This is a genomic window from Desulfovibrio inopinatus DSM 10711, assembly GCF_000429305.1.
In the GTDB taxonomy this organism is placed as follows: domain Bacteria; phylum Desulfobacterota; class Desulfovibrionia; order Desulfovibrionales; family Desulfovibrionaceae; genus Alteridesulfovibrio; species Alteridesulfovibrio inopinatus.
In genome coordinates this window covers 57,672-115,342 of sequence record NZ_AUBP01000025.1, presented here as the reverse complement: position 1 = coordinate 115,342, position 57,671 = coordinate 57,672, and the positions used below count along the sequence as shown (strand labels likewise).

Sequence of the window (57,671 nt, the reverse complement as noted above, 5' to 3'; positions counted from 1 at the left end):
GGAAAGGGCGTACATGGATTCACCCTGGACCCGGGTGTTGGTGAATTTTTACTGTCTCACCCTGATATTATGACACCTCCACGAGGGAATGTATATTCGGTCAACGAATCCTATTGGAATTATTGGGATGAGCCGACCCAGCAAGCTATTATGGCGATGAAAACACCACAACCGCACCGTCGTAAACCGTGCTCTGCGCGTTATGTCGGGTCGCTTGTCGCAGATTTTCACCGAAATCTTCTCACCGGTGGCGTTTTTTTCTATCCGAAAGATTCACTTGATCCGAAAAAGCCACATGGAAAGTTGCGATATTTGTGTGAAGCAGCTCCATTAGCCTTCATTTGTGAACAAGCCGGTGGCATGGCAACTGATGGTGAAAAACGCATTTTGGATATCGAACCACAAACCTTACATGAGCGTGTCCCGCTTTTTATTGGTTCCCGAGATGATATGCTCGACACCATGCACATCCTCAACCCAGAGGCGACAGATTGATTGTTCTTGGTTTCGAGTCTTCTTGCGATGAGACGGCCTGTGCGCTCGTTGAGGACGGCCGCCTCATCGCAGAGCATATCGCGTCACAGGCTGACCTCCATAGTTTGTTTGGTGGAGTTGTTCCCGAACTTGCTTCACGGGAACATCTTCGACTTATTCATCGTCTGCACCAACGTGTTTTGGATGATGCCGAGATAAGCCCTCAGGATATTGATGTGGTGGCTGCCGCTCGCGGTCCAGGACTTCTCGGAAGCTTATTGGTTGGACTTTCATACGCCAAAGGAGTTGCTTTAGCATGTGATGTCCCTTTGATAGGCATCAATCATCTCCAGGCGCATCTGCTTGTAGCTGAACTTGAGCAGCCCGTGACCTATCCGGCTTTGGGAGTTCTCGTTTCCGGAGGACATACTCAAACCGTACTTATGGAATCGGCTTTACAGTACCACGTGCTTGGAAAAACGTTGGATGATGCTGCCGGAGAGGCGTTTGACAAAGCAGCGAAAGCGCTTAACCTTCCATATCCGGGAGGGCGTCTCATCGATATCCTCGGACAAAACGTGCCGCCTGATAGAAGTTTATTTCCACGTCCCTATATTGATAACGACAATCTCGACTTCAGTTTCAGTGGATTGAAAACGGCTGTATCGACTTTTATAGACCAGCACCCCCACCTTCGATTGAAGTCTATGCCGGCATCGCCAGACGCCACCATGTTGGAATCGTTTCCGCATGAGCTCAAAGTGGTCTGCTCTTCGTTAATGTGGAGCATCGCCGATGCCTTGCGCATTAAAGTTGAACGTGCACTCAAGCGGACCCCGGAAGTACAGAGCATCATTGTCGCCGGTGGTGTCGCCGCCAATAGTCGTATTCGGCAGACCATGGGCGAATTGGCCCGTGAACATAACCTTGCTTTTCATGTGCCGAGACCGGCTTTTTGTATGGATAATGCCGCCATGATCGCCTATGCGGGATGGAAATGGCATGCCGCTGGATATCAGCATGCGTTAAATATTGACGCAATAGCTCGGGGAGGCAAGATTCCTGACGATATGATTCGGGTGAACACCGACACCGAAAAATGTCTTGCTGAACATTTTGCATGACCTTGTCGACTTTTTTACTTTTTTGATTACAATAGGGGAGTCTTTCCCAAATTGAACGTGCCGTACGCTTTGCTCACTGGAATGCAAACAAATTATTCTTTGCTTAACAGCAAGGAAGTATTGTAAGGGAACAAACTTGATGGGCGAATTTTCCAGGGACGCAAATACGGCGGTCTCCTGAAGAGATGACGCCTTGTGGCGAGGGTACCATACGGCGTACTGTTGAGGGAGCAGCCTACATGCTGCATATTTTGATTGAAGAAAACCTGATAAGGAGAGAAGTCATGGCCATTCAACTTACTGACTCCACTTTTGAAAGCGAAGTCCTCAAATGCGATATACCCGTTCTGGTCGACTTCTGGGCCCCCTGGTGTGGTCCGTGTCGTGCTATGGGACCAGTCATCGACGAGTTGACACAAGAATATACTGGGCAAGTCAAAATCGGCAAAATGAACGTCGATGAAAATCCCAGCACCCCGAGCAAATACGGTATTCGTGCTATTCCGACGATTATTTTGTTCAAGAATGGTGAAGTTGTTGAACAAATCACCGGAGCCGTTTCCAAAAGCAGCATTAAGGAAATGATCAGCCAAAAGGCGCTCTAGTCATCATGAATAGGTATGACGCCATCGTCATTGGGGGCGGCCCGGCCGGAATAACGGCCGCCCTTTATCTTTTGCGGTTTCAAGTGAAAGTTGCTGTCGTGGAGAAACTTGCTCCAGGAGGGCAAGTCCTTCGAACGCATCTTGTAGAAAACTATCCGGGGTTTCCCCAGCCGGTTGAAGGGTGGAAACTTGCTGATATTTTTGCCGAACATCTTAAGCCGTACCACTATGACACGTACAACGACGAAGTAAGTCGTATTGAAGTCGGCAAAGAGATGCACCGCCTCAAGATTGGCGATACGTGGGTGGAAGCAAGGACGATTATTGTTTGTACGGGAGCTGTGTATAAAGAACTCGGACTCCCTGGAGAAAAAGAGCTGTCGGGCAAAGGTGTATCCTATTGCGCCACGTGTGATGGGAATTTCTTTCGTGATCAGGTGGTTGCGGTTATTGGGGGTGGCAACACCGCGCTCGAAGAATCATTATACTTGGCTCGTCTCGTCAAAAAACTCTACCTCCTTCACCGGCGCGATGACTTCCGGGGACACAAGTGTTTTCAAAATCGATGTGAGGTAAATCCTGTCATCACTATTCGCCGAAGTACATTGGCCAAACGTATTTTGGGAGATGATAAAGTGACCGGCATTGAGATCGAAAACATCAAAACAGGTGAAAAAGAGCATCTGAGTGTCGACGGTGTTTTCGTTTTTGTCGGATACGATCCTCATGGAGATTTTTATCCTCCTGAAATACAGCTTGATGAACGTGGATTTATTATCACGGATGCTGAGATGCGTACTTCAGTCCCTGGGATTTTTGCTGCCGGAGACATCAGGTCAAAATTGTGTCGGCAGATTACGACAGCCGTGGGGGATGGCGCTACCGCTGCGAATGCAGCGCACGCCTATATGGAAGAAAAGGGGTTTATTTGATCGCTGTCAAACGACCGTGTCCAGGGCCACCCTCGGTGGTCCTTTTTTTTGGGGAGAAAAACAGCAGCATTTTCTATATATATAAACAGTCTGCTTGATTGGTTGTCTTTTCCTTGCTGTTTTTTGGTTTGTATGCTCAGCCTCAATCTGGTATCAGTTTCGACCGATGCGAGACTGTTTTTTACGAATATCTAACCCACTTGGACACCATGAATCTGTCAGTCATCCGTCTTATTGCGATATTCCTTCTGGTGACTCAACTCAATGGGTGCGGTTTTATTGATTATTTCTTTCTGCCGCCTCCCGAGGACACAGCCCAGGAATTGTACGAAGCTGGCCGGGACGCTATGAGTGAAAAGAAATACAGCAACGCCATCGAGTATTTCACCAAACTCAAAGATCGTTATCCTTTTAGTCCGTACACAACGCCAGCTCTCATTGCGTTGGGTGATGCGCTGTTCTTGGAAGAGGACTATGCGACAGCATCCGATGTGTATATGGAGTTTGAATCGCTACATCCACGTGATGAAGAAATTCCCTATGTTCTGTTTCAGATTGGGATGTCAAACTTCAAGCGTGCTGAATCCATTGATATGCCGCCAGATAATCTCCAAACGGCACTGCAGTATTTCTACTTGCTGGAAGAAACCTTCCCGCAAACCGAATACGGAAAGCTCGCCGGAGAGTACATCCTGAAATGCCGCAAACGAATGGCAGAGCATGAGCTGTTTGTCGCTGATTTTTATTGGCGTACGGATAATTACGGTCCTGCCTGGCGTCGTTATATGTATGTGGCCGACAACTTCAAAGACGTTCCTGAAGTCGTTGAATACTCCAAAGAACGGGCAGCCTTGTCATATCTCGAATACCAGAAGACGCTCACAGAAGATGAACGTCGAGAAATTGAGGGCGATTGGCGACAATGGCTGAAGGAGTGGCTCTAAGCCATCACAAGAACAAAACCGGCAGGCGGCTCGGATACATCTTACTTTGGTGCACGCATTGTTCGTGTCTATTGCGTGTTTCCTAAAGTGGAGGTCTGAGAGGCCTGTCGGATCTGAATACGAGCTTCCCAAATATGGTTGATCCCATAACACGCCTTGAGACGTTCTTATCTGGCCATTCGGTCATGGGAGAATCTGCTTGGCTCGAACAGCGGATTCTTTCTGAAGACGTTTTTGCTGTCAGTTATGATACGGTAGACGATATTGGCCGTGCACGGTTAAAGACCTGCATGGCTGGCCTGTTTGACGCGTACCCCCCAACACCTACTCCTGAAATTTGCATCGCAAAAACTTCCCCGAGCGGGCAGGGTACGTATTGTATCGAAAAGCCGCATGATGTGTGTGTGGTTGCCTTCAATGATCGTTTTCAATCTCCTGCTCGACTTTTAGCATGTCTGATTCCTGCCGTTACTGCCAGAATACCGCTTGTTCTTGTTGTCGGTATCGGAATGGAATATGCCAATTGGCCTCCGGCGCTAGTCGTCGCCATGGAGCTAGCCGGTATTGAGGCTGTGCTTTCCCTGGAGCAGGAAATGTGGGCAACGTTTCTTACTCATGTTGCTGGAGTCAGTGATGTGTGCATCATCACACCACAACATTCTTTTTTTGAAAGTCATGACTTGGCTTCTGCGTGTCGTTCTCTTCCGACATGGCAACCGACAATGCATCCAGGAGTGGGGATCATTGCGGAAGAACAACAAGTTGATGAAGAGACCCTGCGTTTTTGCCATGCTGGCGAAAGTATTCAACAGCTTCACGCAGAAATGTTTGGCCGAGCTTCAGGTTCCAGCTGTACGCAAAATGTATATGAAGACCTTCCTGGCCTTTTGGCAATAGCTTCGGAATATGATCCTACTTCATTCATGCATGCCTCATCACTTGTTGTGCAATCCGGACGAGAAAGCGATTTTATTTGGCCGGAATTGTCGTCATCTTTTTTTCGTTCCACGCGTCGATGCTTTCTTGCCAAGAGTATGGCTACACTTGCCATGCCGACGATGAAAACGTATTCAATCTCACCTGAATAGTTTTCCCGTTCCCACGTCTCAATTACCGGAGGCCCGAACCCCATGGCTACGAAAAAAGGACAAAGCCAGAACGCCTTGTCCATGATTCGCAATATCGGCATCATTGCGCATATCGATGCAGGAAAGACAACGCTTTCCGAACGTATCCTGTACTACAGTAAGCGTATCCATCGTATGGGAGAGGTCCACGAAGGAACGGCCACAATGGACTTTATGCCAGAAGAGCAAGAGCGTGGGATTACCATCGCTTCGGCTTGTACGGCATGTATTTGGGGCGACCATCGTATCAATATTATAGATACACCGGGCCATGTCGATTTCACGATAGAAGTCGAACGCGCTTTGCGGGTGCTGGATGGCGCTGTCGGCGTCTTTTGTGCAGTTTCCGGCGTCGAACCGCAATCCGAGACTGTCTGGCGGCAATCGCAAAAATACGGAGTCCCGAAACTCGCGTTTATTAACAAAATGGACCGTCTTGGGGCAGACTTTGAAAAAGCTGTTGCGGCGTTACGTGACAGACTGCATGCCAATCCGCTTGCCTTGCAGATTCCTGTCGGTCAGGGGCAAGATTTTGAAGGTATTATTGATCTTGTACATATGAAACGTTTGCGTTTCGATGCGGAGGATATGGGAGAAACTTATTCTCTTCACGATCTTGACGAAAATGAAGCTGCTTTGGCTCAACCCTGGCGTGATGCCTTGCTGGAAGCCATTGCCGAAAGTGATGACAGCTTGCTTGAGTTGTACGTTGCAGGAGAAGACATTTCGACAGCAACGATACAGTCGACAATTCGAGGGCTGACATTGTCGAATACCGTTGTTCCGGTTTTATGCGGTTCTGCACTGAAAAACATTGGCGTTCAACCCGTACTCGACGCCGTATGTGCCTATCTGCCCAGTCCTGCTGATAGAGAACATGTGACGGGGATTGATCCTAAAACACATGAAGAAATTACGATTCCTATCAGTGCAAAGGAGCCGCTGACCGCACTTGCCTTTAAAGTCACTTTGGAAACCGGACGCAAGTTGGTTCTTATGCGTATTTATTCCGGGAAACTCGAAGCTGGACAGGATGTTTACAACGTCACCCAAGAAAAAGTGGAGCGAGTTGCTCGATTGTTTCACCTGCACGCTGATCATAAAGAAAAACTCGATGTCGCGTATGCCGGTGACATCATTGCAGCAGCCGGAATGCGCTTTGCGAAAACCGGAGATACTCTGACTTATGTTGATCGGCCTGTCGTACTTGAAACGATTTCTGGCTATAAGCCAGTGATATCTCTCGCTATTGAGCCGCGGAATACGGATGAAGCCAACAAACTCTTGGCGGCGATGGAAAAGTATTTGCTTGAAGACCCGACGCTGACATTGGTGAACGACGAGGAAACTGGACAAATTGTTCTCTCAGGAATGGGAGAACTCCACCTTGAAGTGGTGCTGGACAGATTACGGCGTGAATATAAACTGGAACCACGCGCCGGAAATCCTCAAGTTGTCTATCAGGAAACAATACTCACTACAGGTCGTGGAAAGGGACTCTTTCACAGAGAGTTGGGCGAACAGTTGCACCATGGGCATGTGGTCGTGGAAGTGTCTCCACTGCCTCGAGATGGTGGGCAAGATATTGTTTTTGAAGTCGATATTGATCTTTGGCCGCCTAAATGGATTGATGCCGTGTCCGATGGTATTGATGATGCCTTGCAAAGTGGTCCCATTAAAGGATTTCCTGTTCAGGATGTTCGTGTTCGTGTTGTGGAGCTTGAGCGCCTTGAAGGGCAATCAACGGAAGTGGGGTTTCGTATGGCCGCGCACCTTGCCGTGAAAGACGGGCTTCAAAACGCAGGATTGCGCCTTATGGAACCCTTGATGGATGTGGAGATTTCTGTTCCCGAAGAGTTCGTTGGAGAAATTATCGGGCTACTCGGGACAAAGGGAGCCAAAATCGAAAATATGTTCGATCGTGGCGGAATCAAAATAGTGAAATCATTGACACCTTTACGCAGTCTCTTTGGGTTTTCCACGCAAATGCGTTCTGCAACCCAAGGACGAGCTGGTATGGTCATGAAGTTTTCTCGCTTTGATGTGTTGGACTGATACGTATTTGGACTATGCATGAGTACTCGTCGTCGTATTGATAGAGTGACGTCGCATCGTATCGACGTGCTCAAAATCGCTCTTGTCTTCTTCGTCATTATGATTCACGCGGAAAAGGGGCTTATCGTCTATGTGAAAGACTATCCGCCTGCAGTCTGGTTCACCGCGTCAATTTGGGGACATCATCTTTGCCGTGTGGCTGTTCCCTTATTTTTTATTATTTCCTCATATCTTTTCTTTTCGACGTGGACATTTACCAGGGATTCATATGTCAAGACAGTGATAAAAAAGACGAAAACCGTTCTTTTTCCCTATCTCTTGTTTAACACGCTCCTTGTTTTGAGCATTATGGCGTTTGGAAAAATTCCATATATTGGGAACCAGGCGTATTTGACAGATCGAGGGATTTGGGATCTTTTCCTCGGGATTCATGGGAAACCGATCAATTACACTTTATGGTTCTTGCGAGACCTGTATATCTTTTTTCTCGCCGCCCCTCTGTTTTTAGGCTTCTTTCGTGTGACCAAAGTATGGGGCATTATCCTTGTATTCATTTTTTGGACACAGCACCCAGCTCCTTATTTGACGCTTGATGCTTCAGGCGTATTTTTCTTTTATTGCGGGTGTGTTCTGGCCAAAAAAGACGTGGATCTCGATGGGCTTTCACAATATGGCACGTGGATTGTCGTAGGGTATATTCTGATGCTTAGTCTCGGTGTATGGCTAGAGGCAGACAGCATATCTCCCGAGTGGTATTATCCTCAACATTGTCTGGAACTCATTAGTGGAGTGGGGGCTTTGTGGGCGCTTTCTCGCTTGCCTTGGGTGTGCAATAATGCCATTTTGCTGCGGGCCGCTCCGTTTTCATTTTTTGTATATTTAATTCATGAGCCCATTTTGTCGCTTTTTATATATTATAGTCGCTTTATTTTTCTTCCATTCAATCCGCTTACGGACATTGTGTATTATTTTGGAATCAGTATCATAACTTTCTGTACAGCTCTCGGGACGGGGCGGCTTTTGGCACGCTACAGCCCAAACACATACGCACTGTTGACAGGACTCAGGCGTCCTTCGACACAGGCATAATCGATCCAATAACCAACTGAAGGCCCGAGTTTGAGGCCTGCTCTTGCTACTGCCAGTCGTCAGGAGAACACATGCGAATCATCAGCGGTCGTTTCAAAGGCCGACAACTGAAAACACTCGATATTGCCGGCGTACGACCGGCTATGGCTCGGGTTCGTGAGTCGATTTTTTCCATGCTCATTGCTCGTGGCCTGTGTTTTGAGGATAGTCTTGTCCTTGATCTTTTTGCGGGGACAGGGTCACTTGCTTTCGAGGCCGTGAGCCGTGGAGCAAAAAGTGCGACGGTTGTGGAACGCAATAAACGTCTTGCCGGACTGTTACGGGACAATGCCCGTACACTTGGCTTGCCCCCGCGCGAATTTTCCGTTGTTTGTGGTGATGTCACCACATTTGTTGATCGATGTCAGAACGGTTTTGACTTGATTTTCATTGATCCACCCTATGGCCGTGATGACTTACCCGGTGTTCTTGATCTGTGCGCAAAGCGAGGTTGTATTGCACCGAATGGAATCGTTGTCGCTGAGGTGGAACGAAATGTAAGAGTAGGCAGTTTCGAAGTTCCTGCCGGGCTCGAGTTAGAAACCGACCGTGAATACGGTCAAACAAGGATTCTCTTATGGCAAAACACGGTTGCGTAGCCGTCTATCCTGGATCATTTGATCCTTTGACGAATGGACACGTCAGTTTGGTGAAACGCGCCTTGAATATTTATGATTCCGTTATCGTCTCTGTAGCAAGAAATTCCCAAAAAAAACCGCTTTTTACTGTTCAAGAACGTGTTGAAATGGCAGCAGAAGTTTTTGCGGATGAGCCGGCGGTTATGGTTGAATCGTTTGAGGGGCTTTTAGTGGACTATGTCAAACGTCGGAAAACGAACGTTATCCTTCGTGGGCTTCGTGCTGTTTCTGACTTTGAATATGAGTTCCAGATGGCACTCATGAACAGAAAGCTTGAACGTACGGTTGAAACCGTTTTTCTTATGACGGATTTTCGTTGGCTTTACATTAGTTCTACCATCATTAAAGAAGCTGCCAGGCTGGGCGGGGATGTCACAGAACTTGTGCCTGCTCTTGTTGTGGAGCGTCTTCAAGAAAAATACGGGGTTGTCCCTTTGCCCAAAACATCATGACTTCTGGATCTATCCTTGTACTCGTCGGTGCTACGGGGACAGGAAAAACCGCGGCTTCACTCGCTTTGGCTGAAGACTTTCAGGGAGCTGTCGTCAATCTCGATTCTCGTCAGATTTATCGTGATCTTCCTCTTGTTACGGCTCAACCGAGCCCGCAAGAACAGGCCGTATGCCCGCATTTCCTGTATGGTCACATGGAGCTGGAAAGTAAAGTAACGGCTGGAATTTTTGTTGAAGAAGCCCGACGAGCCGTGGAATCGGTTTTTTCCATGGGACGGACCCCCATCCTTGTCGGTGGTACAGGGATGTATCTGCGTGCTCTGTTGAATGGGTTGGCACCGATTCCCCCAATTGGAACGGCGGCAAAAGAGCGTGTGATTGATTTATGGGAACATGCACGCTCCTTAATGCCGGAGACCCCAGGGCGAGTGCTTCATGAAAAACTTCATGAAATTGACCCTGCATTTGCCAACCGTATTCATTTTAATGATAAACAGAGATTGAGCCGTGCGTTTGAAGTGTTTTTTGAAACCGGTAAACCTCTCACCGAATGGCATCAACAGACCGCCCCGGAAGGACCACGCCTGAATGCCTTGATATTAGGTATCGATACAGATCTTGTTGAACTCAAGCCTCGCTTGGCAAGACGCATTGATCTGATGCTTGAAGCTGGAGCGTTGGATGAAATGCAACGAGCACTTCTCAAAGCAGGACGACGTGATGTGCCGGCTTTTACGGGAATTGGATGCCCTGAGCTTCTTGCATATTTGGATGGGGATATCGATTTGGACGAAGCCAAGCGGCGTTGGCTAAAAAATACCCGTGCTTATGCGAAACGCCAACTGACATGGTTCCGTATTCAAGAACATATCGATTGGTTTCCAAAAGACGATGTGGATGGATTGCGCCTTTGTGCTCGGGAGTGGATGTGTTCAGCTCAAGAAAAAAGATTATTCCATCCTCTGCAACCACTTGCAAAATAATAGCTTACAGCCATCTCTTGTCATCGCGTGCAACTGATGAGACAAGAACGATAGTACGAGGAACGTGCTCCTGTATGGTGTTGTTTCATGCGACCAGGAATCCAATATGATGAATTTGCGTCGTCGTCATCTTCTCGCCGTGTTGGCCACTGCTTTAGGAAGTGGGGTGATTTCGCCACGTCTTCTTTTTGCCGTCACAGGGAATATTCTTGGTTTCCAGTCTTCAAAAGAAGACAAAAAAAAGCACGATGCCAATGCCAAAAATATTGCGACTTTAAAGCAAGCTGTTGCTCAAAATCAGCGTGATTTTCGTGCATGGTCTTTATTAGGTCAAGCATATGTGGCTGCAGGTGATACGACACAAGCTCTCGTTGCATATCGGCAGGCACTTCGTCTCAATCCCAATGATGCTCGCGTGCGCATGATGGCGGAAATGCTGTCATTATATTCCGATGGGCAAAATACGACAACAGCGCCTGCTATCTCTACATTACAGCGCCAAGCTGAAGCCGAACGTCAAGCTGCGAAAGAGCGTTTGACGTCAAGAAGGTCTGATCAGCAAGCACGTCGGTATCGGATTGTTGTCGATCCTGGCCATGGTGGACCTGATACCGGGTGTGTTGGGAAGAAAGGGCTTCAGGAAAAGGATGTTTGCTTGGATATTGCGTTGCGTGTGGCGCGCGCGTTGTCTTCCACAACGTTTGATGTGTTCCTTACCCGTACAGCCGATTTCCACCTGACATTTTTCCAGCGTGCGCTTTTAGCCAGTTTGTACCAGGCGGACGTGTTTGTTTCTATTCATGCGTCGGCGATAGCAAATCCTCAGGGGCGTGGACTGTGGGCATTTTCCTACGACACGGCAGGACGCACGGAGATGGATCGCCAGACGGCAAAACAAGAAAACAAATCGTGGAAGTACGATCTTGGAAAGAAAATGGCGAAGCCGACATCATTGTCCGATATCGAGTCGTTTCTTCAGGCGCCTTTGACATGCCTGAGTGGCCGAATCGGAATGGGAACGACAACATTGAAAGAATCGTTTTTTGCTCATGTACCTCAAGGTTTACCTTTTGATGAGCAGGGGAGAGGAGCCGGTCCCTTTCAGATGTTGAAACCACTCCCGATGACGGCATTAGTCTTGGAGTGCGGTTTTGTCGGAAACAACAGCGATGAGCAAATTTTAATGAGAGCTGATAAACGTAACGCTGTGGCTGAAGGGGTTGCCGCAGGAATTGTTGGCGCGCTGACTGGAAAGAGGAAGAGCTAATCGTGGCGCCGCCTCCCTACGAGGGGATCTCGTAAGGAGGCGAATTCAACGATTTGGAATTAGCTGTCTTTGTTTTCGGCGTTATCCTTTTTGGGTGTAACATCAATTTCTTCGGGCTCATTGGTCGCCTTTTTGAAATTTTTAATGGCACGGCCCATGCCTTGCCCAATTTCGGGAAGCTTGTTGGCGCCGAAGATAATGAGCACAATAACTAAAATGACGATTAATTCAGGAAACCCGATTCCACCTATCATAGCGTTCCTCCAGTGCATGACTTGTTGCAGGCTATACACGCCTGCCAACTCATGGTCAAGAATAGGTCCCTTCGCTAAGAAATGCCACAGGGAGGAAGTATGACGGCTGAGTTCTTGCGAATGCCTGGAACAAACTGCATACACTATGCGAAAGGGCGTTGCCTGTTGACCGAACATCAAAATCCTGGCTTAGACCAGGAAATCCGTTGTCGAGAGTTACGTCGACTCGGGAAAGAATTTGATGATTTTCTTGTACATGCCGAACACTTCGATATAGGTGAAGATGTTGCAACACGCATTTTACAAGAGCGCATGCAAAAAAGTCTGCAACGACAAACTCATTGTCAGGCTTACCACCCCGGTGATACTGACAGCCTTCTTGGTTGCGCCCACGCGTTGGGCGACTTATGCGCCCAATCCCTGCCGCGTTGTCCGGGTCGTTGCCCGGCTTTTTCGGCCAAACCCGAAAACGATATCTGAATAGAAAAAGGACGCGCCTTATGCCTTCTTACGATTTCCCTTCTTTTCTGGTTCATGCTCCAGCGCTTTTGCCGGCTTTTGTATCTCCAGCAGTACAATCCTGTGCTCAATTCTTTGATCCTGGTCTTGAGACGACTGAACAAGAGAACATGTTTCGTCCTCTGGAACTCCCCATAGAGCCCAAGACGTTTCGCCAGATGGTGCGTGATTACGATACCCTTGCCAATCAAGTTTCAGATCCCGCACTCTTAGCTTCGATTTTTGGGGCACCGTCGAATACGTCCGAAGAGTCATCCCGCAATATCTTGGCTGCTCTTGAGGGACAAGCCTCTCCGGATAACGAAGAAACGAAACGACAAAACGAGCGTGTGGCCAAAGCTCAGCTTGTCTTGGGGCTCGGTGTGTTGCTTCAAAAGCGGCACCTTGAACTGGTTGAACTGGATTCTTCGTTTAATCAGGTCAAGTCGAAGTTTGAAAATAACCTTGGGATGGAGCAGGGCGATGCTCTGGGCGATGCTACCGTCATTCAGTCTGGTTTCGGTGAAGAGCACTTTGATATGCCGTGGGCGACTGTATTGTCGGCAATGTTGACATTGCTTCCCGAAGAAGCGGGCATTTTTGTTTCTGATCCTACGGTGATTGATGCATGGAAAGATTTTGGTGTCCAATTTGGCCCGCTCGATGATAATATTGCCATGCCTGCTAAATGTCGTGTTTCTGGATTACAAATTACTCGTGTTCCCGGTTATCATTTGCTTCTTCGAAAAAGACCCGTGGAAGATGTTACTTTGCTCAATGCTGAACGGGTCGTTGTCATTGCATCGTAAAGGAGGATTCCCATGTACGTGTGCAATCCCTTAGCGACACCTGATTTTCTCAAAAATCTCAAAGGCGTTATTTTTGATTGTGACGGTGTTTTGTTTAATTCTCTGGATGCCAATCGGCAATATTATAATCTTGTACGACAACGTTTGGGTTTTTTACCCATGACACCGGACGAAGAAGCATACGTTCATGTTCATACCGTCAAAGAATCTCTCGCGTATATATTACCTGCGGATAAGCTTGCTGAAGCTGATGAAGTCCGCCAAGATATCGATTATAGAGAGATTGTACCGTATATGCACATGGAGGAGGGCTTGCTTCCGGTTCTCAATCTATTGCGTGCCAAAAATATTAAAATGGCTATCAATACAAACCGGACAAACACCATGGAATTGCTCTTAACGATGTTTGATCTGGAAGGGTATTTTTTCCCCGTGATTACATCGATAAAAGTTTCTCGCTCCAAACCAAATCCAGAGGGAGTTCATCGCATTCTTGAAGCCTGGAAACTTGAACGTGACGAGGTCGGATATATCGGTGATTCGCATATTGATCAGGAGACAGCGCAAGCTGCTGGAGTCATGTTTTGGTCGTTCAAGAATCCTGAACTTTCGGCACAAATGCATATACCTGGTTTTATAAGCCTTAAACAGTGTTTACAACACGCATTGTCGTAACCCGATTTTCGAATAACAACAGGCTGTTCAGTATAAGCAGCGCCAAAAACCACTTGATTTGTCACTGTCGGTATGCCACATTTCGTCAAGGTTAATTGTTGTCCCTGAGAGTACTTCTCAAGGGTTTGCCAAGGAGATTGAATGGAGATCATCGGCAATTTTTTCGACGCTTTGGCTTACGTTATTAGCATCGTTCTTAATTTATATTTTTGGATTGTCATCATTTCGGCTCTGCTCTCCTGGGTACGTCCCGACCCGTACAATCCGATTGTTCGTTTTTTGTATGCTGTCACCGAACCGGTCTATAGGCGTATCCGGAGCCTTATGCCGTTTATCGTTATAAGCGGTTTTGACCTTTCTCCCATTGTGGTGATTATCGTCATCCAGTTTCTGCAGATTTTTCTTGTCAACACGCTACGTTCACTAGCTGTATAGAGTCAATGAACAAAGGGAACGCCGGAGTCACTATGCAGACGATGAAATTATACTTTCCGCTGTGTGTGCGTCGGTGTTCTGCGACAGTCTTGATAGGCAGATTGGGTGAAGATGAGTACATTAGACACAGAAAATACAACAGCGCGACCTTCCTTCGTCAGCAGAAATACTGACGGACGTGTTGTTCTGCGCGTTGTTGTCTCTCCCAATGCCAAAAAAAATGGGATTGTCGGTCTGCACCAAGATCGGCTTAAAATCCGACTCAATGCTCCTGCCGTAGACAATAAGGCGAATAAAGCGCTTGTCGCTTTTATCGCGAATCTTTTCCACGTTTCAAAGAATAAGGTGACTATTGTGCAAGGACAATTGTCACGACAAAAGACCTTGCACGTTGTTTCCAATACGGAACCGAATTGGGCCGATTTGGCCCCTTTCGCTAATTAACACAATCAACACAAGGAGACAGGACCATGGAACAACGCGATCTGGATCTTATCGCCAAAATCGTTGATGAGAACGCGGAACTCAAGGGCCTGTATGAAGAGCACATCCAGTTCGAAAAGATCCTTGAAAAGTACGAAAGCAAGCCTTTCCTCACTCCTGAAGAAGACCTTGAAGTCAAGGAACTGAAGAAAAAGAAACTTGCTGGCAAAACTGAAATGATGAGTCTTTTGGAACAATACCGCAAGGCGGAGGCGAACTAACATGGAATTGACCGGGGCCCAGATTCTCCTGGAAAGTCTGGTCCGGGAAGGTGTCGACGTTATGTTCGGCTATCCCGGTGGTGCGGTTATTGATATTTACCACCATCTCCCGCAGTATCCCTTGACGCATATTCTAACGCGTCATGAACAGGGCGCAATCCACGCTGCTGATGGATATGCCAGGGCCAAAGGGAAAGTTGGCGTATGTCTCGTCACCTCGGGCCCCGGTGCTACCAATACGGTTACGGGGATTGCAACGGCGTACATGGACTCGATTCCCGTCGTTATTTTTACTGGACAGGTGCCCACGCCGCTCATCGGTAACGATGCCTTTCAGGAAGTCGATATTGTCGGGATTTCACGACCGTGCACAAAGCACAATTATCTGGTCAAGGACATCAAAGAGATGGCTGCGACCATAAAAGAAGCATTTTATTTGGCCCGCTCGGGACGGCCGGGACCTGTTTTGGTCGACTTGCCGAAAGATATCCTTGCGTCAAAAACGACCTATCATTACCCAGAAACGGTTCATATGCGTAGCTATAATCCGACATATGAACCAAACAAGAAACAGGTTCGTCGGGTTGTCGATCTCATTCGAAAGGCAAAAAAACCGCTCATCTATGCAGGTGGCGGTGTCATTGCTTCCAATGCGCACGACGATTTGCAGTGGCTTGCGACTACCTGTCAAATTCCGGTGACGGCAACTTTGATGGGCCTTGGATGCATTCCGGGCGAGGATCCGTTATTTCTCGGCATGCTCGGTATGCACGGCACCTACACTGCTAACCACGCCGTCTCCGAAGCCGATCTTATTTTAGCCGTGGGCGCCCGATTCGATGACCGCGTCACGGGAAAAGTGACTACCTTTGCCAAGAAAGCGACGTTGGTTCACATTGATATCGACCCGACATCAATTCAGAAGAATGTTGCTGTCCATGTTCCCGTCGTTTCCGGTTGTCGTGAATTTTTAAGCGCTCTCCGGTCGGAAATCGAACCATGCTTGAAAGGCGATGACTGCTTGCCCCCACATAAGGAGTGGCTCGAACAGATTCATGAATGGGCAACGACCAAACCGTTGCACTACGAGTCCAAACCTGGAGTGATCAAGCCTCAAGCCGTTGTTGAATCTATTTACAAAATTACTCGCGGTGAGGCCATCATCACTACAGAAGTTGGCCAGAACCAAATGTGGGCCGCGCAGTTTTACAAGTTCAAGTACCCGCGAACGTTTATCAGTTCGGGCGGACTTGGCACTATGGGCTATGGTTTTCCCGCGGCTATCGGTGCTCAAATGGCTTTTCCCGACAAGCTCGTTATCGATATTGCCGGAGACGGCTCCATTCAGATGAATATCCAGGAAATGGCGACTGCGGTCTGCTACGGTTTACCCGTAAAAATTGTCATTTTGAATAATGGATATCTCGGCATGGTGCGACAGTGGCAAGAACTTTTTTACCAAGAAAACTACTGCTCGACTTGCCTTGATGTAGCCCCGGATTTCGTCAAATTGGCCGAAGCATACGGTGCTACCGGATTTCAGATCACCGATCCTGACGCTGTGGAAAGCACCTTGCGCGAAGCATTTGCACTGAAAAGCACGGTTATTGTCGACGTGTCTGTCGATCCGATGGAAAATGTTTCGCCCATGGTCCCGGCCGGCAAGTCTCTCACCGATATGATTCTGGTCTAAAAGGGGGGCACATGCGACATATTCTATCCATCCTGATGGAGAACGAACCCGGCGTCCTGTCACGTGTGGCTGGTCTGTTCAGTGGACGGGGATTCAATATTGAAACCCTCAATGTGGCTCCGACGCTCGAAGCGGGTGTCTCCCACATGACCATAACCACGACGGGCGATGACCAGATCATCGAACAAATCATTAAACAACTTCGCAAACTCGTTACCGTGATCAAAGTTATCGATTTGACGGGAACTAAGTCCGTTGAACGTGAGATGATGCTGATCAAAGTCAATGCTGAAGAAGGCAAACGAGCAGAAATTTTGCGAATTGTAGACATCTTTCGATGCAAGGTCGTTGATGTCGATCTTGACGAACTTACTATTCAGATCACCGGCGACCATGGAAAGATCGAGGCGATCATCAATCTCTTACAACGTTTCGGCATCAAGGACGTCATTCGTACAGGCGCTGTTGCTATGCGGCGTAGCATGCAGTAATGACCGAATTCCTTTTCTTGTCGAGAGTACTTTATTAAGGAGTAACAATGAAAGTTTACTATGACCAGGACGCAGACCTTTCGCTTATTAAAGATAAAACGGTTGCCATCATCGGGTATGGTAGCCAAGGGCATGCTCATGCGCAGAACTTGCGTGACTCGGGTATCAATGTCGTGATCGGACAGCGTCCCGGTGGTCCGAACTGGACTCTGGCCAAAGAACATGGCTTCGAGCCTGTTAGCGCTGCTGAAGCTGCCAAACAAGCTGACATCATTATGATTCTCGTCCAGGACCAATATCAGGGCGAAGTCTACAAAAACGAAATTTTACCGAACTTGAGCGCCGGGAAGTCCCTTGCGTTTGGGCATGGTTTTAATATTCATTTCAGCCAGATCATTCCCCCAGCTGACGTTAATGTCATCATGATTGCCCCCAAAGGTCCGGGACACCTTGTGCGCCGTGTGTACACCGAAGGTGGCGGCGTGCCGTGCTTGGTTGCCGTGCATCAAGATCCTTCCGGTAAAGCGCTCGATATCGCACTGGCTTACGCCAAAGGTATTGGCGGCTCCCGCTCCGGTGTTTTGCAAACTACCTTCCGTGAAGAAACCGAAACTGATCTTTTCGGTGAACAAGCTGTTTTGTGCGGCGGTGTGAGCGCATTGGTTAAAGCCGGTTTTGAGACGTTGACGGAAGCCGGATACCAACCTGAAATCGCCTACTTTGAATGCCTGCATGAGCTCAAGCTTATTGTTGACCTGATGTACGAAGGTGGCTTGGCCAAAATGCGGTATTCCATTTCCGATACCGCGGAATACGGTGACTATACCCGTGGACCTCGGGTTATTAATGATGAGACCAAAGCAGAAATGCGCCGCATTTTGAAAGAAATTCAGCAAGGTACCTTTGCTCGCGATTTCATTCTTGAGAACCAAGCCGGACGAGCTTCCTTCTTGGCTACTCGTCGTCTCGAAGCTGAGCATCCCATTGAAACTGTTGGATCGAAATTGAGAGACATGATGAGTTGGCTGAAGAAATAGTCGACTCTCTGTAAAAAAAGCCATGTCAGCAAGACATGGCTTTTTTTATGCTCTATTCTTTGCTAGAACGTCGCCTTGACGAGGCTGAAACATTGTAGCCAAAGGACTTTGAGATGACGGAGTCGTTTATTGTAGTCGCTATCGTGGCCAGTGTTGTTGTTATTGCTGTTGCGTTTTTCGCCCGCAAAGTGCGTTCTCCGCAGAAAGGCGCAAAGCCTCTGGTATTTTCCGATACATCTCGAAACGTTGAAATTCGTGTTTTAACAGAAGATTTAACGTGGGGATCTCAGGAAAAGTCTAAAGTGGTTGCTTTGCTGAATCGTAAAATATCTAAGCAAGGTATCGTTGGCGTTGTCGTTGAACTTCATATTGTTGATTATGGAGAGGGATCGCTTTTCTGGAAAATTGTGGCGCGATACCGCCAAGACGGTGAAGTACAACGAAAACCTTTTCAACCATTTGATACACCACCTGAATTTGATGAAGCTGTAAAAGCTCTTGGAGCAAAGTTCGATGCTTTTGCACAAACTTTAGCCCATGAACTGTAAGCTTTCTCTGTATTGAAACGAACTCTCGTGTATTGTCTATCGGCACCGTCTTCGCCATTAACGTAATATCATCGATTTCTCTTCAACATATTGACGAAGAACAGAGAATATTCACTTTGTTGTTGTGTGATGGCGGTTTTTTTTTAGCGTCCATATAGTATGGACAGACGACTTACAGAATAAAGGCGCTCCATGTTTCCGTCGTTGGAATATGTTATACAGACCTATGGCTATGCCGCTTTGTTTCTCGGTACCTTCCTTGAAGGTGAAACTATCCTCCTTGTTGCTGGTTTCTTGGCCCAATCTCCTGTGTATGGCCTTGATCTTCATCTTGTTATTGCAACTGCTTTTTGTGGAAGTTTGTGCGGTGATCAGTTTGCTTTTTATATTGGCCGATTCAAAGGGAAACAATTCATTAATAAACGTGAGAAATGGAAAGCTCGTGTTGGTACTGTTCATCGCATGTTGTCCCGTTATCACGAAATTCTCATTCTGAGTTTTCGTTTTTTTTATGGTTTACGTAATTTGACTCCTTTCATTCTAGGGACAACAGATATTAGTGGGAAAAAGTTTTTTCTACTCAATGCTATTGGTGCTCTCGTTTGGGCTATTATATTTGGATATTGTGGGTTCTTTTTTGGAAAAGTTGTCCAAGAAGTGCTTCATGATGTCCATAATGCGGAATTGATTATTCTTGGGATTGTCATCGGGGTTCTTTTGCTGTTTTGGCTGAGAAAGGTGTGGCGAAAGAAGAAGTAGTTTCAGTGTCTCTATTGCGTTAGTGAATAGAATTGTAAAATAGATCCATCAATCAATGTTGATTTTATTCTGTCGACTTATTGTTTATCGCATCTCGATCTTTCTCTCGATTGCTGTTTGTAGAGCTCGTCCTTGTCTGTTTATCTTGCCTTCATGGTAGAAGTATTAGTGTTTTTGATTGCCAAGTTTTAATGAGACCTGTAATAAAAACCACGTCGTTTAGATTCTTGTCTTGTACGCGAGGCGGACGATACGATTGCGAAAACTGAATTATCTTGCAGTGTTTTACGTATTGAACTGTCTTAACCCGGAGTTTATTCCATGTCAGAAAATAAGATCCGTTTAGGTATTCGACAGGTCGTCATAGGACTGTGGATTGTCACAGTGAGTATCCTCTCGGTTGCCTTCTGGTTGGATTTGCAATGGATGTATTATACTGCGGTTGCCGTAAGTGCTCTTGTTGCCTTTGGTGCAATCGTTTTTGCCGATTCGTCATCTCGCTCTTTGCTTGCACTTTTGGAAAATGTACAAGACGAGCAAACATTAAAAAATACAGTCCTTTCTGAGTGTAAAAATCTAGGAGTTTTAGGGCAGAGATTTGCTAGCGTTTTGGAAGTGACACTTGAAGAAATATCTTTTTGCCGTAATGCAATTAAATCGATTGGCATGCCTGTTGTTGTGTGCCGTAAAGATAATACTATTGCGTATGCCAGCAATGCGACAATGGATTTTTTGAAAAAAAAAGAGACTGATATCGTCGGAGTGAATGCTGGGATGGCATTTTATAATAAAAAGAATACATCGACGACTGAAAATGCAATTCATAGTAAACAAAATATGGTTACAGAAAAAGATGTTATCTTATGGGACAAGCGCGTTGTCCCCGCCAAAATTGCGGTTAATATTATTTCGAATACCAAAGGTGATGTTTTAGGAAGTACGGAATTGCTTGCCGACATATCTGATGTGAGGGAACAACAAAAAGAAGTATTGAAGCATAATGAACAAATGGTTGAAGCAAGCCGTGAAGTCAGCGACTTAGCACAACGCCTTGCATCTGCTTCTGAAGAGCTTTCTGCATCTGCTGACGAACAAGCACGAGGAGCTCGAGAGCAAAAAAAACAAACAGATACCGTGGCGACTGCGATGGAAGAAATGACGGCAACGGTTATGGAAGTTGCCCAAAATGCCGCTGTTACTTCAAGTGCTGCTGATGAAGCCAGTAAATCGGCAGCCCAAGGTGTTATGCTCGTCACAAAGGCCGTTGATGGTATCAATAATGTCTCACAATCGTCGGCAAAGCTTGGTGCGGTATTGGGACAGCTCAATAGTCAAGCCGAAGAAATCGGACGCATCATCAATGTCATTAATGATATTGCCGACCAGACAAATTTACTTGCGTTAAATGCTGCGATTGAAGCGGCGCGGGCTGGGGAAGCTGGTCGTGGGTTTGCTGTTGTTGCCGATGAAGTCCGGAAGCTTGCTGAAAAAACGATGGGTGCAACGAAAGAAGTTGAAGTTGCCATTCATGAAATCCAACAGCGTTCCAATCATGCTGTGGATACGATGAAGCAGACCGAAAAACAGGTTAATGAGAGCACCAAACTCTCCAATGGCGCTGGACTGGCGTTGGAAGACATCTTGAAAAAGATTGAGGATATGGTTCTTCGTGTTTCACAAATAGCAACTGCAGCAGAGGAACAGTCTTCCGCAGCAGAGGAAATTAATCAAAATATTGAAGAGATCGCACGTATTGCTCATGAAGCTGACGAGGGTGCAGATCAAGCCGCTCACGCGACTCGTGATTTGGCTGAGTTGTCCCAAGAGTTGCTCTCCATGAGTATGGATTTCTCTGCAGACCAGAACAAAAGCCAATTGATGCTCAAGTCGTCTGGCAGCGAAATGCGAGGTGTTTTGCCCAAAATGATGCAAGATTACGTGAAAGAGCGCTTCAATAAAAACATCTATGATCAAATGGAGAGCGCTTTGGGAAACCCGGTATTTTTACCGACTGCCAGTTATCCCGATACCGTGCTCCATCAAATGGCTGAAGTGCTCACATCGTTGACGGGGAAAAGCCAGCGAGACATCTTTATGGGCTTTGGTAAATTTACGATTCCTATGTTTTACAAGATGTACCGACGGTACTTTAAGGCTCAAACGCTGAAAGATTTCTACCTCCACATGAATGATACTCATACTCAGTTGACGAAAGATCATCCAGGGATCAAGCCTCCAAAGTTTACCTACGAAGATAAAGGGAACGTGCTTTTTATGAACTATCATTCAAAGCGGGGACTTTTTGATTATTTTGAAGGAATTTTAAATGGCGCGGCGGAATATATGAAAGAGCGGGTGAAAATTGTGGTGAAGCCGCTGGATAAAGATACGGCGAGAGCAGAAATTACTTTTCTCTAAAAAGATGTGGTGTACTCATTCTATGATGAGCACAGAAGCGAGGACAGTTTTTTTTAGGAAGTGTATTGATCTTTCGTACAATGCTAAGGCATATTCGTCTTTATGAAAGGAAAACATCTTTATCCTGTGCATACAGATACAAGCAATTCGCATGAACGTACTGAAATCATTTCCCAAAAAGAAAGTGCTCGTTTTTTTTCTTCTTGCTCACAGGCACTGGGAAAGCTTGAACACGCGTTGTCTCAAGCCATTACCAAACGGGAAGATGATTTTCTTGCTCTTGGAGAGGCACTTGGGCAGTTTCATGTTGAATCTACGGAACTTTCGGAGTTGGCCTCTCATGTTGTCGAATTGACATCTGGACCACGACTACGTGATGCCGTCGAGGGGTTAACCAACGAACTCGAACGCATGAGTGCGTTGAGTGAGTCAACAACAGGTCAAGACAGCTTGGTTGAGCTAGCTTCCATCGACGATATTACGAAGCATTTGCACAGTGCTATGGGTGAATTCAGCCGCATTGTGAAGCGGCTGAGTATGCTTGGTATTTCTACTCGAATTGAATCGGCACGACTCGGCTCGAAAGGAATGGGGTTTAGCACGCTCTCTGATGATGTCGAAAAACTTGCCGCGAATATAATTAAACACTCCGAACAGATTGTTTCACAAAGTAAGTCTCTGGAAGAGTTGATTGTTTCAGCCAGAAAACGCACAGAACTGCTTGTTGAATCCCAAAAAGGGTACTCGAAAAGCCTGATTGATGAGCTGATGCTTCATCTTGAGACGCTTATCGAGTTGATGGAACGCTCTGAAGCGTTGTCAGCCCGCCTCACACAAAATACCAAAGAAATTGCTGAAAAAATTTCGGATGCCGTTTTATCCATGCAATTTCACGATATCGTGCGCCAACAGGTTGAACATGTTGAAGAAGCCTTGCGTGATGTGCTCAATGTTATTCGTGATCCAAACCAGTTTGCATTTTCTCAAGGCGACATCGCGACGACAGAACGAGAAATCATCGCTTGGATTAAAGATGTATGCCAAATTCAGGTTTCTCAGTTGGATCATGGTGAAGCAAGTTTTGTTCACGCCGTCGATACCTTTCGCACTAACATTCAAGGGATTGCTGGGCATATTTTAGATATTGGGCAAGACATTACTGAACTGACGGCCTCCGGAGGACGTGAGGGAAGTCAAGTATTGGATCGTTTGGATAGTGGAATAGGGCGCATTATGGATGGGCTACGTGCATTTGCCGAGCAAGGAGACGATATTGGGCGCATCATGAAGTCCGTTGCCGGAACTGTTATTGATATGAGTTCTTTTGTTTCCGAAATAGAAGAAGTCGGTTCTGAAATTGAACTTATCGCGATCAATGCAAGCATCAAGGCTGCTCACACGGGAGAAGAAGGGAAAGCCCTTGGAGTTCTTGCCTCGGCCATTCAACAGTTGTCGGTTCAAGCGAGACGACAGACGGATGCAGTCGGCAGCGTATTGTCTGATGTTTCTTCTTCGTCAGATATTTTGCAGGCAAATGCAGAAGCCTATCATGATATGTCGCAAGTTGAGTCTATGGTTGCCACGTTGAAATCCTTGGCAAGTGATATCAAACAGGTAAAAGCCGAGGTCGATGAAAATTTTATACGGCTTCACGACAAAAGCGAGTACCTTGGTAGTGCAGTCAACGATGCTGCTGACCAAATTCATTTTCACCATGAGGTTGCACGAACTCTTTCTTCGGGAAGAGCCGTTCTTCAAAAGATTCTTGATAATGCGTTGCACCTTGTTCCTCATGAAACCGATGAGAACAGACCGGAACGTCTTAAAGAACTTCTCAAGCGGTACACCATGGAAGTGGAGCGTAGCATTCATGAAAATGCTTCAGGAGAAAAGTCAGAATCTGATGACATTGAGCTTTTTACGAGTGATGATTCCACTGACTTGCATGATGATCTCGGCGATAACGTGGAATTATTTTAATCCCTTTATGACATAAAAAATACCACCTCGCGATTGCAATCTGACGAAGACCGGTTTATATCATTGAACAAATCACTTCTTTTGTACGATTCCTACTCTCAATCTCAAGGTGGTAAATTGTATTCACGGTTTCGAGACATATGTGATACGGGTTGGCATTGAAGATAATGTAGAGGTGTCACGTTTGTTGCTCTAACAGAAACACTGTGAAAATCAGAAAACAAAGCGTGTCATGACGATAGGAGTTGTGGAGCAATGACAAAAACCATTATGACTGTTGATGATTCTGCAAGTGTCAGACAAATGGTAAAAATGACACTGCAAAAAGAAGGATATGATGTTATTGAAGCATCTGATGGGAAAGATGCTTTGGGAAAGCTCAAAGGAACGGTATCCATGGTCATTACTGACCTGAATATGCCGAATATGGATGGGATTTCGCTCATTAAAGAAATTCGAGGCATGGCTGCCTATAAGTTTGTTCCCATCATCATGCTGACCACGGAATCGCAAGCCGGGAAAAAGCAAGAGGGAAAAACAGCCGGTGCGACCGGGTGGATCGTCAAACCATTCAAACCAGAACAGCTTCTGGCGGTTGTGAAAAAAGTTCTTCGGTAAAGAAATTTGGGTCGACGAAAGAGGCTTCTGTTCTCCCAAGTTGATTTGTCTGCGTTTCTAACCCACCGACGTCCGAGGCTATTATCCTGGATACGGGCGGATATGAAGGAGGCGGCTGCATGTCCAATGACGATTTCTACAGAGAAACGTTCAAAGAGGAAGCAGCTGAGCTTCTTATCGAATTAGAAAACGGTTTACTGGAACTGGAAGACGATCCAGGTAATAACGACCTTATCAATCGCGTCTTTCGTGCCATGCACACCATCAAGGGTTCGGGAGCGATGTTCGGTTTTGACGACATTGCGTCATTCACCCATGATGTTGAAACTGTGTTTGATGATGTTCGCAATGGGTTATTGCCTGTTACCAGCAAGCTTCTTGATGTCAGCCTTTCCGCGAAAGACTATATTAAATGGCTTCTTGAAGACCCTGCCGCGGCCTATGATCAGCGCGGCAAAGAGATCGTCAGTCAATTTCATGCATTTCGCGAAGAAGGAACAGCGAAAGACGAAGAGCTCAACGAAGAGCCCGCTGATATCCCTCCAGCCAGTATAACCGCAGAAAATATTTATACATATCGTATCCGATTCCGCCCCAACCCCAATATACTGACGTTTGGGAGCAACCCTCTGTCGTATATTGAAGAATTAGTTGAAAATGGCATCCCTCAGATTTTTAGCAACGTTGACGCAATTCCTGATTTGGAATCCATAACGGAAGAATTTTGCTATGTATGGTGGGATCTTATTTTGGCTTCTCCGCTTTCCCCGGATGACATTAAAGGAGTCTTTCTCTTTATTGAGGACGACTGCGATATTAGTATTGAGCTTCTCGTTCGCGCAGATGAATTCGAAGAACGATCGACATACAAAAAACTCGGAGAAATTCTTATTGAACGAGGCGATATTGATGTCGAAACCTTGAAGCGTGTTCTTCAAAGTCAGAAACGCCTCGGCGATCTCTTAACCGAAGCCGGTTTGGTGTCTCCGCAAGTTGTACAGTCTGCTTTAGCAGAACAAAATACATTACGTTCCGCGTCACCTGGTCGACAGCGTGACCGAGAATCCGATGCTGCTTCAAGTATCCGTGTTGCGGCGGACAAATTGGACAAACTTGTCGACCTTGTCGGTGAACTCGTTATTGTTCAATCCCAAATTCGGCAGGCGGCTACGGCCAAGAGGGATCCCCTTATGAAGGGATTGTCTGAGCAACTCGATCGTCTCAGCGATGAACTTCGCGATTCCACGCTCGATATTCGCATGTTGCCTATTGGTACGACTTTTAACCGTTTCAGACGCCTTGTTCGTGATTTGTCTGCAGAATTGGGAAAAGAAATTGAGCTTGAAACTTTTGGTGCAGAAACCGAACTTGATAAAACTGTCATTGAACGACTTGTTGATCCGTTGGTTCACTTACTTCGGAACAGCATTGATCATGGCGTTGAACCTCCCGAAGACCGGAAAGAAGCAGGCAAATCGTCCGTTGGGCATGTCGTATTGAGTGCAGAACACTCAGGGGGAGATGTCAGCATTACCATTCGTGATGACGGTAAAGGCATGGATCCCCACGTATTGCGGCAAAAGGCTATTGCAAAAGGGCTGATAGCCGCGGATACGGAATTAAGCGATCAGGAGTGCTTTCATCTTGTTTTTATGCCGGGGTTTTCGACGGCTGAAACTGTAACGAGTGTTTCGGGCCGTGGTGTTGGTATGGATGTTGTTAAGCGAAGCATCGATGGATTACGCGGCGCTGTTGAAATTGAGAGTACAAAAGGTGAAGGAACGGCAATCACAATCCGTCTTCCTTTGACATTGGCCATTATAAATGGATTGCAAACCGAGACTGGGGGAGAGTATTATGTTCTTCCTCTGTCTGATGTGGAAGAGTGTGTTGAGCTGGAACATAACGAGAAATCCATTGATGGGCGTCAATTCATAAATTTACGTGGGGAAATTGTTCCATACATTCGTTTGCGTGATTGGTTCAATATTGCAGGGATGGCACCGCCTATAGAACAAATTGTTATTTCAAATGTTCATGGGGTACGGACCGGCATCGTCGTGGACCATGTTGTCGGTGAACACCAGACTGTCATTAAAAGCCTTGGAAGATTATATCACGATATTGCAGGTCTTTCCGGCGCAACAATTCAAGGCGACGGTACTCTGGCTCTTATCGTCGACGTTCCCAACTTAATCCGATCGGCGACTTCGACCGAACACGACTACGCAAGGAGCACGACATGACCGAATCTTCTTTCAATGACAATCAATATCTGACGTTTACTTTGGAACGCGAACAATTCGCATTGAATATTGGTTCGGTTCGCGAAGTTCTTGAGTTGACGAACATTACCAAGGTGCCTCGGACACCCGAATTCATTCGAGGAGTTATTAATTTGCGTGGTCGGGCTGTGCCGGTTGTCGATCTTCGTATGAAATTTGGCATGGGAGAAACGCAACGCACAGTAAATACCTGTATTATCATCGTTGAGGTAGAGCTTGATGGTGAACGTACCATTCTCGGGGCCTTGGCTGATTCGGTCCAGGAAGTCTATGAGATGGAGCCGGGAAGTATTGATCCTCCGCCTCGCATGGGAACCCGTGTCAAAGCTGATTTTATTCGTGGAATGGGAAAAAGTGGGGATCAGTTCATTATCATTCTTGATATTGATAAAGTTTTTTCTGCTGAAGAACTGTCTGCGTTTTCTCAAGTGGGCGGTTTGCAGGAAGACACGGCTGAACACGCTGTTGAAGTTTCTGTATAAGCTCGCTTGCCGTCATACAACGGCGGTCGTGGAGGGGACGTACGAATGGACGTTGCAGGAAAAAAAGCAAAACGATGCTTTTTGTTCTTTATGCAAATATTTGTTTTTTTCAAAGCAACGAGGTAGGTGATGCTTTCTCTAACAGCTCGATAAAGGAAACAAAATGTCAGCAAACACCATCAAAGTGCTTGTTGTCGATGATTCAGCGCTCGTTCGCCAAACATTGACGGAAATTCTGGATTCTGATCCTACCATAGAAGTTGTCGGTGCTGCTGCCGATCCCTATGCAGCAGCTAAAAAGCTTGAAACAACAGTTCCTGACGTCATTACACTCGATATTGAAATGCCCAGAATGGATGGGTTGACGTTTTTAAAAAAACTTATGACGCAGCATCCGATTCCCGTTGTTATTTGTTCGACGCTCACGGAATCGGGATCGGAAACAACTTTGCGGGCTCTCGAGTTCGGTGCCGTCGATATTATTCTTAAACCGAAAATTGGCACGAAGCAGTTTCTCGAAGAAGCACGAATTCGTGTTTGCGATGCGGTGAAAGCGGCCGCACGGGCCCGGGTAAAAAAAATCACTACGACGCAACTCAAAGTGCAACCCAAGTTATCCGCCGACGCGGTTTTGCCGGGTCCTAAGGGCAAAGCGATGTTTCAGACAACAGAGAAGGTTGTTGTCGTTGGCGCGTCCACAGGCGGTACTGAAGCGTTGCGTGTTTTTCTTGAAGCGTTGCCCCAGGACTGTCCAGGTATTGCGATCGTACAGCATATGCCTGAACATTTTACGGCCGCATTTGCCAAGCGGCTTAACGGAATTTGTCGCATAACGGTCAAGGAAGCGGTTGATAATGATACGGTTTTGCGCGGCCAGGCACTCATCGCTCCCGGTAATAAGCATATGCTTTTGAAACGGAGCGGGGCGCGATATTATACTGAAATCAAGGACGGACCTCTTGTCAGGCGACATCGACCCAGTGTTGATGTACTGTTTCGTTCGGCGGCTCGCTACGCAGGAAAGAACGCTGTCGGTGTTATCATGACAGGCATGGGAGACGACGGCGCGACCGGAATGAAAGAACTGAAAGATGTCGGAGCCTATACTATTGCCCAGGATGAAGCCACGAGTGTGGTTTTTGGAATGCCACAAGAAGCCATTAAACTTGGCGGTGTGGATAGAGTGCTACCTCTTGAGGCAATCGCTCATGAAGTCGTACGATCCTGCTCGTGAAGACGCTTGCTGGAAATATAAAGATTGAGTGACAATATGCATCTTGAAATTGAACGAAAGTATTGCATTCCCGGGTTTTCAACAATTCGAAAAGGATTGCGTGCTTTGGGTGCTGTAATGCATTCACGCATGTTTGAGGAGAACATTGTTTACGATACACCGGATCGTCGTTTGTGTACCTCAAATATGTTGTTACGTGTGCGTCAGGATGATCAAGCGCGCATTACTCTCAAACTCCCGTCTTCAATGAGCAGCGATCATTTTAAAGTTATGGAAGAGTTGGAAACAGTTGTTGAAGACTACGAAATCATAAAAATGATTTTCCATCATCTTGGATTTATTGAGTCATTGCGTTACGAAAAAATTCGGGAGACTTGGTTGATTGCTGAAGGAACCGTTGCCTGTTTGGATCATCTTGTTTTTGGCAACTACATTGAATTTGAAGGGGATGCCGATACTATTGAAAAAACGGCAACCGCGCTCGGCTTGGCTGATTCTGATATATTGACAGAGAACTATCACCAGCTCAATTGTGCCTTTCGACAGGCCCAAGGCCTACCCCCTGATGATAATTTTGTCTTTTCCGAACCAGAACGTTCTCGCCTGATTGCATCTCTTTCTGACAACAACAAGGATGTTGGTAGGAAAATCTGAAGGGCCAAGGTTGTCCCCAGTCTCTTTTTTCATTATTTATAGTGGCAGTGAAGAAACATCGGGATATGCTCGGCTCTGGCTGAAAGTACTCCCGAGGTCTCGACAGGCCTCGATCCGTTATTATTTGTAATTGATACCGACATCTCGATACGAGGCGCGAGCAATTCATGTCGGGATATGATCGGGAGGAAGAATGAGCGAGCCCTTTTTTGATGATGGTCTTGAGTCCACCACAGACGTCCGCGACGAGGTGCGTGAACCCAAGCAATACAAAGTGCTCCTCCATAACGACGATTACACGACCATGGAATTTGTCGTGCGAGTTCTTGTGCAGGTCTTTCGTAAAAGCGAGCGCGAAGCGACACAGATTATGTTGAACGTACACAATAATGGCGTTGGGGTGTGCGGAATATATACACAAGAAGTTGCCGAGACAAAAGTTGCCATGGTGCGTGATCTTGCCCAGAGCAATGGGTATCCCCTAAAATGCAGTATGGAAGAGGTATAAATGCTGAGTAAAAAGCTTGAAAGCGTTCTGACCACGGCTGTCAAGGAGGTCAAGCGCCGCAACCATGAGTACCTGACTCTGGAGCATCTTTTGTACGCCATCCTGCTTGAGGATGAAGGCAAAGATCTGCTGTTGAACTGCGGTGCGAATGTTGTTCGCCTCAAGCACCAACTCGAACGCTTTTTTATTGATCACATGGAAGTCATGCCGCAAAACGTTGCCACGGAAGTCGTGCAGACTCTTGGCGTTCAACGGGTTTTACAGCGGGCGATCATGCACATGCAGTCTTCCGGAAAAGAGCAAGTTGAAATTGGAGATGTGCTTGCCGCTTTGTTTGACGAGGAAGATTCATATGCTGTGTATTTTCTCAAGTCACATGGTGTAACCCGGCTCGACGTGCTTGAATTCATTTCTCATGGAAGTACCAAGGATGGATGGGCAGTGGAGAACGAAACGAATCAGAAAGGATCGGAAGCGTCTTCGGCCAAGTCCGGTTCGCCGCTCGAACAATTCACGGTTAATCTTGTCGAAAAAGCCAAAGCTGGTGACATTGATCCACTTATTGGCCGTGAGGGCGAGCTTGAGCGAACGGTGCAGGTACTTATGCGCCGGCGTAAAAACAATCCCATTTTCGTGGGAGATCCTGGTGTCGGCAAAACAGCCATGGCTGAAGGGTTGGCACTTCGTATAGCGGAAGAAAATGTCCCAAATGCCTTCTTGGAAACACAGATTTTTGCTCTCGATATGGGAGCCCTGTTGGCGGGTACAAAATACCGTGGAGACTTCGAAGCTCGTTTGAAAGGTGTCATTGGTGAGTTGCAAGGTATTGATGGCGCCATTCTTTTTGTCGATGAAATCCACACAATCATTGGTGCAGGTGCCACGAGCGGGGGCACGTTGGACGCATCCAATATTTTGAAACCGGTACTGGCCTCAGGGAAACTCCGGTGTATCGGATCGACAACTTACGAAGAATACAAAAATCATTTCGAGAAAGATCGTGCGTTATCTCGTCGATTCCAAAAAATCGAAATTGCCGAACCCACGGTGGACCAAGCCGTTGAAATTCTCAAGGGCTTGAAGTCCTATTATGAAGATCATCACGGCGTGAAATATACGGTATCGGCGCTGAAGGCTGCTGCTGAACTTTCTGCACGGCACATTAACGATCGCTATTTACCGGACAAAGCGATTGATGTCATTGATGAAGCTGGAGCACGATACCAACTTTCGAATAGGTCGTCCTCGAATAGCATTGGTGTTGCCGATGTCGAAAAAATCGTGGCCAGTATGGCCAAGATTCCGACGCAACGAATCTCTGCCTCGGATAAAAATCGACTGGAAAATCTCGAAAACGAACTTAAAAATGTTATTTATGGCCAAAATGATGCCATTGATCAGCTCTCCAAGGCCATCAAACGATCCCGAGCCGGTTTGCGGCAGGCAGGAAAACCCACAGGCAACTTTTTGTTGGCCGGGCCCACCGGTGTGGGCAAAACCGAGTTGTCCAAGCAACTTGCCGCTGTATTAGGTATCCATTTTCAACGATTTGACATGAGTGAATACATGGAGAAGCACGCTGTGGCTCGATTGATCGGCGCGCCTCCGGGATATGTCGGATTCGAGCAGGGTGGTTTGTTGACGGATGCCATCCGGAAGCACCCGTACTGTGTATTGTTGCTTGATGAAATCGAAAAAGCCCACCCTGATATGTTCAATATTTTGCTTCAGGTGATGGACTACGCGACATTGACCGACAACAATGGGCGAAAAGCCGACTTCAACCATGTTATCTTGTTGATGACCACCAACGCTGGAGCCCGGGAAATGGCTTCAAAGAGCATCGGGTTCGGAGGAGTTAAAGCCGAAGACAAGACCGGTCGCGGTCTGAAAGCGCTTGAGCGTTTGTTTAGCCCGGAATTTCGGAACCGTCTTGACGGTACTGTCTCCTTCAAAGCGCTTGATTTTAATGTCATGGAACAAATCGTGGACAAGTTCCTCCTGGAGCTCAACGATCAAGTGCACGAACGGAAGGTGAGCATCGAGTGCACAGAAGCAGCACGCAAGTGGCTTGCCGATGCTGGATATGACCAGGATTACGGAGCCCGACCGCTTGCCCGTGTTATTCAACAAGAGATCAAAGATCCTTTGGCACAGGCGATGCTGTTTGGTGAATTACGCAAAGGCGGACAAGTGCTTGTTGATTTGGCTGAAAATGCTCCGTCGCCTCATGACGAGCGCAATGAAAAGGACGGGCCAGCGGTTTTCACCTTTACCTTTTCTGGAAAGGCTGTCGCAACAAAAGAACCGGTCATTGCATAACTTTCGATTCATCGGTGTTGTATTTACTCAATAATAGCCTGGAGTTTCCAGAACCACAATTCGCTGAACCCGACGGTCTTCTGGCCGTCGGAGGCGATTTGCGGCCAGATCGGCTTCTTGCTGCTTACCGACGCGGTATTTTCCCTTGGTACAATGATAATAGTCCTATTCTCTGGTGGTGTCCTCACCCCCGGCTTGTTCTTGTCCCCAAAGATCTTCATATTGCAAAGAGCCTGCGAAAGGTCTTACGCAAGCAAGTTTTTTCCATTGGATTCGACACGGATTTTCACGGTGTCATCAGGCTTTGTGCAGAAACACGGTTGGATACCGGCGGGACATGGATTACTGCGGATATGAATCGCGCGTATTGTCGCCTTTTTGAATTAGGCTATGCTCACTGTGTCGAGGCGTGGGAGGACGGAGAACTTGTCGGCGGGATCTATGGTGTTGCTGTCGGTCGAGCATTCTTCGGTGAGTCGATGTTCCATCTGAAGCCAAACGCCTCCAAGGTAGCCTTGGTTCATCTTGTCCGCTTTCTTGAGCATCATGGATTTCACCTGATCGACTGCCAGCAAACGACACCCCACATGCTCCATTTTGGTGCGACGGAATGGCCGCGCCCGTCTTTTCTCAGGGCATTGGAGTCGGCAACGGTATTGGATCATCTCGCCGGCCCCTGGCATACCTGCGAGATGCCTGATTTCCAATGGTAAAATGACAATTGCGAACCGAGGTCTCGGTTCGCAATGATTGAAGAAGATTATGTTTTATCGAGGTCGATCCATTTCGATGCGCAGGGGGGGGCATAGTCGGCAAATCGTTGCAGCAGTGCTGCCGGTGTCGTCTCGGCAATAAGCAGCGGCGCCTGTGCTTTTTTGAAAAAGCCATTTTCAATCATATTGGAAAGAAACGTCTGAAGCGGATCATAATAGTCTGTGATATTGAGAAAACCACATGGCTTACAGTGGAGCCCGAGCTGAGCCCATGTGATGACCTCGCAAATTTCTTCAAGCGTTCCCATGCCTCCAGGCAGCGCAATAAAACCATCGGATATCTCGGCCATCGCCGCTTTTCGTTCATGCATGGAGTCAACAACACGGCATGATGTTAAACCGGGATGAGCAATTTCTTTATCATGGAGGAATCCGGGGATAACTCCATGAACTTCGCCACCAGCCGCCAGCGCTGCGTCGGCAACGGCACCCATCAGACCGACGGCAGCGCCTCCATACACGAGCTGAATATGTTGCTCAGCTAATAATCGGCCAAGCTCGTTCGCCGCATTCATAAACGCAGGATCAAACCCAGGGTTTGATCCACAAAAAACACAAACAGCAGAAAGTGACATAACCATTCCCCTCAAGGGGTATTATTGAATAGGGAAATATTCCCGTAACCAAGGTAAGCCAAAGCAGTGTAAATAATTCCGCAAACGATATAACACAAGAGAAGGAAACGCCTATTCAAGCCGAATAGCCGTTCCCTAACGTGTTATTCTTGATTGTCGATAATGGGCTTGTGTCCACTGAGGTCAAAAAAACCACAGAACGAGAAATCCAATGGATAATTCGGCATGGTGTCGAAGTTGATGAAACCAATGGACTTCCCTGGACTCAGTTCAGAGAGTCCTGCCAACCCCAAAGGAATGGGGAAATTGAGCGGGCAGGATTTAATTGACGCGAGCTTTTCGCCGTAACGTTCCTTAAGGTATTCTACGATGGCGTCACGTTCTTCGATTGTGAAGGCTTCGAGCAATACCCGTCTGCTACTTTCAATGTTGATCTCGATGTAGGGATCAACCGGATCACCGAGAAGGATGTCCCAATCATAGGCTTCGTCTTCTTCGGGATCCCATTTGGACCGAAACAAGTGGACATCAACGTCTTTGCGTCCTTTGAAGCTTTTGATAACCACGGTAATGGCATAGGCCCGGTCAACAGGCAATTCATAATCGGCCGGAATAATATCGATTTCCATTTTCGCCTCCTCGACGACGATATTTCGCGTTGTCAGCCAAGAAGGATGACACTACACTTGACCGCGTAAATATTCCAGAGTCTTTTCCAGGGTTTTTGGGCCGGTCGAACGCCGACCGCACCGGTCATCGTATTTTTGTCGGCTATAGGGTCACCGTGATACACGATACATTTGAATTGCACAGCGATTTCGTTCCCAAAGGAGATCAGCCCGAGGCCATTGAACAAATTGTGGCCAACATCGAGCATGGATTGAAGCACCAGGTTCTGCTCGGTGCGACAGGGACAGGGAAGACATTTACCATGGCGCATGTTGTGGCCAAGCTCAATCGACCAGCACTCATTATGGCGCCGAACAAAACCTTGGCTGCACAGCTGTTCAATGAGTTTAAAGGGCTTTTTCCCAATAATGCTGTTGAATATTTTGTCAGTTATTATGATTATTATCAGCCTGAAGCCTATTTGCCGCATTCTGATACCTATATTGAAAAAGATTCTTCCATTAACGATAATATTGACAAACTCAGACATAGTGCCACGCATTCGCTGCTTACACGACGCGACGTTTTAATCGTTGCATCGGTGTCTTGCATATATGGTCTGGGGTCCAGAGAGTACTATGAACGCATGGTGCTGACCTTGGAAGAAGGGCAGGATGTTACCATGGATCATGTCATGGAACGCCTGGTGGACATCCAATATGAACGCAATGATTATGATTTTCACCGAGGGGTTTTTCGAGTTCGTGGCGATGTTATTGAACTTATTCCGGCGTACAGTCGTGACCGTGCCATGCGCCTCGAATTTTTTGGGGATGAGTTGGAGGCAATTCTAGAAACCGATCCTTTGACCGGTGAAGTTGTACGACCGCTCAACAAAACGATTATCTTTCCAAATAGTCACTATGTTTCGGATCGGGAAAATCTCACCCGCGCCATCACTGATATTCGTGATGAGTTACAAGGGCGTTTGCAACAATACGAAAAGGAAGAAAAACATCTGGAGCGGCAACGTCTCGAACAGCGTACAATGTACGATTTGGAGATGATTGAAGAACTCGGATACTGTAATGGGATCGAGAATTATTCCAGACACCTCGACGGCCGTCGGAGTGGAGAGCCACCTGCAACGCTTCTCGATTATTTCCCGGATGATTTTCTTCTCTTTATCGATGAATCACACATCACCGTTCCTCAAGTAGGAGGCATGTTTAACGGTGACCGGGCACGAAAAAAGACGTTGGTTGACTTTGGGTTTCGGTTGCCGTCTGCTTTGGATAACCGGCCGCTCAATTTCGATGAATTCATGGAGCGAATAGGGCAAACCATCTATGTCTCGGCGACCCCCGGTCCCTTTGAACTTGATACATCGCAGGGCGTTGTTGCTGAACAAATTATTCGACCAACCGGCCTCCTTGATCCGATACTTGAAGTACGTCCGACCAAGGGACAAGTGGATGACCTCACGGCGGAATGTCGATTCCGTCAGGATGCCAACGAACGCGTTCTTGTCACGACGCTGACCAAACGTATGGCCGAAGATCTTACCGAATATTTCAATTCCATGGGCGTTGCCGCCCGCTACCTACACTCGGATATCGATACGCTCGAACGTGTCGCCATTATTCAAGCGCTTCGTCAAGGGCAGTTTTCTGTTCTGGTTGGCATTAACCTCCTCCGTGAAGGGCTCGATATTCCGGAGGTCTCCCTGGTTGCCATCCTTGATGCAGACAAAGAAGGGTTCCTCCGGTCGGCACGTTCGCTTATCCAGACATTCGGACGAGCAGCACGCAACGCCTCCGGACGGGTGCTTCTCTACGCGGACTCCGTTACGCGTTCTATGCGTGCAGCTATGGAAGAAACGGATCGACGTCGTGAAAAACAGATCGAGTACAATGAAAAACATGGAATAGTACCGCAGACGGTCTATAAGCAACTGGACAATGTGCTTGATAGTCTGCAAGAAACGGATGTCCTTGATACGAAAGGACAAGCCGGGTCTCTTATGGGTACGACGATGTCCGTCGCTGAAGATACAGCTGCGTATGGTATCTCCGACGAAGACCTGCCGAAACATATTCGGAAGCTTGAACGCGATATGCGTGCCGCGGCCAAGAATCTTGAGTTCGAACGAGCCGCCAGCTTGCGCGACACCATTAATGCGCTACGAGCGAAAAAAGAAGGAAACACCTAATCCATGGGATTTGAACACCTTCACGGCCGCATGATCATGTTGGAGCATCGGCTTGGAGCATTTTGGCCGTTTGCTATTGGGCTTATTATCCTGTTCGCTGTGTTTTCGCTTGGCGTTGTTGGATATATGGTCATTGAAGACTGGCCATTTTTTGAAAGCCTGTACATGGTCGTCATCACGCTTTCGACAGTGGGCTTTCAAGAGGTCAATCCCCTCACCGAAGCAGGAAGACTGTTCACTATTGGACTTATTTTATGTGGTGTGGGGAGTTTTGCCTATCTCGTCGGTTCTTTTACGCAAATTATTATTGAAGGCCGCATACAAAAAATTCTGGGGAGAAGGCGATTGCAAAAATCCATCGAAAAGCTAACCGGACACACCATTATTTGTGGATATGGGCGTATCGGCGCTATCGTCACGCAGGAAATCGTCAGCGAGAGTCATCCCGTTGTCGTCATTGAAAAAGATGAAATATTGGCGCGCAGCTTATCGGAGAAATTTATTCTCCACGTTCATGATGACGCCACCAAGGATGAGGCGCTTTTAGCGGCTGGCATTATGCGTGCGAAAGCGCTCGTGACTGCGCTGACGCAGGAATCGGCAAATGTCTATGTCGCCTTGACTGCCAGACAGCTTAACCCGGATCTGTTTATTGTTGCCCGAGCCGATGCACAACAGCATATTCAACGTCTCAAGCGTGCAGGGGCAAACCAAGTCCTTATTCCACATCTTTATGGTGGTGTCCGCATGGCGCAATCCGTCTTGCGTCCTACAGTGACAAACTTTCTCGATTTAGCGCAACGGGGCTCCAGTATAGATCTGTCCATGGAAGAATTGCTGGTCAAGCCAACCTCGGAGATTGCCGGCAAGGATATTATCGCCTCAGAAATTCGTCCTCGTTTTAATCTTATTATTATTGCCATAAAGAAACATACTGGAGAGATGATTTTTAATCCCATGCCACAAACCCTTCTTGAGCCGGGTGATACCATGGTTATCGTCGGTCCAAAGGAAAACTTGAATCAACTCCAGCATACCTTGTAGATTTATGAACTCGCGTGTTTGTGTTGTCGTGGCAAAATACAACGAAGACGTCTCGTGGACGAAGGCATTGCCATGCGATGTCCTGATTTACGATAAGTCCGGGAAACCGGGGCCACTGTCATTGCCCAACATCGGTCGTGAAAGCCACACGTACCTTCATCATATCGTTTCGACATATCCCAATTTTCCCGACGCAGTCGTGTTTGTACAGGCTGATCCTTTTTTTCATATGGACGAGCCCACCCCTGAGGCTTTTTACGCCCGTGTTGAGCAAAATATGCGCCTTGGAGTCGCATTCACCGGTTTTGCTAATTACAAACTCAAGTGCGATCGCTTTGGACAACCGCATAATATGCACGGAAGCGACGCCGGAAAATGGGCTGGAGCAGGGCGTGACATTCCGGTCGGAGCCCTTTATGAACGGTTGTTCGCGGGGAATGTGCCGGATCAATTCCTTGTTTCGGCACCGGCGGGCTTGTTGTACGTTCGGCGAGATCGGATTCTTGCCCGGCCAAAAGCGTTGTATCAGTGCGCTTTGGAAACGGTGATCGCCGACCCCGACGATGCTGCGAATACAGGGCACGCCTTTGAACGACTCTGGCCAATTATTTTCAATGGCAAAACCACACTCAATAAACCACAGTATGACGCATGCAGCGGGGCTCTCCACGCTTGACATGACACCTTCTGAAATCAAATAAGGCCCCCCATGAATGCACATGAAGCGCAACACCGTATAGAAGAGCTGCGCGCTCTTCTGCATCATCACAATTATCGATATTATATTCTCGACGATCCCGAAATAGACGATGCCGGGTATGATGCCCTCTTTCGGGAACTCCTCGCGTTGGAAAAAGCTCACCCAGAGCTGGCCGATCCCAATTCTCCGACAAAACGTGTCGGGGCGCCGCCTCTTCCAGCATTCGCATCAAAAGCTCATCGCCAAGAAATGAAGAGTCTGGATAATGTGTTCGATTCGGGGGAGTGGAAGGCGTACTTGGACCGAATACGCCGGCTTGCTCCAACATCGCAATTTTCGTTTTGGGTTGATCCGAAATTCGATGGGTTGGCGGTAGAACTCATTTTTGAAGATGGACGATTTGTTGAAGCCTTGACGCGAGGCGATGGACAAACCGGAGAAGTCATCACTGAAAATATACGCACAGTGAAAAGTCTGCAGCTCGACTTGAACAGCGTTGCCCACAATAACGGCCAGCCCGTACCCCGACTCCTTGAGGTCCGAGGGGAAGTGGTTATAACCAAACAGGATTTTTATCTGCTTAATGAGAAGCAGCGGAAGATCGGCGGCAAGACCTTTGCCAATCCACGCAATGCTGCTGCCGGTTCACTGCGTCAACTTGATTCGTCAGTGACGGCGCAACGTCCCCTCCGTTTTTTTGCATACGGCGTCGGTGAGGTTGTGTGGAACGATCCTACGCATGCCTGGACATCACAATCCAGCCTGATGGGTGGTTTACGCAAGCTTGGCCTGACCACATCTGATCTGGGCAAAGTCGTTTCTGAAAGCGACGTACAAGAATTTCATGATACAATGGAAGAAAAGCGCCATGAATTACCATTTGATATCGATGGTATTGTTGCCAAAATCGACGATCTAGCTATTCAAGAGGCGCTGGGTTTCACATCGCGAGCACCGCGTTTTGCCATTGCCTGGAAGTTTCCTGCTCACCAAGGGAAAACGAAATTACTTGATATTGCCATCCAGGTTGGGCGTACCGGCGTTTTGACTCCTGTTGCCGAACTCGCGCCCATTCCTTTGGCTGGCGTTACTGTTTCCAGGGCCACACTGCATAATGAAGATGAGATAATGGCCAAAGACTTGCGCATCGGAGACACCGTTGTTGTGCAGCGTGCTGGCGACGTTATTCCTGAAGTGGTGGAAGTCGTGCTTGAGCAGCGGCCCGAAAACGCAAAGCCATATGAATTCCCCAGGCAATGTCCTGTTTGTGGAGAAAAAGCCGTTCGCCTTCAAGGTGAAGTTGCTCGACGTTGTGTCAATATGAGCTGTGAAGCTGTAAGACGCCAACGCATTATTCATTTTGTGTCCAAAGCCGGTCTCGATATTGCTGGCATCGGTAAAAAATGGATTGAGATTCTCGTTGATAAAGGGTTGGTCACAACCCCGGCGAACTTGTTTCGCCTTGATAAAATGACGTTGCTTTCGTTGAGTCGTATGGGGAGCAAGTCCGCCAATAATTTTCTCAAAGCCTTGGATGAGGCGCGAGCTCAGGCTGATTTACGTCGATTTCTCTGTGCACTGGGTATTCGACATGTTGGGGAACGCACAGCAAAAACACTGGCAGAACATTATCCCAACATGGATGGACTCTCTGTAGTTTCGGAAGAAGAACTGATGCAACTTCCCGATATCGGTCCAGAAGTTGCCGGCCAAATTCGTGCATTTTTTCAAAGTGAGCACAATCAACAACTCTTAATCGAACTTAAAGAGGTGGGACTTGATCCGCAGTCGTCATCGTTGGTTTCTGGCGATGAATCATCTCAAGGCAAGGCTCCGTCCCCTTTAGCGGGGAAAAAGATTGTTTTTACTGGTGGTCTTGCGTCGATGAGTCGGAATGAGGCGAAGGCAATAGCCGAGAAGGTTGGAGCAGAAGTTGTTGGATCTGTTTCGAAGAAGACCGATTATGTCGTCGCTGGAGAGGACGCGGGGGCCAAGCTGCAAAAAGCTCGTGATCTTGGTGTCACGATTCTTGATCTTAAAGCGTTTCTTGAACTCGTTGAATCTCCGGAAGAGTCTTCGACAGCATAATCTTGAAGTTTTTTGACTGAAGGGAGGCCAAGCCTGAGAATACGGCGTATTTACTGTGACTGCGCTTGCCTTGAAGGTAAAAATTGCCTAAAATCAGTGTCTATTTACAAAGCCCCGAGGCCGCTCGTCGGCCAGATTGGCCGGATGAACGGTCTCTTCCTTTGGTACATAAAAACAATGCCTTATGGTGTTCGGAGTTTTAGTCGTGAGCGATAGCGATGACAAGAAAACATTGACCGATTATCTGGCACGAATCGATGACGAAGAAAACGCATCAAGTCGGGATCTGGCTAAGCAAGAATTTGCCGCACAAGACGGTGATCCCAAAGATATGCCAGAATATGACAGTCATCTTGAACAGTACAAGTTGATCGATCTCGACAAGTTTCCGGCAAAAGCCAGTGCGCTCAATTCGTTTCGTATGACACACATGCGTGGTCGTAAAGAATTCGAGGCAACCAAGCTGTATCTGGATACGCAACTCGAAAAATTGACACATCAGGCCGAAGCGTCAAAACGTGAGTCGAAAGCCTATTGGGATGCCAAATCCGTCGAAGTTGCCGAAACGATCAAAACTTACGTCCAGTCCACGATCCGGTCGCTTGAAAATGCCCGGCTTACCAATCGCAACGATGCCATTGAACAAGCCTATGTCATGACAACGGAAAAGTTGCATAAGGTAGCGGAAAGCGATATGCCTGACTTCCTCAAGTCCAAACTTATCAAGCAGATAACCGATAACTTGGCGGAAACGGTGGAACGATTGCAAAACGATACCATAACCCGCAAATACGACCTGGATTGAGAGACGCCATATGCAGTTTCTCGTTATTGCATTTTTCTTTCTCGGCATTGGCGCAGTAATCATTTGGTTGATCGGTTATGCGTTGTACAAGTTTTTCATCGGTCCGACGCACCGTCTTATCGACAGATCCACCGCAGTGATCGAGTGCAAGCGACAGAAGAACATCACCAAGTCTGAAATCGCACGAAAATTTCAGAGCTACGAAGAGAAATCCAAGGCTCAAGCGGCAATTAAAGCTGCTGAACTTTTTGAAATTTCAGAAAAAGCCTTACGTGATGCCAATATTGCCAAGCAGCTTGAGGAAATGCGTTTACGAGCAGCCCTCATCATTCACCAAGCCGACATGGAAAGTCTTGAACGCATTGTAGACCGATATCAGCAAACAATGCAGCAAATTGATCAGGCTCGTCATCTCAATTCCCGAGAGAAAGCGGAACTCTTTGAAGAGTTCCGGAAACTTGCGTCCTGATTTCATGGATATTTCATAAAGGAGCGTTTTCGAAACGCTCCTTTTTTTCTCCCTTGTGGTTTCGGCATGCAAATTGGCTATGATCGCGCTTGCCGAACATGCCATCCCCATATACTATTTTGTACTTTCTATTTTCAACCTTCACGTTGTACGCAAAGGAGTGAGCGGCAATGCAAGTTTGCGATGTTGTCATCATGGGAGCCCTCGGGCGTATGGGCTCGATGTTGTGCTCTATGGTCCAGGAAAGCGACCAGCACCGTCTGGCCGGTGTCGTGGAACGGCCAAACGCAGCCCCTGGCCTTTCGAAGTATGAGTGTGTAGGCGCTGGCGATGTCAAAGACGTGTTGGCCAAATCCAAGGGAGCGGTCGTGATTGATTTCACGGCGCCGGAAGCGACATTAGCGACATTGGATGCGGCTCTGGAATACGGCAATCCTATGGTTATTGGCACCACGGGGCTTACGGCTGAACAAGTCGCCCATGTGGAAGAAGCTGCCAAATCCATCCCCGTGTTCATGGCGCCGAATATGAGCATCGGTATTAGCGTCTTGCTCGATATATTGCCGCAACTCGTCAAAAAGCTCGGACCGCAATACGATCTTGAAGTCATGGAGATTCATCACAATAAAAAGGTCGATTCTCCGAGTGGAACGGCATTGAAGCTTGGTCAATGTTTGGCTCAAGCACGTGACGAAAATTTGGACGATGTAAAACAATGCTGCCGAGAAGGCATTATTGGCGCACGTCCTGATGGTGAAATCGGACTGCAGGCCATTCGTGGTGGCGATGTCGTCGGTGATCACACCGTCTATTTTCTCGGACCCGCCGAGCGCATCGAAGTGACGCATCGCGCGCATTCCAGATCCAACTTTGCTTCGGGGGCGCTGCGTGCTGCACACTGGCTTGCATCGCAACAACCTGGCAAACTGTATGCTATGGCTGACATGCTCATATGAATATCGGTATCCTTCAACTGAATGTAACGGCCGGTGATATTGTCGGTAATGCCGACAAAATCGCTCAGGCCGTGGTATCGGCAGGGGAACAGGGTGCGGATATTTGTCTGACCTCGGAGCTGGCACTTACAGGGTATCCTCCACGGGATCTGTTGCTCTATCCTGAATTTCTGCGGCAAGCTCAGAAGCATTTGGAAGAACTCGCCGCCAGACTTAAAGACAGTGTTCCCGTTCTTGTCGGTACGGCATTACCGAGCCCGAATGGTGTGCGACCGGCTGTCAATGCAGCAGCTTTGCTTTCTGGAGGCAAGGTATGTGATACGTTCGTGAAAATGCTCCTCCCCAACTATGATGTGTTTGATGAGGAGCGCTATTTTATGCCAGCAGAGTCGCCGGGTTCGTTTACCTTCGGCGGCAAACGCATTGGTGTCACGATTTGTGAAGATATCTGGAATGATAAAGATTTCTGGAAAGATCGCACACGCTACGGCAATGACCCTGTAGACATCTTATGTCAGCATGGTGTTGACATGATCGTCAATCTTTCGGCCTCACCGTTCAATCTGGGTAAATTTGAGACTCGTGAAGCCATGATCAAGGCGTGCGCTGTTCGACATAAGGTGCCTGTTTTCTATGTCAACCAGACTGGCGGTAATGACGATCTCGTCTTCGACGGACGTTCCTTTGCCGTGTCGCACGATGGGGAACTCCTTATTCGTGCTGCCGCCTTTGAAGAGGACATTCTTATCGTCGAGAGTACCGTGACGGCAGTTCCTGGGCAGGACTCTGTACGGCCTTTGCTTGAAAAGCCGGTGGAAGAAGCGTTTGCTGCGCTTGTTACGGGAACACGGGACTATGCGACAAAATGCGGATTCAAAAAAGCGGTATTGGCATTATCTGGTGGCATTGATTCGGCGTTGACAGCTGTTGTTGCAGCCAAAGCTCTTGGTCCGGAAAACGTCACCGTGGCACTCATGCCCAGTCCGCATTCGAGTCGAGGAAGTGTTGATGATTCTAAAGACTTGGTTCAGCGACTTGGTATTACGGCCATGATCTTGCCGATTGGGCCTCTTATGGAAGAATTCGATTCCACGTTATCCGATGCATTTCAAGGCTATTCTTCTGATGTGACAGAAGAAAACTTACAGTCGCGCATACGTGGTGTGCTCATGATGGCCTTATCCAATAAATACGGGGCCGTCCTCCTGACGACTGGGAATAAATCCGAGTTAGCAGTAGGCTACTGCACCATTTACGGGGATATGTCCGGTGCCTTGGCGGTTATTGCCGATTTGCCGAAAACGATGGTGTATGCTGTGTCTGAATATGTGAATGCCACTATGGGGGAACTCATTCCGCGGTCTATCATCGATAAAGCCCCGTCTGCCGAATTGCGTCCGGGCCAGGTCGACCAAGACAGTCTGCCTCCATACGATATCCTTGATGAAATTCTTCATCTGCGCGTTGAAAAGCGATTTTCGGTGGAAGAGATTGTCGCAGCAGGACACGATCGTGCAACGGTTGAACGCATTACACATCTCGTCAAAATCGCAGAATTTAAACGTCGCCAAGCTGCCCCCGGTATCAAGGTGACGGATAGGGCATTTGGAACGGGATGGAGAATGCCTGTCGCCTGTAGAGTGCCTATTTAGACATTGGAGAGGAACCTTCGGCGACTCAAGAAACTGAATGCAACAGTTTTTGAGAATCTTCAAAAACTTCATCTTGTTAGGCTCTATACGAACGGCAAGCGGCTCAACAAATATATTTGTGGAATACGGAATAACGCCGGGAATCATGGGATACTGTGGTTCCCGGTTTTTTCGGGATGGAAGAGTGTTTGACCTGATTAATCCAGATGGGATTTCATAACCTCAATGACTTTTTCAAGGCGCTGTTCAATATGATTGAGGTTCTCGGCGGATTCTTCATGTTTCTGTGATTTTGCCGAAAGTTCAAGCCAGTAGGCTGCATCTCTGAGACGGGGAGCCCCCATGGTTGCGGCGGCGCCTTTGAGCGCATGCGCGAGAAAAGACACGCGCTTCATATCTCCATCAAGAAAAGCCTCTTGCATTTCCTGGAATTTATCAGGTTGGTCCAGCACAAAGGCATTGAACATCTTTTTGAGAAATTCCATGTTGCCACGGGCTTTCTGGACAAGTCCGTCCATATCAACAACCACATCGTCTTCTTTTAGGGGAATCGCGTCTTCAGTCTCGGGTTCAGCCTGAGTGCTGATTGATGCGCTAGTGGATTCTCGCCTGCTATCGTCTTGCACGGATTTAGAGGGCGATGCCAATACCATAAACATGGTTTTGTGCAGCTTTTCCCAACTGATGGGCTTAGACATATATTCGTTCATGCCCACGGAAAGAAACGTTTCTCTATCTCCTTTCAGAGCATGGGCCGTCATGGCGATGATAGGGATCTTCGGATCGAAGTTTTTTGATGTGGAGCCTCGAATGCGTCGTGTTGCTTCAAGTCCATCCATTTCAGGCATCTGAACATCCATAAGGACAAGGTCGATGGTGTGTTCTTCGAGGGCCTTGATCGCATCGGCACCGTTCGGCACGGCCAAAACGGAGTGTCCTTTGCTGGTCAGGAGCTCAGAAGCAAAAATTTGATTTACCTTGTTATCTTCAGCAAGAAGAATATTGAGCGGGGGGAGGGATGGGAGATCTTCGTTCTGAGGCATTCCTGCCATCTCCATAGTCACTCTTTGGGCTGGTTTGAGCATGACGGAAAACGAAAAGGTACTGCCCTGCCCGACTTCACTGTCGACCGTAATCGTTCCGCTCATCATTTCCACGAGATATTTACAGATGGAAAGTCCCAAACCCGTGCCATGAAATTTGCGAGTAAATGAGCCGTCTGCCTGGGTGAAGCTGTCAAAAATGATTTTGGCATTGTCTTTGGAAATACCAATGCCTGTGTCTTCGACGGAGAAAACAATCTTCACTGGAGCAGCGTCTTGTCCTCGATTGGCTACCGGGGATACTGCTGCGGTCAGACGGACAGATCCTGTGTCGGTGAATTTGATGGCATTGCCTATTAAGTTGACAATGACCTGACGCAAGCGTCCCGGATCTCCGGTGACGTACACCGGGACGTCCGGAGAGATGATATATTCTGTCGCGATACCTTTTTTTCTGGCCAAGGTGGCAAAGATCGATATGGAGCTACGCAACAAGGCGTGCAAATTAAAAGAAATATGAGCAAGTTGGAGGCGGCCTGCTTCAATATTGGAATAATCAATAATATCATTGAATATTTCCAGCAAAGAGCTGGCCGAGAGCCGAACCATTTCCAGGTATTCCTTTTGTTTTTTCGTCAAATTGGTCGAAAGCAGCAGTTCGGTCATTCCAAGAATGCCGTTCATCGGCGTTCTGATTTCGTGACTGATATTCGCCAAAAAGGAGTTTTTGGCTTCATCGGCTGACCTGGCTTTCTCCTGGGTTTTGCTTAATTCGGTTTCCATGGCTTTGCGGTCTGTGATGTCGCGCAAAGACACAAGAGAAACTTCCTGGCTTTCCCATTCACTTTTCCCGACACGCATAGCAACGATTTTTTTCGTTTCGGCATTGTCGGGAAGAACTATTTGGATTTCGGCAGAATCCCTGTCAATGACGGGAACACCAAACTCCGCGCCGATCAATGCTTCGAGGGGACGCCCTAAAAGCACGCTGGCGGCTTCGTTGGCGTAAAGAATAAAACCGCGTGTGTCCACAACCAAAATGGCATCAGCGTTTTTTGTGATGATGTTGCGATATCGATCCTCACAAGCCAACAGTTTTTTCACGTATTTGCCTATGGAATTACGCAGTTCATGGCGTTCTATGACGTGAGGAATGCATAAGCCCAAGGTGAAACTGTCAACTTTGGATTTGGGGATGGATGTTTGGACGCGGTTTTCTAAAGGATTTCCCGGTATGTCGTCGTTCTCTTTGCGATCGAACCCCAATACCGGGGCGTCGGCAATGAGGGTGATGAGTCGGGAAATACTTTCTGTCGATGCTTTGCAGGGAAAACCGACAAGGATGAGATCGAATTGCTCAGTCTCCAGGCGGCGTATGCCTTCATCAACGCTCAATACATGCGTGATATCCAGTACTGGATCTTGAAGTCCTGCTGCGAGGCGGATGACATCACGGGCAAACGGTGTCGATCGTTCGATGAAAAGGGCGTTTACTCGTTTTTTATGTGAGAGAGAATGTTTCTTCATGAACAGCCTGATATAATACAATATAATCAAAATCTTGACGCGTCGTTACGCCAGAGAGATGTATAGCAGATTTCCAGACAATTACCACTCGTTTTAGCCTTTGACACATAAAAGGGGTTTGAGGCGAAGAATTTTAGCCGCAATGCCTGCGTGCTCCATCACATTTGCGACACAGTCAATATCCTTATATGCCTGTGGCGCCTCTTCACTCAAGCCACGCAAACTTGATGTTCGTACCTCAATACCTTGCGCAGCCAAAGATTTTATAAGCGCAGCCCCTTTTTGTTGCTTGGCGGCGTGTTTCCGGCTCATCACACGACCGGCACCATGCGAAGCGGAACAATAGGAGAGGTCTGCCGATCCATCGAGTCCTTGTAATATATAGGATGCAGTCCCCATACTTCCACCGATTAACACCGGCTGACCAAATCCTCGCAAAAACGGCGGCAAGTCAGGATGTGATGGGCCAAGGGCGCGCGTCGCTCCTTTTCGGTGAACATAGACACGTTTTCCCTTTCCTTGAAGTACATGCCGTTCCACTCGGCAGGTATTGTGGGACACATCGTACAATAATCGCGCCGTTGCTCCTGGGAAGATATCCGAGAGTACTGTTCGTACTCTATGTGTGAGAATCTGTCGATTGGCCAAAGCGCAATTCATGGCCGCCGCCATAGCTCCGAAATACGATGTCGCCAATGGTGAGCCAAGCGGAGCACAAGCCAACTCTTTGGCGTACGTCGCGAGTCCGAATGATTCAGCTTGGACCAGCATAGACTCCACGTAATCGGTTGCGGTTTGGTGGCCGAGCCCTCGTGATCCGCTATGAATCGCAATAATGATACGACCTTGTTCAATACCATGAAACTCAGCTGCGGCGCGATCAAACACGGATTCTACAACCTGAACTTCGAGATAGTGATTGCCGGAACCAAGGGTCCCCATACCATCAACCTGTCGTTCCTTGGCTCGGGACGAAACTGCATCGGGATTGGCCGTCTTGATCCGGCCGCGGTCTTCACATCGGTCTATGTCTGCCGGAGTTCCATATCCTTTGTTCACGGCCCATACCGCACCGCCATCAAGCATGGCATCAAGCTCTGTGGAACTGAGATGGATATCACCAGCACGACCAACCCCGGCCGGTACAGCATGAAACAACGCATCGGCTAATGCGGCGTGTTGTTTCTCCAAATCACGTTCCCACATATTGGTGACCAATGCGCGGACGCCACAACCAATATCGAACCCAACACCCCCAGCAGACACAACCCCGCCTTGCTCGGGATCAAACGCCGCCACAGCCCCGATAGGAAAGCCATATCCTGTGTGAACATCGGGCATAAGTACAACGGGATCAATGACACCGGGAAGAGAGGCCACATTCTCCGCTTGTTTATGGGCCGTCTCATCAATTGCGTTCAGAAGAGGCTTGTCGGCAAAAATCCGAATGCCGACGGCTCCTTGTGATGGAGCCGCGCGTTCCCAAGTGAACGGATTTGTCTGAGTAGGGTGGTGTTTTTTCATAGGTGCCTCATGGAGCTGGAGCCCGTGGCGAGTGAGGATATCATATTGCATCTATAAAAACGAGTGGTTGTGAGAGAAAAGAACGTGATGGAGTGGGTAGGTAGAATTTTATTAATGATAAAACAAAAAAGGGTTAGACCGTACGGTCTAACCCTGAAATTGTAATGGCGCGCCCGGGGCGATTCGAACACCCGACCTACGGATTCGTAGTCCGGCGCTCTATCCAACTGAGCTACGGGCGCGCAAGGATGAGAAAAATCTTCGAGAAAAAAAGGGCACAACCTTCGTACCCCTTAGTGTATTCGAGTGGCGCGCCCGGGGCGATTCGAACACCCGACCTACGGATTCGTAGTCCGGCGCTCTATCCAACTGAGCTACGGGCGCGCATCGAAGAAAGACCTTTTATGGAAACATCGGATGATCGTCAAGCATTTTTTTTGAATTTTTTATTTTATTTTTAAAGTTCGATAAAAACACTGTCTTGCTGGTTGGTTACGTAGAAATACGATTCCAGACGAAAACACAGGACCCGTGTGGATTCATCGTTGAGAAATTCATGATTTGCCGGAAAGCGTTCCATGAGGCTTTGCCGTCCCCATTGAATATGTTCAGGATTTTGGTCAAGAAGTGTCGCTTCGATCGTCACGGCTTCAATAGCATTCCTCTCTGTTGGAGGGACAGTGGTCCGTGTGTCGACGAGAAGACTTGCCTTGGGCGAAGAGTGTATAAGGTTTTTCCATTTGCGAGACGGTGGGGTCGCCATGAAAATATGCGTGATTGATGTATCATACGCATAGGCCATCAGCGAGCACAGTGGTGTCGTCGTGTTTGTTGTGGCAAGAACGAGGACGTCTTGTGTTCGAATAATTTCGTGAATTCGGGAGATCATTATACTCTCGGGTTCAGGGTAGAGTGGAGTCTGTCCTCTTGGCTTGTGAGAGGAAATGGTCTACATACACGATTTTCTGCAAACAGGAAACACCATGAACGAACAGACCCAAAACAGCAAGCAATCGTCGGCGCTTTTGCGGAGACCAACACGCGTCATACGGCTTGGCCGACTTCACATTGGCGGTGACAATCCTATTGTTGTGCAAAGCATGACAAATACGGACACACGAGATGTTGACGCGACGTGTGCACAAGTCCAGGCCTTGGCCGATGCCGGGTGTGAGGTCGTGCGTTTGGCCGTGTTGAATGAAGATGCGGCTGCAGCATTGCCAGCTATATGTAAGGTTGCTCCTGTTCCGCTTATTGCGGATATTCATTTTGATCATCGGCTTGCCATCAAATCGCTTGAAGCCGGTATTGACGGATTGCGCATCAACCCCGGGAATATCGGTGGAGATGATGCTGTGGACCGTGTTGTCGCTGCTGCAAAAGACTATGGCGCTCCGATTCGAATCGGGGTGAACAGTGGGTCTGTAGAAAAATCGTTGTTAGCGAAATACGGTGGCCCCACGCCTGAAGCCATGGTGGAAAGCGGCCTTCGACATGTACGTCTGCTTGAAGACCGTAATTTTGATCAAATAAAGATTTCTCTGAAATCGTCGTCGGTGCTTGGAACGGTTGCCGCCTACAAACTTATGGCGGATACCGTTGATTATCCGTTGCATATCGGCATTACGGAAGCCGGCACGCCTCAGCGCGGAGCGGTTAAGTCCGGGGTAGGATTGGGGATTCTTCTCTATGAAGGGGTCGGCGATACATTGCGTGTGTCCCTGACCGGCGACCCTGTGGCGGAAATGCCCGTTGCGTGGGAAATTTTGCGTGCTTTAGGACTACGTGCTCGCGGTCCTGAGATTATTTCTTGCCCAACGTGCGGGCGCACGGAAATCGATCTTGCCGGTTTAGCCGATGCTGTTGAAGAAAAACTTCGTCCTGTGTCCGATGTGTTCAAAGTGGCGGTTATGGGATGTGTCGTCAACGGCCCGGGGGAAGCTCGGGAGGCTGATATAGGCGTTGCCGGTGGCCGTGACTGCGGACTGATTTTTCGCAAGGGCGAAATCAAGAGAAAGGTGAAGGGCCGTGACGCCCTGTTAACCGAATTCATGAAAGAACTGGATCAATTTTTAAACGAGAGAACCAAGGAGAACACAAACCCATGCGGCTAAGCGCCTTTTATTTGCCCACGCTCAAGGAAGATCCGGCTGAAGCCGAGGTCGTAAGCCACAAACTCATGCTGCGTGCGGGCATGATCCGCAAACTCACCTCCGGCATTTACATCTATTTGCCCATGGGACTACGTGTCCTCTCCAAAGTCGCCGACATTGTCCGTCAGGAAATGAACCGCGCCGGAGCCCAGGAATTGCTTATGCCGTCCGTGCAACCGGCCGATTTGTGGCGCGAGAGTGGCCGTTGGGATGACTACGGCAAAGAGCTGTTGCGCTTTACGGATCGTCATGACCGCGACTATTGCCTTGGCCCCACCCATGAAGAAGTCATCACTGATCTTGTTCGGGGAGAAGTTCGCTCGTATCGCCAGTTGCCGGTCAATCTCTACCAGATCCAAAATAAATTTCGTGACGAAATTCGTCCCCGGTTCGGTCTTATGCGTGGCCGTGAATTTTTAATGAAAGACGGCTATTCCTTTGACAAAGACGAAGAGGGCGCCAATACGAGCTATCAAGGCATGTATGACGCCTACGTTCGCATCTTTAGCCGACTCGGTTTGCGTTTTCGTCCAGTCGAAGCCGATTCCGGTTCCATCGGCGGGAGTTTCTCCCATGAGTTCATGGTGCTGGCTGAAACAGGTGAAGACACAATCGCGGTCTGTTCTTCCTGTGATTATGCTGCCAACCTTGAAAAAGCTGTGGTTGCCTACCCCGAAGTCGGAGATATACCAGCTTGCCCGGAATGTGAGACAGTCAACACGCCTGGTGCCCACACTGTCGACGAAGTTGCAACCTTCCTGAAGGTGGAGCCCAAGGCCATTCTCAAGACTTTGTTGTTCGATGTCGACGGTGAGCCCGTGGCAGCATTGGTTCGCGGAGACCGTGAACTCAATGACGTCAAGTTGAAAAATGCTCTTGATGCACAAAACGTCACGTTGGCTGATCCCGAACAGGTAAAAGCCTGGACCGGGGCTCCTGTTGGTTTTGCCGGTCCTGTTGGCCTTAAGGTAAAGAAAGTTATTGCTGATGTGGAGTTGCGCCAAAATAATAGCTGGATTGCCGGAGCCAATGCGGCAGACGCGCATATTCGCAATCTTGACCTGAACCGCGATGCATCTGTTGATGTCTACGCTGATTTGCGGAATATCACGGAAAGCGATCCCTGCCCGAAATGTGGGCAATCGCTGGAACTGACCAAAGGGATCGAAGTCGGACATGTTTTCAAGTTGGGACTCAAGTATTCCAAGGCCATGAATGCAACGTTCCTTGATGAAAATGGCAAAGAACAGTTTATGATTATGGGCTGTTACGGTATTGGCGTATCGCGTGTCATTGCCGCGGCTATTGAGCAGAACTTTGATGAAAACGGTATCTATTTTCCCCCTCCAATTGCACCGTTTGAAGTCGCGTTGCTCCTGTTGTCTCCCAAAGACGAAGCTGCCCGTGAAAAAGCATACGAATTGTCCGATCTGATCGAGTCGACGGGAGCCGATTGTATTGTGGATGACCGCGATGAACGCCCCGGCGTCAAGTTCAAAGACGCTGACCTTGTCGGATATCCTTTGCAGCTTGTTTTGGGCGGCAAGGGATTGGCGAAGGGCGTTATCGAAGCCAAAGATCGGCGGACGGGTGAGAAAACCGAACTAAGCTTGGACGATTTTGTCGCGGCATTTACGGCTTGGCGCGATCAGATTCGTTCCGGTTGGGAGACACGGTAGGGCACATGCCCCATATCTTCGGTGTCGGCGAACTCACCACAGCGATCAAAGATGTGGTCGAAGCGCAGTTTCCATTTGTTTTTGTGCGGGGACAGGTTTCCAACCTGTCCCGGCCCGGTTCCGGGCATCTGTATTTTACGCTCAAAGACGAACTGGCTGCACTCGGTGTTGTCTGGTTCAAAAATACCAGACTGGCCGGTACCGTTGGCGGTGAACGGATTGATCCGCTCACCGGCGAAGTCCAACCCATCGACGTTCAAGCATCCTGGCTGCAAAATGGGATGGAAGTGCTGTGTGCCGGACGGTTGACGGTCTATGCACCGCGCGGCGTTTATCAGCTTGTGGCCGAGTTGGTCGAAGACATGGGAGCGGGGCGGCTTTATCTCGAATTCGAAGCACTCAAGCAGGAACTTTCATCAAAAGGCTATTTCGCGCTGGAACGCAAACGTCCCATGCCTGTTCACCCTACACGCCTGGCGGTGATCACCGCACCAACCGCGGCTGCTTTACAAGATTTCCTGCGTGTCGGAGAGAACAGAGGATTCGGATGTCAGCTTCGGCTCTATCCGACGTTGGTCCAAGGTGACGCGGCGCCTGCCCAAATTGCCAAAGCATTGCGCGCTGCCGGTCGTGACGGTTGGGCGCAAGCGGCGGTTCTTGTTCGCGGTGGCGGTTCCATTGAAGATTTGTGGGCCTTCAATACCATTGAGGTTGCAACCGCAATTTTTGAAAGTCCCATTCCGGTAATGACTGGAGTTGGCCATGAAGTCGATGTGACCATTGCAGATTTGGTCGCCGACGTACGTGCCGCGACCCCAAGCCATGCGGCACAACTGCTGTGGGTGGATCGGGACCAGCTTATGCAGCAGGTTGATGAATCCGAAGCCGCTTTGGCAAAAGCTGCTCGAATGTGGCTTGCCGGCAAAGAGACACGGTTATCGGAAGCCGAGCAGCGACTTCGATGGCTTTCACCGGGGCAGCGTTTGGAACGCATTGAAGAGCGCCTGGATGTTTTCTTGGACCGTTTACGCCGTATCGGTCGAGAATTGACGACGTCCAAGACAAGAGCTGTGGAAAATTTGGAAAATCGACTTCATCAGGCTTTCGGGATGTCTTCGGTTATTGCCAAACGTACTGAAGTCGATGCCCTGGCAAAACAGCTTACGTTTTGCGCGCGTCGATGGTTTGACGAAAAACAGATGGAACTGGAACGGCTTGAAATCCGCTTGGCTGGCCTTGATCCTTTGGAACCGTTGACGCGGGGATATGGTCTTGTGCGTAAGCTCGACAGTGGAAAACTCGTACGCAGCGTCAAACAGGTCGATATGGGTGAGTCTCTTTCGATCCGTCTTGCCGACGGAGGGATGGAGGCGCGCGTGACCTCGGTCGAACAGGACTCCAACGAATGAAAAATATAAATTTTGAAAAACAATTGGCCAAGCTCAAGGCCATCGTGGAACAGCTTGAGTCTGGAGAGTTGCCCTTGGAGAAAGGCGTCACCCTGTACAAGCAAGGAGTTTCACTTGCTGCATCATGCCGTCAACGGCTGGACGTGGCACGCCTGGAAATTGAGCAAGCGACCGTTGAAGATGTATCGGGGCAAACACCCGATGAAGAAGACGAGACCGAAATACCCGTATACGGTGAGGGGGATGACCGTGACGATTAAGGAAAAACTGCGCCTTCGCGCTGCAACTGTGGAGGAGTTTTTTGGAACTGCTTTACAAGACAAGGGTATTCCACCGCAGTTGCTTGAAGCCATGGAGTATAGCCTCAAGGCCGGTGGAAAACGCCTGCGTCCGGTACTATGCTTGAGCTTCGCCATGATGCACGGTGCGGCTAGTATTGATATCCGTTCTTTTGCCTGCGCTTTTGAATTTATTCATACCTATTCGCTGATCCATGATGATCTACCGGCAATGGATGACGATGACCTGCGCCGCGGAAAGCCGTCGAACCATAAAATGTTTGGCGAAGCTGTCGCTATTTTGGCCGGGGATGCGTTGTTGACCGAGGCATTTGCACTCATGGCCAAAACTTCGGCATTCATCCCGAGTAAGTCTATTCTCAAGGCAATGATTGAGGCAACCAAAGCAGCCGGAGCCGCGGGCATGGTGGGAGGTCAAACCATCGATATGGGATTCACAGCCCGGGAAGGAGTTTCCTTACCGGAGCTGCGCGATATGCACGCGAGAAAGACTGGAGCACTCATTACGGCTCCGTGTGTGTGCGGTGCCATTCTTGCCCAAGCCTCGACGGAAGATATTCGGCGGGCACGTGAATATGGGCGGGAAATCGGTATCGCCTTTCAGATTGTCGATGATATTCTTGATGTCGTCGGCAACGAAGCTGACCTCGGCAAGCCTGTAGGAAGCGATGAAGCCCAGGGTAAGAGCACCTATCCAGCGCTGTTAGGTATTGAAGAGAGCAAGCGACTTGCCGAAGAGCGTATTGCCACCGCCTTGGAAAGCCTTTCTCCGTACCGCGGAGAGCATGCGGACTTTTTACGAGAGCTCGCGGCCTATATTGTTGAACGCGTCAACTAAGTCGCGTGTTTTTTTCTAACGTGGTGTGTTCGATGACATATTGCGCACACCACCGACACCGGGTGATTCCTGTTACCCTGATGAAGGATAATGAATCACCGGAGGCATGATTATGAGTCAATCTCTCGACTGCCGGCTGTGTCTTTTGCCGGAAGTTAAAACACCCGGTATCGTGGCCAATATGAGTCTGGATGAGCTTCGGGGGCTTGCCGATGAGGTACGTCAGCTTATTATCAGCACGGTCTCCATGAACGGAGGGCATTTGGCGCCATCGCTTGGCGTTGTGGAGTTGACCCTCGCACTGCTCAAGGCGTTTCATCCGAAAGACGACAAAATTATTTGGGATGTTGGTCACCAAGCCTATGCTTACAAAATTCTGACCGGCCGCCTCGAAACTTTCCATACCTTGCGTACATACGGCGGGGTCAGCGGATTTCCCCGGCCGGCTGAAAGCCCGTATGACCACTTTGGTGTCGGCCATTCGAGCACATCCATTTCTGCCGCCTTGGGTATGGCTATGGCGAGAGATCTGAATAATGAGGACAATCATGTTGTCGCGGTGATTGGTGACGGGTCCATGACCGGGGGATTGGCCTATGAAGGCCTTAACCAGGCCGGTGGGGAAGGCCGCAAGCTGCTGGTGGTACTCAACGACAATGAAATGTCCATTTCCCCTAATGTGGGCGCATTGTCGCTCTTTTTAAGCCGCAAGCTCTCCAATCGTTGGTTTCTGCGATTTAAAAAGGACATGGAATCACGTTTGAAGCAGTTTCCGTTTGGTGACGATCTCGTTACCTATGCCAAACGTACAGAAGAATCCGTAAAGAATTTCTTCACTCCGGGAATGTTGTTTGAAGCCTTTCGGTTTAACTATGTTGGTCCTATTGATGGTCATAACATAGAACAAATGGTCGAGGTTTTCGAACAGGTTAAGGAACTCGATGGTCCTGTTTTGGTGCATGCCCTGACCACTAAAGGAAAAGGCTATACACCGGCTGAATCGAATCCAACGTACTTTCATGGAGTAGGTTCGTTTGAGCCGGAAACAGGAGCAGCGGAAAAGCTTGGCCCTGGAGGATTGCCTTCCTATACCAAGGTCTTCGGCGATACCTTGTGCACGTTGGCAAAGGAAAACAAAAAAATTGTGGCTATAACAGCGGCGATGCCCGAAGGGACCGGTTTGGCATGTTTTGCCAAGAACTATCCTGAGCAATTTGTCGATGTTGGCATCTGCGAGCAGCATGCCGTCACGTTTGCTGCCGGTTTGGCCAGTCAGGGATTTGTTCCGGTTGTCGCCATCTATTCGACGTTTCTCCAACGATCCTACGATCAGATCGTACACGACGTGTGCTTGCAGAACCTTCATGTTGTGCTCTGTCTCGACCGAGGAGGTCTCGTTGGCGAAGATGGCGCAACTCACCACGGTGCCTTTGATTTGTCCTACTTGCGGCATATTCCCAATATAACGGTTATGGCACCCAAGGATGAAGCAGAATTGCAGAGTATGCTGACAACCGCGGTATCTATGAATTCCCCGGTGGCAATTCGGTATCCTCGTGGTGTTGGAGTGGGAGCAACTCTTTCGGCGACGCCCAAAACGATCACCATTGGAGAAGGGGAACTGTTGCGTGACGGAGCGGATGCGGCGGTTATCGCCATTGGATCACGCGTTCATCCTGCTCTTGTCGCTGCAGAAGAATTGAAGAAAGAAAAAGGCGTTGATATTGCAGTGTTCAATACGCGCTTTGTGAAGCCGTTGCCAGAAGCACAAATTCTTGAGTTGGCGAAAACACACGACAAACTTATTCTTGTTGAAGAAAATACGAAAGTTGGTGGACTGAGTTCTGCCGTTCTCGAATGCTTGGCCGATCACGACGCTTTGCATAATGTGCGTATTTGCCGTGTAGGGTTGCCGGATCAATTTGTCGAGCACGGACCACAACGTCTCCTCCGCTCGAATCTTGGTCTTGATAGCAATGGAATTAAAAAAGCGATCGAATCGCTTCTTGCGTAGCGAAGTCCTGATAAAGCCATGTAAAACGCCTGACTCTGGTCAGGCGTTTTACATGGCAAATATACATTAAGCGGAAGTGTGTTGAGCGTCGATACGTTCTTTTTCTTCTTCTCGTAAAACTCGGCGCAGCACTTTACCGACCATACTCTTGGGAAGGGTATCTCGTATCTCTACGGATTTCGGGACTTTATAGTGGGCGAGGCGTTTTCGCAAAAATAATAGGACATCCGACTTTTGGGGCGATGTTCCTTCACGGGGAACGATGACGGCCTTGACGATCTCACCACGTGTGTGATGTGGAGCTCCGAATACGACTGCTTCGGCCACATCGGGATATTCATACAGTGCTTCTTCCACTTCTCGAGGGTAGACATTGAATCCACCCGCAAGGATGATGTCTTTCTTACGGTCGACAATGAAAAAATAACCTTCGTCGTCCATAACCGCAATATCTCCAGTGTAAAGCCAACCGTCACGTAAGGCATCGTTGGTTTCTTCTGGTTGATTAAGATAGCCTTGCATGACTTGCGGGCCTTTCACGATCAATTCACCGGGTTGGCCTATGGGCATATCTTGTGTTCCCGTCTCTAAATCGACAATACGAGCGTCGGTATCGGGGAACGGTAGACCAATGGAGCCTGCTTTTCGTTTCCCACTGATAGGATTAAGATGAGTTACGGGTGATGCTTCGCTGAGACCGTAGCCTTCCAGGATTTTTGCATTGGCAACCTTTTCAAATCGTTCCATGAGTTCTACGGGCATGGGGGCTGACCCTGAGACGCAGTAGGTAATGCTGGACACATCGTAGCGCTCAAAGTCCTTTTGTTGCATGAGGGCAATATACACCGATGGAGCCCCAGGAAAAACCGTGGGTTTGGTTTTATGGATGGCCTTCAGTGTTTCTAAAGGGATAAACCGTGGGACAGGAACCAAGGTGGCTCGGCATGCCATGGCATAGTTCAAACAGACTGTTAGTCCGTAAATATGGAAGTACGGTAGGAGTCCTAAAAAAACTTCGGGCTTTTCTCCAATGGAGTGAAGCATGGCGCGACATTGCGCCACATTGGTGAGGAGATTGAAATGACTCAGCATGACGCCTTTGGCCAGCCCTGTAGTTCCACCCGTATACTGAATGGCGGCAAGGTCACGCTTGGGGTCGATTGTGGAGA

54 protein-coding genes and 2 tRNA genes (2 of these 56 cut by a window edge) are annotated in these 57,671 nt (G+C 48.2%); 47 read left to right on the top strand and 9 right to left on the bottom strand.

Annotated elements, in window-relative coordinates; all coding sequences use genetic code 11:
* From fbp to G451_RS0115075, 12 genes are all read left to right on the top strand, one after another.
* A protein-coding gene (gene fbp / locus G451_RS0115130; protein ID WP_027184924.1) for a class 1 fructose-bisphosphatase crosses the window boundary here: on the top strand, window positions 1-495 show its final stretch. The gene continues 525 nt to the left of window position 1, outside the view; only the last 495 of its 1,020 coding nucleotides appear in the window; its start codon lies off the left edge, out of view; the stop codon is at window positions 493-495.
* Window positions 492-1,598: a tRNA (adenosine(37)-N6)-threonylcarbamoyltransferase complex transferase subunit TsaD gene (gene tsaD / locus G451_RS0115125; protein WP_027184923.1), complete on the top strand. Its 1,107-nt coding sequence runs from the start codon at window positions 492-494 to the stop codon at window positions 1,596-1,598. Before fbp ends, tsaD begins: the two co-directional genes overlap by 4 nt.
* A 284-nt stretch (window positions 1,599-1,882) precedes the next feature.
* Window positions 1,883-2,203 carry a thioredoxin gene (gene trxA, locus G451_RS0115120; protein WP_027184922.1) on the top strand — a complete coding sequence of 107 codons (321 nt, stop codon included), beginning with the start codon at window positions 1,883-1,885 and terminating at the stop codon, window positions 2,201-2,203.
* Window positions 2,204-2,208: 5 nt separating this feature from the next.
* Complete coding sequence (gene trxB / locus G451_RS0115115; protein ID WP_027184921.1) at window positions 2,209-3,135, top strand: thioredoxin-disulfide reductase; 927 nt, start codon at window positions 2,209-2,211, stop codon at window positions 3,133-3,135.
* 209 nt (window positions 3,136-3,344) lie between these two features.
* Window positions 3,345-4,079 (top strand): outer membrane protein assembly factor BamD, encoded by a 735-nt coding sequence (locus tag G451_RS0115110; protein ID WP_027184920.1) that lies wholly within the window; start codon window positions 3,345-3,347, stop codon window positions 4,077-4,079.
* A 134-nt stretch (window positions 4,080-4,213) separates the two neighbouring features.
* Window positions 4,214-5,167, top strand: a complete 954-nt coding sequence (locus G451_RS0115105) for a hypothetical protein (protein WP_027184919.1) — start codon at window positions 4,214-4,216, stop codon at window positions 5,165-5,167.
* Window positions 5,168-5,209: 42 nt separating this feature from the next.
* The gene (gene fusA / locus G451_RS0115100; RefSeq protein WP_027184918.1) at window positions 5,210-7,261 is read left to right on the top strand and encodes an elongation factor G; all 2,052 of its coding nucleotides are present in this window, start codon (window positions 5,210-5,212) and stop codon (window positions 7,259-7,261) included.
* 18 nt (window positions 7,262-7,279) lie between these two features.
* Window positions 7,280-8,350, top strand: coding sequence for an acyltransferase family protein (locus tag G451_RS0115095; protein WP_027184917.1), 1,071 nt, complete (start codon window positions 7,280-7,282; stop codon window positions 8,348-8,350).
* A gap of 71 nt (window positions 8,351-8,421) precedes the next feature.
* Window positions 8,422-8,988, top strand: a complete 567-nt coding sequence (rsmD, locus tag G451_RS0115090; RefSeq protein ID WP_027184916.1) for a 16S rRNA (guanine(966)-N(2))-methyltransferase RsmD — start codon at window positions 8,422-8,424, stop codon at window positions 8,986-8,988.
* On the top strand, window positions 8,967-9,479 hold the full coding sequence (coaD, locus tag G451_RS0115085; RefSeq protein ID WP_027184915.1) for a pantetheine-phosphate adenylyltransferase: 513 nt from the start codon (window positions 8,967-8,969) through the stop codon (window positions 9,477-9,479). The genes rsmD and coaD overlap by 22 nt, the downstream gene beginning before the upstream one ends.
* Entirely contained in the window at window positions 9,476-10,462 is a 987-nt protein-coding gene (miaA, locus tag G451_RS29685; RefSeq protein ID WP_051261542.1) for a tRNA (adenosine(37)-N6)-dimethylallyltransferase MiaA, read from the top strand. The genes coaD and miaA overlap by 4 nt, the downstream gene beginning before the upstream one ends.
* A gap of 106 nt (window positions 10,463-10,568) precedes the next feature.
* Window positions 10,569-11,729, top strand: a complete 1,161-nt coding sequence (locus G451_RS0115075) for an N-acetylmuramoyl-L-alanine amidase (protein ID WP_027184914.1) — start codon at window positions 10,569-10,571, stop codon at window positions 11,727-11,729.
* Window positions 11,730-11,788: 59 nt separating this feature from the next.
* Here G451_RS0115075 and G451_RS0115070 read toward each other — a convergent pair whose 3' ends face one another.
* Window positions 11,789-11,980, bottom strand: a complete 192-nt coding sequence (locus tag G451_RS0115070; RefSeq protein WP_027184913.1) for a twin-arginine translocase TatA/TatE family subunit — start codon at window positions 11,978-11,980, stop codon at window positions 11,789-11,791.
* A 102-nt stretch (window positions 11,981-12,082) separates the two neighbouring features.
* On the opposite strand from G451_RS0115070, the gene G451_RS0115065 reads away from it, so the two are divergent.
* The 21 genes from G451_RS0115065 to aat all read left to right on the top strand — a co-directional run bounded on the left by G451_RS0115065 (window position 12,083) and on the right by aat (window position 32,846).
* Entirely contained in the window at window positions 12,083-12,463 is a 381-nt protein-coding gene (locus tag G451_RS0115065) for a hypothetical protein (protein WP_027184912.1), read from the top strand.
* A gap of 20 nt (window positions 12,464-12,483) precedes the next feature.
* The gene (locus G451_RS0115060; protein WP_027184911.1) at window positions 12,484-13,290 is read left to right on the top strand and encodes a hypothetical protein; all 807 of its coding nucleotides are present in this window, start codon (window positions 12,484-12,486) and stop codon (window positions 13,288-13,290) included.
* Between the two features lie 12 nt (window positions 13,291-13,302).
* A complete protein-coding gene (locus tag G451_RS0115055) occupies window positions 13,303-13,965 on the top strand; it encodes an HAD family hydrolase (RefSeq protein ID WP_027184910.1) in 663 nt (220 codons plus the stop codon).
* A gap of 141 nt (window positions 13,966-14,106) precedes the next feature.
* Window positions 14,107-14,400: a YggT family protein gene (locus G451_RS0115050; protein WP_027184909.1), complete on the top strand. Its 294-nt coding sequence runs from the start codon at window positions 14,107-14,109 to the stop codon at window positions 14,398-14,400.
* A 111-nt stretch (window positions 14,401-14,511) separates the two neighbouring features.
* Window positions 14,512-14,844: a DUF167 domain-containing protein gene (locus G451_RS0115045; protein ID WP_027184908.1), complete on the top strand. Its 333-nt coding sequence runs from the start codon at window positions 14,512-14,514 to the stop codon at window positions 14,842-14,844.
* Between the two features lie 26 nt (window positions 14,845-14,870).
* The gene (locus G451_RS0115040; protein ID WP_027184907.1) at window positions 14,871-15,104 is read left to right on the top strand and encodes a DUF465 domain-containing protein; all 234 of its coding nucleotides are present in this window, start codon (window positions 14,871-14,873) and stop codon (window positions 15,102-15,104) included.
* Between the two features lies 1 nt (window position 15,105).
* Window positions 15,106-16,797, top strand: coding sequence for a biosynthetic-type acetolactate synthase large subunit (gene ilvB / locus G451_RS0115035; RefSeq protein WP_027184906.1), 1,692 nt, complete (start codon window positions 15,106-15,108; stop codon window positions 16,795-16,797).
* 11 nt (window positions 16,798-16,808) lie between these two features.
* On the top strand, window positions 16,809-17,288 hold the full coding sequence (gene ilvN, locus G451_RS0115030) for an acetolactate synthase small subunit (protein ID WP_027184905.1): 480 nt from the start codon (window positions 16,809-16,811) through the stop codon (window positions 17,286-17,288).
* Between the two features lie 47 nt (window positions 17,289-17,335).
* Window positions 17,336-18,325: a ketol-acid reductoisomerase gene (gene ilvC / locus G451_RS0115025; protein ID WP_027184904.1), complete on the top strand. Its 990-nt coding sequence runs from the start codon at window positions 17,336-17,338 to the stop codon at window positions 18,323-18,325.
* A gap of 113 nt (window positions 18,326-18,438) precedes the next feature.
* The gene (locus G451_RS0115020; RefSeq protein WP_027184903.1) at window positions 18,439-18,873 is read left to right on the top strand and encodes a hypothetical protein; all 435 of its coding nucleotides are present in this window, start codon (window positions 18,439-18,441) and stop codon (window positions 18,871-18,873) included.
* A 192-nt stretch (window positions 18,874-19,065) separates the two neighbouring features.
* Window positions 19,066-19,632: a DedA family protein gene (locus tag G451_RS0115015; protein WP_027184902.1), complete on the top strand. Its 567-nt coding sequence runs from the start codon at window positions 19,066-19,068 to the stop codon at window positions 19,630-19,632.
* A 321-nt stretch (window positions 19,633-19,953) separates the two neighbouring features.
* Window positions 19,954-22,050, top strand: coding sequence for a methyl-accepting chemotaxis protein (locus G451_RS0115010; RefSeq protein WP_027184901.1), 2,097 nt, complete (start codon window positions 19,954-19,956; stop codon window positions 22,048-22,050).
* Window positions 22,051-22,176: 126 nt separating this feature from the next.
* Entirely contained in the window at window positions 22,177-24,030 is a 1,854-nt protein-coding gene (locus G451_RS29680; RefSeq protein WP_169727885.1) for a methyl-accepting chemotaxis protein, read from the top strand.
* A gap of 255 nt (window positions 24,031-24,285) precedes the next feature.
* Entirely contained in the window at window positions 24,286-24,648 is a 363-nt protein-coding gene (locus G451_RS0115000) for a response regulator (RefSeq protein WP_027184900.1), read from the top strand.
* 119 nt (window positions 24,649-24,767) lie between these two features.
* Window positions 24,768-26,894: a chemotaxis protein CheA gene (locus G451_RS0114995; protein WP_027184899.1), complete on the top strand. Its 2,127-nt coding sequence runs from the start codon at window positions 24,768-24,770 to the stop codon at window positions 26,892-26,894.
* On the top strand, window positions 26,891-27,415 hold the full coding sequence (locus G451_RS0114990; RefSeq protein ID WP_027184898.1) for a chemotaxis protein CheW: 525 nt from the start codon (window positions 26,891-26,893) through the stop codon (window positions 27,413-27,415). Before G451_RS0114995 ends, G451_RS0114990 begins: the two co-directional genes overlap by 4 nt.
* A 163-nt stretch (window positions 27,416-27,578) precedes the next feature.
* On the top strand, window positions 27,579-28,649 hold the full coding sequence (locus G451_RS0114980; RefSeq protein ID WP_027184897.1) for a protein-glutamate methylesterase/protein-glutamine glutaminase: 1,071 nt from the start codon (window positions 27,579-27,581) through the stop codon (window positions 28,647-28,649).
* Between the two features lie 36 nt (window positions 28,650-28,685).
* Entirely contained in the window at window positions 28,686-29,303 is a 618-nt protein-coding gene (locus G451_RS0114975) for a class IV adenylate cyclase (protein WP_027184896.1), read from the top strand.
* A gap of 193 nt (window positions 29,304-29,496) precedes the next feature.
* Window positions 29,497-29,811: an ATP-dependent Clp protease adapter ClpS gene (gene clpS, locus G451_RS0114970; protein ID WP_027184895.1), complete on the top strand. Its 315-nt coding sequence runs from the start codon at window positions 29,497-29,499 to the stop codon at window positions 29,809-29,811.
* On the top strand, window positions 29,812-32,133 hold the full coding sequence (gene clpA / locus G451_RS0114965) for an ATP-dependent Clp protease ATP-binding subunit ClpA (protein WP_027184894.1): 2,322 nt from the start codon (window positions 29,812-29,814) through the stop codon (window positions 32,131-32,133).
* A 14-nt stretch (window positions 32,134-32,147) separates the two neighbouring features.
* Window positions 32,148-32,846, top strand: a complete 699-nt coding sequence (aat, locus tag G451_RS0114960; RefSeq protein WP_034642427.1) for a leucyl/phenylalanyl-tRNA--protein transferase — start codon at window positions 32,148-32,150, stop codon at window positions 32,844-32,846.
* 47 nt (window positions 32,847-32,893) lie between these two features.
* On the opposite strand, the gene G451_RS0114955 is transcribed toward aat, so the two are convergent.
* Both G451_RS0114955 and G451_RS0114950 read right to left on the bottom strand, forming a co-directional pair.
* On the bottom strand, window positions 32,894-33,481 hold the full coding sequence (locus tag G451_RS0114955) for an LOG family protein (RefSeq protein WP_027184892.1): 588 nt from the start codon (window positions 33,479-33,481) through the stop codon (window positions 32,894-32,896).
* 143 nt (window positions 33,482-33,624) lie between these two features.
* Window positions 33,625-34,110 carry a hypothetical protein gene (locus G451_RS0114950; protein ID WP_027184891.1) on the bottom strand — a complete coding sequence of 162 codons (486 nt, stop codon included), beginning with the start codon at window positions 34,108-34,110 and terminating at the stop codon, window positions 33,625-33,627.
* A 158-nt stretch (window positions 34,111-34,268) separates the two neighbouring features.
* Between G451_RS0114950 and uvrB the strand changes: the two genes are divergently transcribed.
* From uvrB to G451_RS0114910, 8 genes are all read left to right on the top strand, one after another.
* Window positions 34,269-36,302, top strand: a complete 2,034-nt coding sequence (uvrB, locus tag G451_RS0114945) for an excinuclease ABC subunit UvrB (protein WP_027184890.1) — start codon at window positions 34,269-34,271, stop codon at window positions 36,300-36,302.
* Window positions 36,303-36,305: 3 nt separating this feature from the next.
* On the top strand, window positions 36,306-37,346 hold the full coding sequence (locus G451_RS0114940; protein ID WP_027184889.1) for a potassium channel family protein: 1,041 nt from the start codon (window positions 36,306-36,308) through the stop codon (window positions 37,344-37,346).
* 4 nt (window positions 37,347-37,350) lie between these two features.
* Entirely contained in the window at window positions 37,351-38,022 is a 672-nt protein-coding gene (locus tag G451_RS0114935; protein ID WP_027184888.1) for a DUF3431 domain-containing protein, read from the top strand.
* A gap of 33 nt (window positions 38,023-38,055) precedes the next feature.
* Entirely contained in the window at window positions 38,056-40,134 is a 2,079-nt protein-coding gene (ligA, locus tag G451_RS29675; RefSeq protein ID WP_034642425.1) for an NAD-dependent DNA ligase LigA, read from the top strand.
* A gap of 205 nt (window positions 40,135-40,339) precedes the next feature.
* Entirely contained in the window at window positions 40,340-40,939 is a 600-nt protein-coding gene (locus G451_RS0114925; RefSeq protein ID WP_027184887.1) for a hypothetical protein, read from the top strand.
* Window positions 40,940-40,949: 10 nt separating this feature from the next.
* Window positions 40,950-41,408 (top strand): hypothetical protein, encoded by a 459-nt coding sequence (locus tag G451_RS0114920; protein WP_027184886.1) that lies wholly within the window; start codon window positions 40,950-40,952, stop codon window positions 41,406-41,408.
* Window positions 41,409-41,578: 170 nt separating this feature from the next.
* The gene (gene dapB, locus G451_RS0114915) at window positions 41,579-42,364 is read left to right on the top strand and encodes a 4-hydroxy-tetrahydrodipicolinate reductase (protein ID WP_027184885.1); all 786 of its coding nucleotides are present in this window, start codon (window positions 41,579-41,581) and stop codon (window positions 42,362-42,364) included.
* Window positions 42,361-44,016, top strand: a complete 1,656-nt coding sequence (locus G451_RS0114910) for an NAD+ synthase (protein ID WP_027184884.1) — start codon at window positions 42,361-42,363, stop codon at window positions 44,014-44,016. Before dapB ends, G451_RS0114910 begins: the two co-directional genes overlap by 4 nt.
* Before the next feature lie 197 nt (window positions 44,017-44,213).
* On the opposite strand, the gene G451_RS0114905 is transcribed toward G451_RS0114910, so the two are convergent.
* The 5 genes from G451_RS0114905 to G451_RS0114885 form a co-directional block, all read right to left on the bottom strand.
* Window positions 44,214-46,586, bottom strand: a complete 2,373-nt coding sequence (locus tag G451_RS0114905) for a response regulator (RefSeq protein ID WP_051261540.1) — start codon at window positions 46,584-46,586, stop codon at window positions 44,214-44,216.
* Window positions 46,587-46,679: 93 nt separating this feature from the next.
* Window positions 46,680-48,110 (bottom strand): RtcB family protein, encoded by a 1,431-nt coding sequence (locus G451_RS0114900; RefSeq protein ID WP_027184882.1) that lies wholly within the window; start codon window positions 48,108-48,110, stop codon window positions 46,680-46,682.
* Window positions 48,111-48,275: 165 nt separating this feature from the next.
* Window positions 48,276-48,352, bottom strand: a tRNA-Arg gene (locus G451_RS0114895).
* Window positions 48,353-48,417: 65 nt separating this feature from the next.
* Window positions 48,418-48,494, bottom strand: a tRNA-Arg gene (locus tag G451_RS0114890).
* A 73-nt stretch (window positions 48,495-48,567) separates the two neighbouring features.
* Window positions 48,568-48,999: a pyridoxamine 5'-phosphate oxidase family protein gene (locus G451_RS0114885; protein ID WP_027184881.1), complete on the bottom strand. Its 432-nt coding sequence runs from the start codon at window positions 48,997-48,999 to the stop codon at window positions 48,568-48,570.
* 94 nt (window positions 49,000-49,093) lie between these two features.
* Here G451_RS0114885 and ispG point away from each other — a divergent pair, with 94 nt between their 5' ends.
* The 6 genes from ispG to dxs all read left to right on the top strand — a co-directional run bounded on the left by ispG (window position 49,094) and on the right by dxs (window position 56,502).
* Window positions 49,094-50,224: a flavodoxin-dependent (E)-4-hydroxy-3-methylbut-2-enyl-diphosphate synthase gene (ispG, locus tag G451_RS0114880; protein WP_051261547.1), complete on the top strand. Its 1,131-nt coding sequence runs from the start codon at window positions 49,094-49,096 to the stop codon at window positions 50,222-50,224.
* On the top strand, window positions 50,215-51,942 hold the full coding sequence (locus G451_RS0114875) for a proline--tRNA ligase (RefSeq protein WP_027184879.1): 1,728 nt from the start codon (window positions 50,215-50,217) through the stop codon (window positions 51,940-51,942). Before ispG ends, G451_RS0114875 begins: the two co-directional genes overlap by 10 nt.
* A 5-nt stretch (window positions 51,943-51,947) precedes the next feature.
* Complete coding sequence (xseA, locus tag G451_RS0114870; protein WP_027184878.1) at window positions 51,948-53,351, top strand: exodeoxyribonuclease VII large subunit; 1,404 nt, start codon at window positions 51,948-51,950, stop codon at window positions 53,349-53,351.
* A complete protein-coding gene (xseB, locus tag G451_RS35240) occupies window positions 53,348-53,611 on the top strand; it encodes an exodeoxyribonuclease VII small subunit (protein WP_034642422.1) in 264 nt (87 codons plus the stop codon). The genes xseA and xseB overlap by 4 nt, the downstream gene beginning before the upstream one ends.
* The gene (locus G451_RS0114860; protein WP_027184877.1) at window positions 53,601-54,488 is read left to right on the top strand and encodes a polyprenyl synthetase family protein; all 888 of its coding nucleotides are present in this window, start codon (window positions 53,601-53,603) and stop codon (window positions 54,486-54,488) included. Before xseB ends, G451_RS0114860 begins: the two co-directional genes overlap by 11 nt.
* Before the next feature lie 112 nt (window positions 54,489-54,600).
* A complete protein-coding gene (gene dxs, locus G451_RS0114855) occupies window positions 54,601-56,502 on the top strand; it encodes a 1-deoxy-D-xylulose-5-phosphate synthase (RefSeq protein ID WP_027184876.1) in 1,902 nt (633 codons plus the stop codon).
* Window positions 56,503-56,568: 66 nt separating this feature from the next.
* On the opposite strand, the gene G451_RS0114850 is transcribed toward dxs, so the two are convergent.
* A protein-coding gene (locus G451_RS0114850) for a long-chain-fatty-acid--CoA ligase (RefSeq protein WP_027184875.1) crosses the window boundary here: on the bottom strand, window positions 56,569-57,671 show its 3' portion. It continues 601 nt past the right edge of the window; only the last 1,103 of its 1,704 coding nucleotides appear in the window; its start codon lies beyond the right edge, outside the window; the stop codon is at window positions 56,569-56,571.

Excerpts from the sequence above, each read along its gene's own strand:
- G451_RS0114975 (WP_027184896.1), top strand. The coding sequence starts at position 28,686 with ATGCATCTTGAAATTGAACGAAAGTATTGCATTCCCGGGTTTTCAACA.
- G451_RS0115015 (WP_027184902.1), top strand. The coding sequence starts at position 19,066 with ATGTTTCCGTCGTTGGAATATGTTATACAGACCTATGGCTATGCCGCT.
- G451_RS0114905 (WP_051261540.1), bottom strand. The coding sequence starts at position 46,586 with ATGAAGAAACATTCTCTCTCACATAAAAAACGAGTAAACGCCCTTTTC.
- G451_RS0115000 (WP_027184900.1), top strand. The coding sequence starts at position 24,286 with ATGACAAAAACCATTATGACTGTTGATGATTCTGCAAGTGTCAGACAA.
- G451_RS0115050 (WP_027184909.1), top strand. The coding sequence starts at position 14,107 with ATGGAGATCATCGGCAATTTTTTCGACGCTTTGGCTTACGTTATTAGC.
- G451_RS0114990 (WP_027184898.1), top strand. The coding sequence starts at position 26,891 with ATGACCGAATCTTCTTTCAATGACAATCAATATCTGACGTTTACTTTG.
- G451_RS0114995 (WP_027184899.1), top strand. The coding sequence starts at position 24,768 with ATGTCCAATGACGATTTCTACAGAGAAACGTTCAAAGAGGAAGCAGCT.
- trxB (WP_027184921.1), top strand. The coding sequence starts at position 2,209 with ATGAATAGGTATGACGCCATCGTCATTGGGGGCGGCCCGGCCGGAATA.
- G451_RS0115010 (WP_027184901.1), top strand. The coding sequence starts at position 19,954 with ATGTCAGAAAATAAGATCCGTTTAGGTATTCGACAGGTCGTCATAGGA.
- G451_RS0115040 (WP_027184907.1), top strand. The coding sequence starts at position 14,871 with ATGGAACAACGCGATCTGGATCTTATCGCCAAAATCGTTGATGAGAAC.
- ligA (WP_034642425.1), top strand. The coding sequence starts at position 38,056 with ATGAATGCACATGAAGCGCAACACCGTATAGAAGAGCTGCGCGCTCTT.
- dapB (WP_027184885.1), top strand. The coding sequence starts at position 41,579 with ATGCAAGTTTGCGATGTTGTCATCATGGGAGCCCTCGGGCGTATGGGC.
- G451_RS0114910 (WP_027184884.1), top strand. The coding sequence starts at position 42,361 with ATGAATATCGGTATCCTTCAACTGAATGTAACGGCCGGTGATATTGTC.
- G451_RS0114940 (WP_027184889.1), top strand. The coding sequence starts at position 36,306 with ATGGGATTTGAACACCTTCACGGCCGCATGATCATGTTGGAGCATCGG.
- G451_RS0114980 (WP_027184897.1), top strand. The coding sequence starts at position 27,579 with ATGTCAGCAAACACCATCAAAGTGCTTGTTGTCGATGATTCAGCGCTC.
- fusA (WP_027184918.1), top strand. The coding sequence starts at position 5,210 with ATGGCTACGAAAAAAGGACAAAGCCAGAACGCCTTGTCCATGATTCGC.
- G451_RS0114955 (WP_027184892.1), bottom strand. The coding sequence starts at position 33,481 with ATGTCACTTTCTGCTGTTTGTGTTTTTTGTGGATCAAACCCTGGGTTT.
- miaA (WP_051261542.1), top strand. The coding sequence starts at position 9,476 with ATGACTTCTGGATCTATCCTTGTACTCGTCGGTGCTACGGGGACAGGA.
- G451_RS0114885 (WP_027184881.1), bottom strand. The coding sequence starts at position 48,999 with ATGATCTCCCGAATTCACGAAATTATTCGAACACAAGACGTCCTCGTT.
- xseB (WP_034642422.1), top strand. The coding sequence starts at position 53,348 with ATGAAAAATATAAATTTTGAAAAACAATTGGCCAAGCTCAAGGCCATC.
- G451_RS0115060 (WP_027184911.1), top strand. The coding sequence starts at position 12,484 with ATGCCTTCTTACGATTTCCCTTCTTTTCTGGTTCATGCTCCAGCGCTT.
- G451_RS0115055 (WP_027184910.1), top strand. The coding sequence starts at position 13,303 with ATGTACGTGTGCAATCCCTTAGCGACACCTGATTTTCTCAAAAATCTC.
- G451_RS0115020 (WP_027184903.1), top strand. The coding sequence starts at position 18,439 with ATGACGGAGTCGTTTATTGTAGTCGCTATCGTGGCCAGTGTTGTTGTT.
- G451_RS0115110 (WP_027184920.1), top strand. The coding sequence starts at position 3,345 with ATGAATCTGTCAGTCATCCGTCTTATTGCGATATTCCTTCTGGTGACT.
- ilvN (WP_027184905.1), top strand. The coding sequence starts at position 16,809 with ATGCGACATATTCTATCCATCCTGATGGAGAACGAACCCGGCGTCCTG.
- clpA (WP_027184894.1), top strand. The coding sequence starts at position 29,812 with ATGCTGAGTAAAAAGCTTGAAAGCGTTCTGACCACGGCTGTCAAGGAG.
- ilvB (WP_027184906.1), top strand. The coding sequence starts at position 15,106 with ATGGAATTGACCGGGGCCCAGATTCTCCTGGAAAGTCTGGTCCGGGAA.
- G451_RS0115065 (WP_027184912.1), top strand. The coding sequence starts at position 12,083 with ATGACGGCTGAGTTCTTGCGAATGCCTGGAACAAACTGCATACACTAT.
- G451_RS0115045 (WP_027184908.1), top strand. The coding sequence starts at position 14,512 with ATGAGTACATTAGACACAGAAAATACAACAGCGCGACCTTCCTTCGTC.
- G451_RS0115105 (WP_027184919.1), top strand. The coding sequence starts at position 4,214 with ATGGTTGATCCCATAACACGCCTTGAGACGTTCTTATCTGGCCATTCG.
- ispG (WP_051261547.1), top strand. The coding sequence starts at position 49,094 with ATGAACGAACAGACCCAAAACAGCAAGCAATCGTCGGCGCTTTTGCGG.
- dxs (WP_027184876.1), top strand. The coding sequence starts at position 54,601 with ATGAGTCAATCTCTCGACTGCCGGCTGTGTCTTTTGCCGGAAGTTAAA.
- ilvC (WP_027184904.1), top strand. The coding sequence starts at position 17,336 with ATGAAAGTTTACTATGACCAGGACGCAGACCTTTCGCTTATTAAAGAT.
- rsmD (WP_027184916.1), top strand. The coding sequence starts at position 8,422 with ATGCGAATCATCAGCGGTCGTTTCAAAGGCCGACAACTGAAAACACTC.
- G451_RS0114935 (WP_027184888.1), top strand. The coding sequence starts at position 37,351 with ATGAACTCGCGTGTTTGTGTTGTCGTGGCAAAATACAACGAAGACGTC.
- G451_RS0115075 (WP_027184914.1), top strand. The coding sequence starts at position 10,569 with ATGATGAATTTGCGTCGTCGTCATCTTCTCGCCGTGTTGGCCACTGCT.
- G451_RS0114920 (WP_027184886.1), top strand. The coding sequence starts at position 40,950 with ATGCAGTTTCTCGTTATTGCATTTTTCTTTCTCGGCATTGGCGCAGTA.
- G451_RS0115095 (WP_027184917.1), top strand. The coding sequence starts at position 7,280 with ATGAGTACTCGTCGTCGTATTGATAGAGTGACGTCGCATCGTATCGAC.
- G451_RS0114900 (WP_027184882.1), bottom strand. The coding sequence starts at position 48,110 with ATGAAAAAACACCACCCTACTCAGACAAATCCGTTCACTTGGGAACGC.
- G451_RS0114875 (WP_027184879.1), top strand. The coding sequence starts at position 50,215 with ATGCGGCTAAGCGCCTTTTATTTGCCCACGCTCAAGGAAGATCCGGCT.
- coaD (WP_027184915.1), top strand. The coding sequence starts at position 8,967 with ATGGCAAAACACGGTTGCGTAGCCGTCTATCCTGGATCATTTGATCCT.
- xseA (WP_027184878.1), top strand. The coding sequence starts at position 51,948 with ATGCCCCATATCTTCGGTGTCGGCGAACTCACCACAGCGATCAAAGAT.
- clpS (WP_027184895.1), top strand. The coding sequence starts at position 29,497 with ATGAGCGAGCCCTTTTTTGATGATGGTCTTGAGTCCACCACAGACGTC.
- G451_RS0114950 (WP_027184891.1), bottom strand. The coding sequence starts at position 34,110 with ATGGAAATCGATATTATTCCGGCCGATTATGAATTGCCTGTTGACCGG.
- trxA (WP_027184922.1), top strand. The coding sequence starts at position 1,883 with ATGGCCATTCAACTTACTGACTCCACTTTTGAAAGCGAAGTCCTCAAA.